This is a genomic window from Mesorhizobium sp. LEGMi-168a, from assembly GCF_058312955.1.
Map to the genome: position 1 here is coordinate 54,555 of NZ_JBZEGV010000014.1, position 56,596 is coordinate 111,150.

Below are 56,596 nucleotides of genomic sequence, written 5' to 3' on the forward strand. Positions count from 1 at the left end.
TGCCCGAAGCAAAACCCGTCTGCCCGGCTTCATTCAGCGACCACAGGTAATTCTGATTGGAAACAGCGGAGTTGGGCGCTCCGAGCCCTTTGGCCAGGAAGGCGAGCTGTTCGCCAAACCGCGCGGTGTCTCCCGTCACGAGGCCGTAGAATGCCGGGCCAGCCGACAGGAACAGTGCTGCCAGCACGTTTCCGACCACAATCCAGACTGCCATGAAGCAGACCAGGTAGCGCGTCCGAATTGATGCCACCATGGGCGATGTCGCGACAAAGAACAGGGCGGTGAAATTGAGCAGGAACCACAGGGCGTTGTAGTTCCACTCCACCAGGACGCGTACCGTGTCATTTTTGGCCACTGCGTGGAGCCAGCGCCACGGATCAACGCCAAAATGCAGGAAGTTATCGATGTCGGCCTGCACGACATCGAACCGAAAACCGCCCTGCCAGACAGGCATGACGTTTTTTATCGACGTGAACGTGCCCTGGAAGATCATCAGCGCCACGAGAAGGCACAGTCCGGACAGGAAATATGCCAACCGGCTGTTGGAAAACGTCGCTTTCACGACAAGAGGCCGCCGGGAGTTGAAGCGGTACAAGATGAGGATCGCGTCAAAAATGACGACAAATATGGGGAATACCAGACAGTTGAGTTTTATCCAGTCCACAAAATATATCGAGTACGCGCTGCGGTCATCCGCGCCGACGGCATGAAGAAAAACCAGCCCGGCCAAGGTGTAGGCGGCAATTATGAGGTAAAGGCCCGAATCCCTGCGGACGAGCTGCGCCGCCGCGCCGACGATCGCCCAGGAGCGATTGAAAATTGATCGCGTTATAACCATTGCCCAAGCCCTGATACCGGAATGCACCAAGCGATTTCGCTCTGGCTGGAATCGCTTTTTCGGCCCCGCGTCCGTGCTTTCCCTGCGATTGCGGGCGAGCCGCGCGCCCCGCGGTTCCCCCGACACCGCTCGGTCTATGGGAGAAATCTGTAGATTCAGTTAGCTGCGGCGAAGCCGGCGCGGCCGGGCCAATCGGCCTAAAGCGCATCGCGATCTTTCAGATTCGCTCAGTGCGCTTTAGGTCTTTGATTTTACGCATGTCTTTGTCCCGAAACCGGGTCCACTTTCGGGAGAAATGCTTTAACGCCCCGCCTGCCGTCAGCCGGGCACCGTCACCCGCCGCAGCGTCAGATTGATACGGCCCCCGTTCTTCAGCAGCGCCGATGTCGCGGGGTAGATGCGGTCGACGCCGTGGAATGAGAGGCGCCCCTCGCCACCGAGCACGACGACATCGCCGCTCCTCAGCCTGAACGACTTGGTGGCGCCTTCGCGCGAGGTCTGGCCGACCCGGAACAGACAGTCGTCGCCCAGCGATACCGAGACGACAGGTGCTGCGAAATCCTGCTCGTCGCGGTCCTGGTGCAAGCCCATCTTGGCGTCCGCCGAATAGAAATTGACGAGGCAGGCCTCAGGCGGATGTGCATAGGCCGAGACCTCGCGCCACACTTTTAGCAAGGCTTCGGGGATCGCCGGCCACGGCTGACCCGTCACCGGGTGCGTTGGCTGGTAGCGATAGCCGCGCTCGCGGTCCGTCACCCAGCCGAGCGCGCCGCAATTGGTCATGCGCACGCTCATCTCCTTGCCGGTGCGCGGCATGGCCGGCACATAGAGCGGCGCCGCCTGCACGACGCGCCTGATCTCCTCGACCAGCGCTTCCTGCGCCGGGCGCGGCAGATAGCCCGGCATATGGCGAACGCCCTTGGGCAGAACGAGCATGGACCACGGTCTCTTCGATTGACGCCGGCACAGCATGCCATCGACGAAGGAAAACGGCGACCCGAAAGCCGCCGTTCCTGCAGTTTGAGGCGTGTTGAGATTCAGGTCAGGCCGAGCCGAGAACGGTGGTTTCCGAGAACCGGAGCGGAGCGTACTTGAAGTACGTGAGCACCGGCCTACGCCGGCCGTAGCCTTAATCTAGTCGCTACACGACTCGCGAGCGCTTCGGCCGGCGAAGGCCGGAAGCGCAGGAACCCACCGTTTGCAGGCCGGCATCACCTGAATATCAACATGCCTCAGGCGGGGTCGGGGATGCGCAAGACCTGGCCTGGATAGATCTTGTCGGGATGGGTCAGCATCGGCCGGTTCGCCTCGAAGATGACGGTGTTCTTGGCGCCCTGGCCTTTGCCGTAGCTTTTTTCGGCGATCTTCCAGAGATTGTCGCCTTTCTGGACGGTGTAGAAGGTCGGCTCCTTGGCCGGGCTTGCCGCCTTGCCGGCTTCAGGCGCGACCTGCAATTCGTCGGCCTGCACCTTGGAAACGCCAAGCGTGTTGCCGACGGCAATGACGGCTTTTTCGAAGATCGACTGATCCTCGACCGTGCCCTTGAGCACGGCCGTGTCGCCCTTGATCTCGACTTGCACACCGTCGGTGCCGAGCTTGTGGGAATCGAGCTCCTGCTTGAGCGTGTCGGCGCTGGGTGGAGCTTCCTCGCCGCCGAAGCCAAGCTTCTTGCCGACGCCTTTGACGAAATCGAACATGCCCATCTTTTGGTCTCCTCGTGTGGCGGGAGCCCGAGCTTGCCATCTGCAACCCAGAATTGGAAGCAGCTTCGTAACCGCAATCGGCGCGGTGCTTAACGCGTCGCGCAGAAACGGATTCAGGCGACGCGCTTTAAGTCTTTGTTTGATGCATGTCGTTCTCCCAAAACCGCTGCGCACTTTTGGGCGACATGCATTAATCGTTCTCTATCCGGCCGCGCAGCTTCTTCACCGTCGAGCGCCCCGCCTTGGTCTTGAGGCGGCGCTCGACGGCGCCCTTCGATGGCTTCGTCTTCTTGCGCGGCGGCGGCGGTGGCTCGGCCGCCTTGGCGACCAGCGCCGTCAGCCGCGCCCGCGCGTCGGCGCGGTTCTGCTCCTGGGTGCGGAATCGCCCGGCTTCGATGACGATGACGCCGTCCTTGGTGGCGCGCTGGCCGGCCAGCCTGATGGCGCGTTCCCGCACGCGATCGGACAATCCGGAAGCGTTCGCCGCGTCGAAGCGCAGCTGCACGGCCGTCGCCACCTTGTTGACGTTCTGGCCGCCCGGCCCGGAAGAGCGGATGAAATCCTCATGCAGGTCATCCGGATGGATGACGGCGTCATTGGCGATGATGATCCTGTCGTCGGCGCTCATGCGCGCAGTCATGACGCGGCGGCGGCAAAAAGAAAAGGCCCGGCAAAGCCGGGCCAGGTTTGTCAGAAGTCCAGAATCCGGCAGAAGCCGGGCCCGGTTTGTCGGAAGTCCAGGGCCCGGCAGAAGCCGGGCCCGGGAGGAACGATGCTTGAGACGGCGATTAACACACGTCGCTATTCGGCCGCCTCCTGCAGATGCGGCGCAGCGCCCAGGATGGCAGCGTCGACATGCTTTTCGAATTTCTCGAAATTGACCGCGAACATGCCAACCAGCTTCGCGGCCTGCCGGTCATAGGCCGCCTTGTCGGCCCAGGTCGAGCGCGGGTCGAGAATGGTGCCGTCGACGCCCGGAACCGCCACCGGCACCTCGAAGCCGAAATTGGCGTCGGTGCGGAATTCGGCGGCATTGAGCGAGCCGTCGAGCGCGGCACCCAGCAGGGCGCGCGTCACCTTGATCGGCATGCGGCGGCCGGTGCCGTAGGCGCCGCCGGTCCAGCCGGTGTTGACCAGCCAGCAATCGACGCCGTGGCCGGCGATCAGCTCGCGCAGCAGCTTGCCGTATTCGGACGGATGGCGCGGCATGAAGGGCGCGCCGAAGCAGGTCGAGAACGTCGCCTCGGGCTCCGTGACGCCCTTCTCGGTGCCGGCGACCTTGGCGGTGTAGCCGGAGAGGAAGTGATACATCGCCTGCGCCGGGCTCAGCCTGGCGATCGGCGGCATGACGCCGAAGGCATCGGCGGTCAGCATGATGATGTTCTTCGGATGGCCGGCGCGGCCGGTCCGCGAGGCATTGGGGATGTAATCCAGCGGATAGGCGCAGCGCGTGTTCTCGGTGAGGCTGCCGTCGTCGAAATCCGGCACGCGGCCGGCGTCGAGCACGACGTTCTCCAGCACCGTGCCGAAGCGCTGCGTGGTGGCGAAGATCTCCGGCTCCGCCTCGGCCGAGAGCCGGATGGTCTTGGCGTAGCAGCCGCCTTCGAAGTTGAAGACGCCTTGCGGACCCCAGCCGTGCTCGTCGTCGCCGATCAGCGTGCGCGACGGGTCGGCCGACAGCGTCGTCTTGCCGGTGCCGGACAGGCCGAAGAAGACGGCCGCGTCGCCGGCGGGCCCTTCATTGGCCGAGCAATGCATCGGCATCACGCCCTTTTCCGGCGACAGGTAGTTCAGCATGGTGAACACCGACTTCTTCATCTCGCCGGCATAGGACGTGCCGCCGATCAGCACGATCTTGCGTGTCAGATCGACCGCGATCACCGTCTCGGTGCGGGTGCCGTGGCGGGCCGGGTCGGCGCGGAAGGACGGCAGATCGATGATCGTCATCTCGGGCACGAAGCGCTCGAGCTCGGCCGCCTGCGGACGGATTAGGAGATTGCGGATGAACAGCGAATGCCAGGCGAATTCGGTGACGACCCGAACCGGCAACCGGAGCTCGGCGTCGGCGCCGCCGACGAGGTCCTGCACATAGAGGTCCTTGGCCGTCGCGTGAGCGCGGAAATCGGCATGGAGCGCCTCGAACTCGGTCGGCGAGATCGCCTTGTTGTTGTCCCACCAGACATGCGGGCCGGTGTTGTCGTCGCGCACGATGAACTTGTCCTTGGGCGAGCGGCCGGTGTGCTGGCCGGTCTCGGCAACCAGCGCGCCCTGCGCCGTCAATTTCGCCTCGCCGCGGCGGATCGCTTCCTCGTAGAGCTCGGCGGCGCCGAAATTGTAACGCACCGCGCCCGTGGTCTTCAGACCGATCACGTCAATGGCGCAGTCGGGGTTGCGTTTGCCGGCTTCCGACATCAAGTTTCCTCTCTGGATTTTGGCCGCATTCGACCGGTGGATTTCCGGAGCCCGCCAACGGGGCTGATCGGTTCAGAACCAGAAAAGGCGAATGATATCAAATCATTAATCGATTTAAAAAATTTGAAAGTTGTTTAAATCGTTTATATGTGCAAAAAATCACAGAGGTTGCCCAAAGGATTGGCAGGCTTCGTTCGTCCAATCCCGTTACGGGTGCGATCGTGTGTAGCGGCAGGCCGCCCGTGACTTCGGACTGGGCCTGTGCCACATTTTGTACCCAATTTGTCCTGCAAAAGCCCCTTCTCGACGACAGAAGGGACCGCTCATGAGGGAGCCGCTTGAAATGGCAACAATCGCGCTTGTCGATGACGACCGCAACATCCTGACTTCGGTGTCGATCGCGCTCGAATCCGAAGGCTACCGCGTCGAAACCTACACCGACGGCGCGTCGGCTCTCGAGGGCCTGGCGGCGCGTCCGCCGAACCTCGCCATCCTCGACATCAAGATGCCGCGCATGGACGGCATGGAGCTCCTGCGCCGGATGCGGCAGAAGTCCGACCTGCCGGTGATCTTCCTGACCTCTAAGGACGACGAGATCGACGAATTGTTCGGCCTCAAGATGGGCGCCGACGACTTCATCCGCAAACCGTTCTCGCAGCGCCTGCTGGTCGAGCGTGTCCGCGCGGTGCTGCGCCGCACCAGCGCCCGCGAGGCGGCCGCCAAGGCGCCGAGCCAGCAGGCGCGCTCGCTCGAACGCGGCCAGCTGGTGATGGACCAGGAACGCCACACCTGCACCTGGAAGGGCGAGCCGGTGACGCTGACGGTGACCGAGTTCCTGATCCTGCATTCGCTGGCGCAGCGCCCCGGCGTGGTAAAAAGCCGTGATGCGCTGATGGATTCGGCCTATGATGAGCAGGTCTATGTCGATGACCGCACCATTGACAGCCACATCAAGCGGCTGCGCAAGAAGTTCAAGGCCGTCGATGACGACTTCGAGATGATCGAAACCCTGTACGGAGTCGGATACCGGTTCCGCGAAGCATGAATAGGCGGTAGGCAGTAGGGAATAGTCGGTAGTCAGTTTTGAATGATGCGAGCGGCCACTCATGCATAGCCGCAGTCAGCCGACCATTTCTCTATTCTCTACCGCCTACTCACTACTCACTAACCAAGCAGGACCTGCTATTCGATGGCAGTCGAGATAGAGCGAGGCAGGCGGGCGGGCGTGACAAGGCGCCCGCCGCGGATCGTGCCCGCATTCGTGTCGAAGATCACCGTGCCGATGCGCCGGTTTCTCGGCCACCACATCTTCTCCAGCCTGACGCGGCGCATCCTGTTCCTCAACCTGGCCGGCCTCGCCGTGCTGGTCACCGGCATCCTTTATCTCAACACCTTCCGCGACGGGCTGATCGATGCCCGAGTCGAAAGCTTGATGACGCAAGGCGAGATCATCGCCGGCGCCATCGCGGCCTCGGCGACGGTCGAGACCGACTCGATCAGCATCGATCCGGAAAAGCTGCTCGAGCTGCAGGCCGGCGAAAGCCTGGGGCCGGGTTCCGACCAGCTCGACAACCTCGACTTCCCGATCAATCCCGAGCGCGTGGCGCCGGTGCTCAGACGCCTGATCTCGCCGACCCGCACGCGCGCCCGCATCTATGACCGCGACGCAAATCTTCTGCTCGATTCGCGCCATCTTTATTCGCGCGGCCAGATCCTGCGCTACGACCTGCCGCCCGTCGACGACGAGCAGCCGGACCTTTTGGAGCGCGTCGAGAAATTCGTCTTCGACTTCTTCCGCAACAAGGACCTGCCCGTCTATCACGAGCAGCCAGGCGGCAATGGCGCGGCCTTCCCCGAAGTGGTCAAGGCGCTGACCGGCGGCCCGTCGACCATCGTGCGGGTGAGCGAGCAGGGCGAGCAGATCGTCTCGGTGGCGGTGCCGATCCAGCGCTTCCGCGCGGTCCTCGGCGTGCTGATGCTGTCCACCGAAGGCGGCGACATCGACAAGATCGTGGCGGCCGAGCGCAAGGCGATCCTGCGCGTGTTCGGCATCGCGGCGCTCGTCACCGCCATCCTCTCGATGCTCCTGGCCTCCACCATCGCCAATCCGTTGCGGCGGCTTTCCGCCGCCGCCGTCCGGGTGCGGCGCGGCGTCAAGAGCCGCGAGGAAATCCCGGACTTCTCCGACCGTCAGGACGAGATCGGCAATTTGTCGATCGCGGTGCGCGACATGACCAACGCGCTCTATGCGCGCATCGAGGCTATCGAAAGCTTCGCCGCCGACGTGTCGCACGAGCTGAAGAACCCGCTGACCTCGCTGCGCAGCGCGGTGGAGACGCTGCCGCTGGCGAAGAACGAGAATTCACGCGGGCGTCTGATGGAGATCATCCAGCACGACGTGAAGCGCCTCGACCGATTGATCACCGATATTTCCGACGCCTCGCGTCTCGACGCCGAACTGGCGCGCGAGGACGCCGCGACCGTCGATCTGAAGAAATTCGTCACCGATCTCATCGCGGTCTCGCGCGAGACGACCCGCAACAAGAAGGCGGTGGAGATCGAGCTCAAGGTCGCCAAGCTGCCGCAGGGCGTCAAAGGCTACGTCGTCGTCGGCCATGACCTCAGGATCGGCCAGGTCATCACCAACCTGATCGAGAATGCCCGCTCCTTCGTTCCCGAGGAGCACGGCCACATCACCATCTCGCTCGCGCGGGCCGGCAAGTTCAACATCGTCACCGTTGACGACAATGGTCCGGGCATCAGGGCCGAAAAGATCGACCGCATTTTCGAGCGCTTCTATACCGACCGGCCGGCCGGCGAGGCGTTCGGCCAGAACTCCGGCCTGGGCCTGTCGATCAGCCGCCAGATCGTCGAGGCGCATGGCGGCACGCTGACGGCGGAAAACATCCCCGGCACCAAGCCCGGCGAGATCAAGGGCGCGCGCTTCGTGGTGACGCTGCCGGCCGAAGGCTGATTAAGACACGATCATGCCCGACCCTGCCGTGAAGCCTGAAAACATCCATGGAACCGCGGTCCTCATCGGCGAGCGCGGCGTCCTCATCACCGGGCCGTCCGGCGCCGGCAAGACGACGCTGGCGCTGACGCTCATCGACCATTGCCGGGTCCGCGGGCTGTTTTCGCGGTTGATCAGCGACGACAGACTGCTTGCCGCGGCGCATCACGGGCGGCTGGTCTGCCGGGCGCCGGCCGCCATCGCCGGCCTTGCCGAAGTGCCGGGCTTCATGCCGTGCCGGCTGCCGTTCGAGCCGGGCGGCGTCATCGACCTCCATATCCGGCTGGTGCCGAAGGCAGAAATGGCTCGTTTCCAGGAAGAGATCAGCGAGCCGGTCGCGGGCTGCGCGGTGCCGCGCATCGATCTTGCCGAGCGCAACGCCGCCACAGCCTTGCCGGCTGTGATGGCGCGGCTGTCGATCCTGCCTTTTTCATGATCCGGTCCGCGTTTTTTGTTGCAATGCGTCAAAATGGCCCAGGCCGTCGCAATTTTGGGCTTGTCAACCGGCCGTGCGTCGACAAGATAGCGCTCCCGCCGCCTGGAATGGTTGGCGAATATAAGATACGCCTGTAAAGCGGCGATGACGGGAGCCACCAAAGAATGATCGGACTCGTGCTTGTGACGCACGGTCAACTCGCCACCGAGTTCCGGCATGCCGTAGAACATGTGGTGGGGCCACAGGATAATTTCGAAACGGTCGCGATCGGCGCCGACGACGATATGGAGAGGCGCCGGGCCGACATTGTCGACGCGGTGGCGCGCGTCGATACCGGGGCCGGCGTCATCGTGCTCACCGACATGTTCGGCGGCACGCCTTCTAACCTCGCCATATCGGTGATGGAATCGGGCCGCACCGAGGTCATCGCCGGTATGAACCTGCCGATGCTGATTAAGCTGTCCTCGGTCCGCAAGGGCGACAACATGGCCACCGCGCTCGACGAGGCGCAGGCCGCGGGGCGCAAATACATCAACGTCGCCAGCCAGCTTCTGAGCAGCAAATGAACGACCGGGCGCCGGACAAGGACGAGGTGGTGCGGGAGCTCCCGATCGTCAACCAGCGCGGCCTGCATGCCCGTGCCTCGGCCAAATTCGTCCAGGTCGCCAGCGGCTTCGATGCCACCATCCATGTCGAGAAGGACGGCGTGAAGGTCGGCGGCACCTCGATCATGGGTCTCATGATGCTGGCGGCAAGCCCCGGTTATTCGATCCGCGTCACCGCCACCGGCCCGCAAGCAAGCCCGGCCATGGACGCGTTGGAGCAGCTGGTCGCCTCGCGTTTCGGTGAGGAAATTTAACCCCCACGAATTCCGATGCACATATCGTCGGAAGACATGCACGAATAAAGATTTCTTTATATCCCATTGTCGTTTGACGGCCGATCTGCTAGTCAGGCCGGCAATCCGCGCCCCTCCACGCGCCGTCCCGGCGCCGGCGCGCTTTTGAGACAATCACACCGGAGCACTGCCATGACGGGTAGCAAGGACTATGTGGTCGCCGACATTTCGCTTGCCGGCTGGGGCCGCAAGGAGATCGAGATCGCCGAAACCGAAATGCCGGGCCTGATGGCCTGCCGCGAGGAGTTCGGCGACAAGAAGCCGCTCAAGGGCGCGCGCATCACCGGCTCGCTGCACATGACGATCCAGACGGCGGTGCTGATCGAGACGCTGAAGGCGCTGGGCGCCGACATCCGCTGGGCCTCCTGCAACATCTTCTCGACCCAGGACCATGCCGCGGCGGCGATCGCCGAGGCCGGCATTCCGGTGTTCGCCATCAAGGGCGAGACGCTCGAGGACTATTGGAACTACACCGACAGGATCTTCCAGTGGGCCGACGGCGGCACCTCCAACATGATCCTCGACGATGGCGGCGACGCCACCATGTACATCCTGCTCGGCGCGCGCGCCGAGGCCGGTGAGGACGTGCTGTCCAATCCGGGCAGCGAGGAGGAAGAGATCCTGTTCGCCCAGATCAGGAAGCGCATGAAGGCTTCGCCGGGCTTCTTCACCAAGCAGAGGGAAGCGATCCGCGGCGTCACCGAGGAGACGACCACCGGCGTCAACCGTCTCTATCAGCTGCAGAAGAAGGGCCTGCTGCCCTTCCCGGCGATCAACGTCAACGATTCCGTCACCAAGTCGAAGTTCGACAACAAATACGGCTGCAAGGAATCGCTGGTCGACGGCATCCGCCGCGGCACCGATACCATGATGGCCGGCAAGGTCGCCGTGGTCTGCGGCTATGGCGACGTCGGCAAGGGTTCGTCGGCCTCGCTGCGCGGCGCCGGCGCCCGTGTCAAGGTGACCGAGGTCGACCCGATCTGCGCCCTGCAGGCGGCGATGGACGGCTATGAGGTCGTCACGCTGGAAGACGCGGCACCCACCGCGGACATCGTCATCACCACGACCGGCAACAAGGACGTCGTCACGCTCGACCATATGCGGGCGATGAAGGACATGGTGATCGTCGGTAACATCGGCCACTTCGACAATGAGATCCAGGTGGCGTCGTTGCGCAACCTGAAATGGACCAACGTCAAGCCGCAGGTCGACCTGATCACCTTCCCGGACGGCAAGCGGATGATCCTTCTGTCCGAAGGCCGGCTGCTCAACCTCGGCAACGCCACCGGCCATCCGAGCTTCGTCATGTCGGCCTCGTTCACCAACCAGGTGCTGGCGCAGATCGAGCTCTTCACCAAGCACGGCCAGTACCAGAACCAGGTCTATGTGCTGCCCAAGCACCTCGACGAGAAGGTGGCGCGGCTGCATCTCGACAAGCTTGGCGCCAAGCTCACCGAGCTGTCGGGTGAACAGGCCGCCTATATCGGCGTGACGCCGCAGGGTCCGTACAAGCCGGAACACTACCGCTATTAACCAAAGCGAAAATATCTACAATATATTGAAGCCGGGTGTTGACTTTCCACCCGGCTTCATTTTTTGCGCCCATGATTCTTCACGCCGATTCCGGCAGGCGTTATTGTTGTGATTCGCGGTCCGGGGACAGTTGGGCCGGGAACGCATTCAGGGCGGTCTTGCATTCAAGCGGCGAAGAGGACCAAGACATGCCGGGGGACAACCCGCGATGCGCGGGAAAGGCCGTTTCCGGCGGCCACGAGGATTCGATCGGTACCGGCTCTGCCGCGTCAGGCGGCGGTTTTCCGTGGCGCGCCGGCGTTCGCCTCGGCACGCTTCTTTCCGCCTCCGCACTTTCCGGCCCGCTGCTTGGCCTTGCGGCGCATGCCGACACCGGCATCGCGCCGAGGGCGGCCGCGGCGGTCAGCACCGTCGAGGTGATGCAGCTTGCCATGTTCGTCGGCGTCATGGGCGCGGCCCTTGTCTCGGCCATCTTCCTGATCCGCGAGCGGGCGCGCACTGCGGCGCAAAATACCGAGCTTAGAGCCCGGATCGCCGATGTGAACGCGGCCCTGCAGCGTTCCGAGGCCCTGCTCAATTTGCGCGACCAGCGCGTCGTCGTCTGGTCTTCGGAGAACAAGAAGCCGGAGCTGATCGGCAGCCTGCCGCTGGAAAGCGGGGCGCCGGACGAGCGGTCCGCCTTCCTCGCCTTCGGCCGCTGGCTGATGCCGCGTTCGGCCGCGGCGCTCGAGAACGCCATAGCTGCGCTCCGCGACAGGGCGAAGGCCTTCGACCTCGTCATCGAGACGCAGGCAGGCATGCCGCTGGAAGTGCATGGCCGCAAGAGCGCCGCGCATGTGCTGGTTCGCTTCATCTCGCTGTCGGAAACGCTGCGCAGCCAGGCCCGGCTGAAGATCGAAAACCAGCGGCTCAGCGCCGACTACGACACCATGCTCGGCCTGCTCGACGCGCTGAAGATGCCGACATGGCTGCGCTCGGCCGACGGGCGGCTGAATTGGGTCAACCGCGCCTATGCCGAGGCGGTGGAAGCGGAAAGCGCCGAGGCGGCCGTGCGCGAAGCGAAGGAGTTCCTCGGCGGCCAGGCGCGTGAGCAGATCGCCGAGCAGCATAAGTCGCGTCCCGTCTTCGAGCAAACGCTGTCGACGGTGATCGAGGGCGATCGCCGCATGTTTTCGGTCACCGACTTCGCCAACGCCGACAGCTCGGCGGGATTGGCCTGCGACGTCAGCGCCATCGAGACGATCCGCGCCGAATATGAGCGGACCGTGCGCAGCCATGCCGACACGCTCGATCAGCTCAACACGGCCGTGGCGATCTTCGACACCGACGAGAAACTGCGCTTCTTCAACCAGGCATTCCAGAAGCTGTGGGGCCTCGACAGCGGTTTCCTGCACAGCGCGCCCGACAACGCCTTGCTGCTCGACCGGCTGCGCAGCGAAGGCAAGATCGCCGAGCAGCCGGAATGGCGGCGCTGGAAGGAGAACCTGCTCGGCGCCTATCGCGCCGTCGAATCGCAGGAACATTGGTGGCACCTGCCGGACGGCAAGACGATCCGCGTGGTGGCCAATCCGCAGCCCAAGGGCGGCGTCACCTGGGTATTCGAGAATCTGACCGAGAAGATCGATCTCGAAAGCCGCTATCAGACCGCCGTGCGCGTGCAGGGCGAGACGCTGGACAATCTGGCGGAAGGCGTGGCGGTGTTCGGGCCGGACGGACGGCTTCGCCTGTCCAACCCGGCCTTTGTCACCCTGTGGGGGCTGCAGGCGGAGGCGATCAAGCCCAACGTCCATGTCTCGGCGATCCGCGACCTTTGCGACCAGCGCGCCGCCGACAGTCCTTGGGGCGGCTTCGTCGCCGCCATCACCGGCTTCGACGACGAGCGCCGCGACCGCCGCGGGCAGACCGAACTGGTCAACGGCTCGGTGCTGAGCTATGCCGTGATCCACCTGCCCAACGGCCAGGTGATGATGACCTTCGTCGACGTCACCGACACCGTCAATGTCGAGCGGGCGCTGAAGGACAGGAATGAGGCGCTGGAGAAGTCCGACCAGTTGAAGAACGAGTTCGTGCAGCATGTCTCCTACGAATTGCGCTCGCCGCTGACCAACATCATCGGCTTCACCGAGCTCTTGTCGCTGCCCTCGACAGGGCCGCTCACACCGAGGCAGAGCGAATATGTCGAGCATGTCGGCTCGTCGTCCTCGGTGCTGCTCACCATCGTCAACGACATACTGGACCTGGCGACGGTCGATGCCGGCATCATGCAGCTCGACATTTCCGAGATGAGCATCGACAGGACCATCGCGGCGGCCGCCGAGCTGGTCGCCGACCGGCTGGAGGAGCATCAGATCAAGCTCAGGGTCGACGCGGCGGCGGCGCCAAAGAGCTTCCATGCCGACGAGATCCGTGTCCGCCAGATCCTCTACAATCTGTTGAGCAACGCCGCGAACTACGCGCCGGAGGCGAGCACGATCACGCTCACTTGCCGCCGGATGGCCGAGGGCGTCGAGTTCTCGGTCCACGACGACGGACCCGGCATGCCGCCGGACGTGCTGGAATCGGTCTTCCGCCGCTTCGAGCCTCACGCCAATGGCGGCCGCCGGCGCGGCGCCGGACTGGGCCTGTCGATCGTCAAGAGCTTTGTCGAATTGCATGGCGGAACCGTGCGCATCGAGACCGGCATGGACAAAGGCACGACGGTCATCTGCACCTTCCCCGACACGCCGTCGGGCGGCATCCGCGAAGCGGCCGAGTAACGCGCTTTGGCAAAGACCGTTCTGGAACGTTTTCTCGCCGACGAGGCGGCGACGGCAAGGCTTGGCGAAGACCTTGCCATGGCGCTGCGCCCCGGCGACGCGATCGCGCTTAAGGGCGACCTCGGCGCCGGCAAGTCGACGCTGGCCCGTGCCCTGATCCGGGCGCTCGCCGACGATGCCGGTCTCGAAGTGCCGAGCCCGACCTTCACGCTGGTGCAGAGCTACGAGACGCGGATACCCGTCCATCATTTCGACCTCTACCGCCTTTCCTCGCCGGACGAGCTCGACGAGCTCGGCCTGGATGACGCGCTCGCGCAAGGCGCGGCGCTGATCGAATGGCCGGAACGCGCCGGAGACCGGTTGCCGGCAAATGCGCTTTGGGTCGAGTTGGCCGAACATGGTGCGGGCCGGATTGCCCAACTGTCCGGGCAGGGACCTTCGTTCGAGCGGGTGAGGCGCTCGCTCGCGATGCGCGAGTTTCTGGCCTCGGCGGGATGGGGCGAGGCGGGCCGCCGGCATTTCGTCGGCGATGCGTCCGCCCGCTCCTACGAGATCGTCTCGCTACCCGGCCAGGCGCCACGGGTTTTGATGAATTCGCCGCGCCTCGTGCTCGGGCCGCCGGTACGCGACGGCAAGCCCTATGCGGTGATCGCCCACACGGCGCAATCCGTCACCGCCTTCGTTGCCATCGACCGGGCGCTGCTTGCCGCCGGCGTCAGCGTGCCGTTGATCCACGCCCTGGATCTCGACCAGGGCTTTTTGCTGCTCGAGCATCTCGGCTCGGAAGGGTTTTTGGGCGGTGACGGTGAGCCCATTGCCGAACGCTATGAAGCGGCGGCGGAGTTGCTGGCCATGATGCATGGCAAGGCGTGGCCGGACCGCATGGAAGCCGCGCCGGGCGTGTTCCATGAGGTGCCGCCCTTCGACCGCGACGCCATGCTGATCGAGGCCGACTTGCTTGTCGACTGGTATGTGCCGTGGATCACGGGCAAGCCGGCAGGCGACGAATTGCGCGCCGGCTACCACAAGAAATGGAATGCCTTGCTCGACCGGCTCGCGGGCAGCGAATACGCGCTGATGCTGCGCGATTTCCATTCGCCCAACATCATCTGGCGCGGCGAGCGCTCCGGCCTCGACCGGCTCGGCATCGTCGATGTCCAGGACGCGCTGATCGGCCCGGCCGCCTATGACGTCGCCTCGCTCGCCATGGACGCGCGCGTCACCGTCTCGCCCGAGATCGAGCGGCGGACGGTCGCCGCCTATGTCGCCGCCCGGCACCGCGCCGGCGCCTTTGACGAAGCCGCTTTCGCCGAGGCCTACGCGATCATGGCGGCGCAGCGCAATTCGAAGATCCTCGGCATCTTCGTGCGCCTCGAAAAGCGCGACGGCAAGCCTTACTATCTGAAACACCTGCCGCGCATCCGCGACTATCTGAGGCGGGCGCTGGCGCATCCGGCGCTTGCCAGCCTGAAGGAATTTTACATGGCCCACGGCCTGCTCGAGGAACGCTCGCCATGACGGCCGGACCAAGGACCGCGATGGTGCTCGCCGCCGGTCTTGGCAAGCGCATGCGGCCGATCACCGACACGATGCCGAAGCCGCTGGTGAAGATCGCCGGCAAGACCTTGCTCGACTGGGGGCTGGACAGCCTGGAAGCGGCCGGCGTCAGCAAGGCCGTCGTCAATGTCCACTATCTGCCGGAGCAGATCATCGCCCATGTCGCCGGCCGCCGGGCGCCGAAGGTCGTCATTTCCGACGAGCGCGAAGCGCTGTTGGAATCGGCGGGCGGCATCGTCAAGGCGCTGCCGCTCCTGGGCAGCGAGCCCTTCTACATCATCAACGCCGACACCTTTTGGATCGACAGCGGTGAACCCAGCCTCGAGCGCCTTGCCCTTGCATGGGACGCTGCCAGAATGGATATTCTGCTGATGCTCACCGATCTCGACTCAGCGACCGGGCACTGCGTCGGCACCGACTTCCTGGTGGCGCCGGGCGGTGCCCTGCGGCGCTCGAAGGGCGATCCCGCCGGCCTGATCTATGCCGGCGCCGCGATCGTCCATCCGCGCATTTTCAAGCACGCGCCGACGGGCTCGCATTCGCTCAACGTTTATTTCGACAAGGCGATCGTCGCCGGCCGCCTGTTCGGCATGGCGATGAGAGGCCGCTGGATCACCGTCGGCACGCCCGACGCCATTCCGGCGGCCGAAACGGCGGTCGCCGGCGCCTTAGCGAAAGCGGTATGAGCGGCTCGCGCCGCGTCTTCTCCATCCCGCCCGGAGCGCCGTTCCTGCCGACGCTGGCGGCGGCGTTGCTCGATGGCCGCCTGATCCCCGGCTTCCGCTTCGACGGCGATCCGCTGGCGCTCGCCGACGCCACCATCTATGTGCCGACCCGCCGCGCGGCACGCGCCTTGCGCGGCGCCTTCGTCGAGGTACTCGGTAGGCGCTCGGCCATCCTGCCGACGGTGCGGCCGCTCGGCGAGTTCGACGAGGACGAGGCCGCTTTCGAGATGGAAGCGGCACCGGCCATCGATCTCGCGCCGCCGATCGCCGCGCAGGAGCGGCTGCTGTTGCTGGCGCCGCTGGTGCGCGCCTGGAAGGAAAGCCTGCCGGCGCATGTCAGGGAACGGTTCAACGAGGAATTCGTCGTGCCGACCTCTGCCGCCGACGCCATCTGGCTGGCGCGCGACCTCGCCCGGCTGATGGACGAGATCGAGACCGAAGGCACGGATTGGGCCAAGCTTGCCACGCTGGTCACCGGCAACCTCGCCGGCTGGTGGCAGGTGACGCTCGATTTCCTCGGCATCGTCACCGACCACTGGCCGGAATTGCTGAAGGAGCGCCACCGCTCCAATCCGGCCGCGCATCGCAGCGCGCTGATCCGGCTGGAGGCGGCGCGGCTGAAGCGCAATCCACCGGTCGGGCCGGTGATTGCCGCCGGTTCGACCGGTTCCATTCCCGCGACCGCCGAATTGCTTGCCGTGATCGCCGGCCTGCCCAACGGCGCCGTCGTGCTGCCCGGCCTCGACCGCGAGCTCGACGACGCCTCTTTCGCGGCGATAACGGCGCTCGACGCGCGACCCGCGACGCTCGGTCACCCGCAATACGGTCTTGCCAAGCTGATCGGCGGCATCGGCATCCCGCGCCGCGACGTCGAGGAGATCGGCGCGGCGACGTCGCCACTTGTGTCCCGCGCGGCCCTCGTCGCCGAAGCGCTGCGGCCGGCCGAGACAACCGAGCGCTGGACGGAGACACGACCACGTTTCGCGGCAAACGATGTCGAGCAAGCGTTGTCCGGCGTGACGCTGGTGGAGGCGGCGAACGAACGCGACGAGGCGGTGGCGATCGCGATCGCGCTGAAGCGCGCCGTGGAAGTGCCCGGCAAGCGCGCGGCGCTCGTCACCGGCGACCGGGCGCTGGCGCGGCGGGTTTCGGCCGAGCTTCTGCGCTTCGGCGTCGTCGCCGACGATTCCGGCGGCATGCCGCTGTCCAACACGCCGGCCGCCAGCCTGCTCAGGCTGGCGCTGAACGCCGCGTTCCGGCCAGGCGATCCGGTCGGCCTGCTGTCGTTGCTCAAGCATCCGCTGCTCGGCCTCGGCCTCGAACGCCAGATCGTGCGCAAGGCGGCCGAGCTGATCGAGCTGGTGGCGCTGCGCGGCGGCACCGGCCGGCCCGATGCCGCGTCGCTCGGCGAGCTTTTCGAGACGCGGCTCGCGGACCTGAGCGGAGACACAAGGCAGCCTTTCTGGTTTTCGCGCCTGACCGTGCGCGGTATAGAGCAGGCGCGGGATGTGCTTAGCCGCCTTACCAACGCGCTCTCCCAGCTCACGGCGATGCGTGACGAGAAGGGCGCCGACATCGCGACATTGACGCGTGCGAGCGTCGTGGCGCTGGAAGCCCTCGGCCGCGCGGCCGACGGCAGCCTGACGGAACTCTACGCCGGCGACGCCGGCGAGAAGCTCGCCGAGCTGCTGCGCGGACTGGTCGCCGCCTCCTCGCCCTTCACCTTCGCCGCCGGTGAATGGCCGGACGTGATGGAGGCGCTGGTCGCGCCGGAAACGGTCAAGCCGGCGCAAGGCACCGACCGCAACATCGCCATCTGGGGCGCGCTGGAGGCCCGGCTGCAGAGCGTCGACACGCTCGTCATCGGCGGTCTCAACGAAGGGATCTGGCCGCGCAAGCCGGAGAGCGACCGCTTCATGTCGCGGCTGATGAAGACCGGCATCGACCTCGAGCCGCCGGAGCGGCGCATCGGCCTTGCCGCGCATGATTTCCAAATGGCGATGGGCGCCAAGGACGTGGTGCTGACGCGCTCGGCGCGATCGGGCGACGCGCCGGCGGTGCCGTCGCGCTGGCTGCAGCGCATCCTCACCTTCATCGGCAAGGACCAGGCCGCAGCGCTTAGCCGGCGCGGCGATGTGCTGCTTGGCTGGGCGCGCGCGCTCGACGCCGGCGACAGGAAAGACTTCGCGGCGCGCCCGCAACCGAAGCCGCCGCTGCGGCTCCGGCCGCAGCATTTCTCGGTCACCGAGATCGAGACGCTGCGCCGCGATCCTTACGCGATCTATGCCCGGCGTGTCCTCGGCCTGATGCCGCTCGACCCGCTGATCCGCGATCCGGGCGCCGCCGAGCGCGGCACGCTGTTCCACGCCATCCTGCATCTGTTCTCGCGGCGGGTAGAGGACCCAAGGGCGCCGGGCGCGCTGGCAAGCCTGATCGAAGCCGGCCGCATCTCTTTTGCCGACGCAGCGCTTCCGCCCGATATCGAGGCGGTGTGGTGGCCACGCTTCGAAAAGCTCGCGGAAAACATCATCGAATGGGAACATACCCGCGCCGAGGCCGTCGCCCGGCGCTTTGCCGAGGAGCGCGCCGACAAGACCGTCGTCGGCCGCACCGGCGTCACGCTCTCGGGCTATGCCGACCGCGTCGACCTGCTCGCCGGCGGCATGGCCGATATCCTCGATTACAAGACCGGCTCCTCGCCCTCGAAAGCGCAGGCGCACACGCTCTTGTCGCCGCAACTGGCGCTCGAAGGCGCGTTGCTCAGGCGCGGCGCATTCAAGGAGCTCGGCATTTGCGAGCCCTCACAGCTTGCCTTCGTGCGGCTGAAGCCGAATGGCGAGGTGTTCGAGGAATCGATCCTCGAATATAACCGCAAGCCGAAGACCGCCAACGAGCTTGCCGAGGAAGCCTGGGCGCGACTGGAGCGGCTGCTCTTCCACTATGCCGACCCGACCAGCGGCTATCTGTCGCGCGCGCTGCCCTTCCGCGAGGGTGAGGCCGATGGCGACTACGACCATCTGGCGCGCGTGCTCGAATGGTCGGCCGGCGGCGCCAGCGAGGACGAGGCGGAAGGATGAGATATCCGATCCCCTCCGATACCGCCGCCAGCCAGGCGCGCGCCTCCGACCCGCAGAATTCCGCCTGGGTGTCAGCCAATGCCGGCTCCGGCAAGACGCATGTGCTGGCGCAGCGCGTCATCCGGCTTTTGCTCAACGGCACCGATCCGTCGAAGATCCTTTGCCTCACCTATACGCGCGCGGCCGCCGCCAACATGTCGAACCGGGTGTTCTCGACCCTGTCGGAATGGACGGCGCTTCCCGATGCCGAACTCGCGATGAGGATATCGGCGCTCGACGGCCGCGGCGCCGATCGCGATACAATGCGCCGCGCGCGCCGCTTGTTTGCCGAGGCGCTTGAGACGCCGGGCGGCCTGAAAATCCAGACCATCCATGCCTTCTGCGAATCGGTGCTGCATCAGTTCCCGCTGGAAGCCAACATCCCGGCGCATTTCGAGATGCTCGACCCGCAGATGGAGGCCTCGCTGTTCGCGGAGGCCCGCCGCGACATGATCTCGGGCGCCGGCGCCGGCGTCGAAGGCCTGGCGGAAGCCTTTGCCACGGTGCTGGAGCGCGGCGGCGAATTCGGGCTCGACATGCTGCTCTCCGAGATCGTCGGCAAGCGCGACGCGTTGCGCGACTTCATCCAAAAACTCGGCAGAAGCCGGGATTTCCGGCCGCTCTTCGCCGAATTCGGCTTCAGGCCAGGACAGACGGCCGAAGACATCGCCGCGTCCGTGTGGCCGCTGCCGGGTTTTGCGCCTCACCAATTTGCCGAATTCGCCCGCGCCGCGGAAGCGGCTGACGCACGGCAGGTGCTGAACAATTTGCTGCCTTACGCGCAAAGCGCCTTTGCCGAGGCCGATCCGATCCGGCGGCTGCGGCTGCTCGCCAAGGCGTTCCTGCGCTCCGATGGCGACCCATACGACCCGCCGAAGATCTTCAAGAAGGCCCTGGTCGACAGGCTGCCGGACCTGCCGGAGCGCTATCTGGCGGCAGCCAAGGCGATCCTCGATGTCTCGGACCGGCTGGCGCTGTTCCGCATGCTTGAAGGCACGGCCGCGGCGCTCACCGTCGCCGGCTGGCTGATCGCGCGCTACGAGCAGCTGAAGCGCGGGCGGGGCTTTCTCGACTTCAACGACCTCATCACCCGGACCGTCAGCCTGTTGTCGCGGCCGGATGCCGGGCCATGGGTGCAATTCAAGCTCGACCAGGGCATCGATCACATCCTGCTCGACGAGGCGCAGGACACCAGCCCGGACCAGTGGGAGGTGGTGAAGAAGCTGACGGAAGAGTTCTTCGCCGGGCTTGGCCAGCGCGAGGCGGTCAAGCGCACGGTCTTCGCCGTCGGCGACGAGAAGCAGTCGATCTATTCCTTCCAGGGCGCAGCACCCGATTCCTTTGCCGAGAGCCGGCTTTTGTTTGCCGGGCGCGTGCGCGACGCCGAAGCCTCCTTCGCCGACTTGAAACTCACCTGGTCGTTCCGCTCGAGCGACGACGTGCTTGCCGCCGTCGACCGCGTCTTTGCCGAGCCAGGCGTGCGGCGCGGCATCAGCCACGATCCCGATCCGCTGAGCCACAAGGCGATCCGCACCGACGCGCCGGGTTATGTCGAGGTGTGGCCGTCGATCGGCGCCGAAATGGTCGAGGAGCCCGACGACTGGACCTTGCCGGTCAACCATGCCAGCGCGCCGGCCGTGCGCGTCGCCGAACATGTGGCGACAACCATCCAGAATTGGCTGCGCAATGGCGAGGTCATCGAGGGCAAAGGCCGCAAGCTGACGGCCGGCGACATCCTTGTCCTGGTGCGCAAGCGCGACCGTTTTGTCCATGCGCTGTCGCGCAGCCTCAAGAACCGGCAGATCCCGGTTGCCGGCGCCGACAGGCTGAGCCTGCCCGGCCATATCGCCGTGCAGGACCTGATCGCGCTCGGCCATTTCTTGATCCAGCCGGAGGACGATCTGTCCTTGGCCGCCGTGCTGCGTAGTCCGATCTTCGAGGTGTCCGAGGAGACCTTGCTGGCGTTGGCCGGCGAGAGGCAGAAGGGCCAGTCGCTGATCGCCTCGCTCCGGCAGCATGCGGCAGGAGACGTGACCCTGGCGGCCGTCGTTAGCCGGCTCGACGCTTGGGCAAACGAGGTCGCCTTCAAGCCGGTGTTCGAGTTCTACGCCGCCGCGCTTTCGCGCGATGGCCTGCGCCGCAAGATGACGGCGCGGCTCGGGCCGGAGGCCGGCGACATCCTCGACGAGTTCCTGAGCTTCTGCCTGGCCGAAGAGCGCACCGGCCTGCCGGGCTTGGAATCCTTCCTCTCGACGCTGGAAAACAGCGGCCCCGAGATCAAGCGCGAGATGGACCAGACGCGCGACGAGGTGCGCGTCATGACCGTGCATGCGGCCAAGGGCCTCGAGGCATCGGTCGTGTTCCTGGTCGACGGCGGGTCGGCGCCGTTCAGCGACCAGCATCTGCCGCGGCTGATGGCGTTCGAAAGCTCAGGCGCTGAGTGGAGGGGCAAGGGCTATCTCTGGCGCTCGGCCAGCGACGTCGCCAACGGCGTTTCGCGGGCCGCTTCGGCGCGGGCGCGCGAGCTTGCCGACGACGAATATCGGCGGCTGCTCTATGTCGGCATGACGCGCGCCGAGGACCGGCTGATCGTCTGCGGCTATCACGGCAAGCGGGCGCCGAGCGCCGGCACCTGGCATTCGATCGTCAGCCGGGCGTTGCTCGGTGCGCCGGAAAGCGCGGAGCGCCGGCATCCGGCGACGGCCGATGTGGCGGTGCATCGCTTCCATATGACCAAGCTGCCGCCGGTGGCGCTTACCGGAGCGGACGAAACGACACCATTGGAGCATGCCACGCCGCTGCCGGACAGCCTGTTCCGGCCGCTGCCGCCTTATGAGGACCTGCCGCGACCACTGTCACCCTCCGGCGCCTCGGCGCTGATCGACGAGGTGACAGCAGCCTTACCCGACACGCGTTCGCCTGTGCTTGACGCCGCGGCCGAGCCAGGCTTCGCGGTGATGCGCGGACTGGCCCTGCACAAGCTTTTGCAGATGCTGCCCGGGATCGCCGAGGACGAAAGGCGAGGTGCCGCGGAACGCTATCTGGCGCGCGCCGGCGCCGATTGGCCGGAGAAGGAACGCGCCTTGGCGCTGGAAGCGGTGCTTTCGATCCTTTCCGACAGAAGTTTTGGCGCGCTGTTCTCGCCGTCTTCACGAGCGGAAGTCGCTGTCATGGGCAGCCTGGAGGTGAAGGGCAAGTTGCGTTCCATCTCCGGCAAGATCGACCGGCTGGCCGTCACTGCGGAAAAGGTCTCGATCGTCGACTACAAGACCAACCGGCCGGCGCCGGCGGGCCTGGCCGAAGTGCCGGCGGCCTATGTGCTCCAGCTTGCGCTTTACCGCGCGCTGCTCAAGCCGCTTTATCCGGGCCGCGAGGTGTCGGCTGCGCTGCTCTTCACCGAGGCGCCAAGGCTGATCGAGCTGCCGGCCAAGGCCATGGACGATGCCCTTGCCCGACTCACGGGAGCGTGACACAAGAACTGCTTGAACATCGCCGCTACAACCACCACATTTGGTGCAACCCCGAGTTTTCGAAAGGATTTCAGCATGGCCACCGTCAAGGTCGACAAGGGCAATTTCCAGGCCGATGTGCTCAACGCCAAGGAGCCGGTCGTGGTGGATTTCTGGGCCGAGTGGTGCGGTCCCTGCAAGATGATCGCCCCGGCGCTGGAAGACATCGCCAAGGAGCTGGGCTCGAAGATCAAGGTCGCCAAGCTCAACATCGACGAGAATCCCGAGTTGGCCGCGCAGTATGGCGTGCGCTCGATCCCGACGCTGATGATCTTCAAGGGCGGCGAAGTGGCCGACATGAAGGTCGGCGCCGCGCCAAAGACCGCGTTGTCGCACTGGATCAACGGCAGCCTCGCCTGACCCAACCAGAAGATTTCAAGGACGAGCCCGGCCAATCGCGCCGGGCTTTTTCTTTGGCGCCATCGCTCATGGCGCTCTGGCCCTCGCATGCGCGCACGTCATGTCTTCTGCTTTGGGAAAAAGGGAGAGCGCCATGACCGGAACAGCCAAGGCCACCGTCTTCATCGACAATGAGCGGGTGATCGTCACCGAATACCGCTTCGCGCCTGGCGCCAACACCGGCTGGCACCGCCACGGCCACGACTATGTCGTCGTGCCGCTGATGGACGGCAAGGTGAAGCTTCTGACCAAGGACGGCGAATCCTTCGCCGAGATGAAGCAGGGCGCGCCCTATTTCCGCAAGGAAGGCGTCGAGCACGACGTCATCAACGCCAATGACGGCGAATACGCCTTCATCGAGATTGAACTGAAGTAGCCTTTAAGCCAGGCAGCATCACCAGTCGGCGACGCGGTCGCCGCCGGTGAATTGCGCGCTCTTGTCCGTGTACTCGAACAGCTCGATCTTCACCCCGTTGGGGTCTTTGATCCAGGCCTGGTAGGTGTCGTCGCAGGCAAGCTTCTTCGGCGTGACCTCGACCCCTTTCGACCGGATATGGGCGATGGCGGTATCGATGTCTTCCACCTCGAGGCAGAAGTGGTTGATCTGGTTTGCCTCGCTGTAGCTGGCCTCGGCTTTCTCGAAGACTTCGACATGGCTGCGGCCGCCGCAATCGAGGTAGAAGCCGAAGATCCTGCCGTCACGCAGGAAATTGAACCTTGTGTCCATGCCGAGCACGTCCCGGTAGAAGCCGCGCGTCGCCTCCAGGTCATGCGCGAAGATGCAGACATGGGCGAGCTGCTTCACCTTGATCATGGTCGGCTCCTTTGGTTCCCTCCGAAATGATGGCTAGCCATCACTTGCCATCTTGATGGCAAGGCCCTTGTCAACATATATTCTGTCAAGCGGAGTTTCAAATGGCCGAACCACAGCTCTCAGTCCGTAGCGCAAAGGCGCGAGACCTTGCTCATCGGCTTGCGCGTCGCGAGAATCGTTCCATAGCCGACGTGGTCGAACGCGCGCTTGAATCCTACGAGATTCGGGAAGCGGGGCGCGAACCCGCGTCCACCTTCTATGCCCGCCTAGCGGCAAGCAGCGGCGCCGACATTGATCTGGAGAAAATTATCCGCGAAGGCCGCGAGGTTCATACGGGGCCCGAGCTTTGATCTTCGTCGATACCAACGTGATGTCGGAGACTCTTAAGAAGGTACCGAACGCGGCCGTTCTGGCTTGGCTTGTCCGAAACGATGCCGAACTGGCCCTTCCCACAGTGGCGATTGGTGAAATCGCTTTCGGCATCCAAAAGATACGGCCTGATGAGCGCGCTGACCGCCTCGAGCAAGGACTTTCCCAGTGGTGCCATCGCTTTGCCGATCGCATTTTCGGACTCACGGTGGAGGCTGCCCTGGCCTATGGCGAGATCATGGGAACTGCGAGGCGCCAAGGCCGGGGGATGTCGGCTCCTGACGGCATGATTGCAGCGATCGCCCGCGTTAACGGTGGCCGGCTGGCAACACGCAATCTGAGCGACTTTGGCTCCGCTGGCCTTGACTTGATCTCCCCATGGGATTTCTGAGCTGCTCTTGAACCATCGCCTCAAGTCGGCGGCGTGCCGTTCTCGTCCAGCACCGCGCCGGCGAAATAGAGCGAGCCGCCGATGAGGATGCGCGGCGCCGGGCCGTCCCAGCTGTCGCGCAGCAGCATCAGCGCGTTGGCGACGGAGCTGACCGGCTCGGCCGACAGGCCGGCCTCGGTGGCGCGCAGCGCTAGCTCGTCATTCGGCACGCCGGCATCGCTCTTGCTGACCGGCACCGTGTAGACATGGCGGGCGAGCCCCTTGAAGGCACTGAAATAGCCGCTCTGGTCCTTGGTGTTGATCATGCCGGAGATGAGGATCAGCGGACGCGGATTCTTCTCCTCCTGCTCGGCCAGCGCTTCGGCGATGACGACGCCGGCGCCCGGATTGTGACCGCCGTCGAGCCAGATCTCGGCGCCCTTGGGCGCGAGGTCCACCAGCCGGCCCTGCGTCAGCTTCTGCATGCGGGCCGGCCAGGCTGCATCGACCATCGCCCGTTCGGCGGCGCGGTGGCCGATCTCGAACCCGGCCGCCTTGACCGCGGCGATCGCCGCGGCGGCATTGGCGAACTGATGCCGTCCGGGCAGGCGAGGCAGCGGCAGGTCCATCAGGCCGTCCTCGTCCTGATAGACCATGCGCCCGTTCTCCTCGAAGGCCAGGAAATCCTGGCCGTAGACGACGGTCGGGCAGTCGAGCCGCTCGGCGGTCTCGATCAGCACCTCGAGCGCCGTCTCGCTTTCCTGCGCGCCGATCACCACCGGGCAGCCGCGCTTCATGATGCCGGCCTTTTCGGCCGCGATCAGCTCGACGCGGTCGCCAAGATAGGCTTCGTGATCCAGCGACACCGGCATGATCACCGAGACCGCAGGCCGCTCCACGACATTGGTGGCGTCGAAACGCCCGCCGAGCCCGACCTCGATGATCGCGGCTTCGGCCGGATGCTCGGAAAACAAGATGAAGGTGACGGCGGTCAGGATCTCGAAGACGGTGATCTTCTGGCCCTGATTGGCCTTGGCGACGCGCGCGATGGCCTCGGCAAAGACGTCGTCGTCGACCAGCTTGCCGCCGCCCTCGGCCGCCAGCCGGTAGCGCTCGTGCCAGTTCACCAGATGCGGCGAGGTATGCACATGGACGAGGTGACCCGCGGCTTCCAGTAGCGCCCGCGCGAAGGCGGCGCAGGAACCCTTGCCGTTGGTGCCGGCGATATGGATGACCGGCGGCAGCCGGTCCTGCGGATTGCCGAGACGCTCAAGCAGGCGGGTGATGCGGTCCAGCGAAAGGTCGAAGCCTTTCGGATGAAGCGTCATCAGATGTTCGATTTCGCGGTCGGCGGCGAGCGTTGTCATAGCGGAATCCTAAGCGCAGCATGGCTGCCGCGCAATCGCGGTTCGCGGCGAACGGTGTCGCGTCAGGCCTGCGGCCGTGCCTCGTTGACGACGGCCGGCGGCAGGATCTCTGGCTCGACCGGCTTTTCAGCTTCCGGCATCTTGAGCAGCATCTTCAGCAGCCGCCCGATGGTCTGGCGCATCTCCAGACGCGAGACCACCATGTCGACCATGCCGTGCTCCATCAGGTATTCGGCACGCTGGAAGCCGTCAGGCAGTTTTTCGCGGATCGTCTGCTCGATGACACGCGGGCCGGCAAAGCCGATCAGCGCGCCGGGCTCGGCGATGTGGACGTCACCCAGCATGGCATAGGAGGCGGTGACGCCGCCCGTCGTCGGATTTGTGAGCACGACGATATAGGGCAGGCCGGCTTCCTTCAGCCGGTCGACGCCGACCGTGGTGCGCGGCAGCTGCATCAGCGAGAGGATGCCTTCCTGCATGCGCGCGCCGCCCGAGGCCGCGAACAGGATCAGCGGCCGCCTGCGCTGCAGCGCGACCTCGAAGGCATGAACGATGGCTTCGCCGGCGGCCATGCCGAGCGAGCCGCCCATGAAAGCGAAATCCTGCACGGTGACGATAACCGGCAGGCTGTCGATGCTGCCGGCGGCATTGAGGATCGCATCCTCGAGGCTGGTCTTGGCCTTCGCCTCTTTCAGGCGGTCGGTGTAGCGCTTCTCGTCACGGAACTTCAGCGGGTCCTGGACGACCTTGGGATTGTCCAGCGTCTCGTATTTGCCGTCGTCGAAGAAGTATTTCAGCCGCTCCTTGGCCGAGATCTTCATGTGGTGGCCGGAAGCCGGGATGACGAACTGGTTGGATTCGAGGTCCTTGTGGAAGATCATCTCGCCGGTCTCGGGATCCTTGATCCAGAGATTTTCCGGCATGTCGGTGCGCCGGCCGAGCATTGAATTGATCTTCGGGCGAACGTAATTGGTGATCCAGTTCATCGCTTCGGCTCCCGTCCTGACAAGGAGGAGGTAGGAAAACTATTCGGCGGCAGCAAGGCGGGCCGAGCGGACGCCCTGGGCGAGGCCGCTGACCAGGGTGGCGACCGCCTCGGCCGGATCTGCGGTTTTCTCGCCCTTCGGCCCAAGCACATTGGCGACCGCGTTGACGATCGCGGTGCCGACGACGACGCCGTCGGCCGAGGCGCCGATCACCCGGGCCTGCTCGGCGGTCTTGACGCCGAAACCGACGCAGACCGGCAGAGCGGTGTGGCCCTTGATGCGCTTGACCGCCGTGGCGACCTTGGCCGTGTCGGCAAGGGCTGAGCCGGTGATGCCGGTCATCGAGACGTAGTAGACGAAGCCGGAGGTGTTCTCCAAAACCTTGGGCAGGCGCTTGTCGTCGGTGGTCGGCGTCGCCAGCCGGATGAAGTTGACGCCGGCCTTCAGCGCCGGAATGCAGAGCTCCTCGTCCATTTCCGGCGGCAGGTCGACGACGATCAGGCCGTCGATGCCGCTTGCCTTGGCGTCAGTGAGGAAGCGGTCGACGCCGTAGATATAGATCGGGTTGTAGTAGCCCATCAAAACGATCGGCGTCTCATTGTCGCCGGCGCGGAATTCCGACGCCATCCTGAGCGTCTTGACCAGAGTCTGGCCGCCTTTGAGCGCCCTGAGGCCCGCCGCCTGGATGGCGGGGCCGTCGGCCATCGGATCGGAGAACGGCATGCCAAGCTCGATGACGTCGCTGCCAGCCCCCGGAAGCGCCTTCATGATCGACAGCGAGGTGTCGTAGTCCGGGTCGCCGCCCATGAAATAGGTGACCAAAGCCGGGCGGCCTTCGGCCTTCAGTTTCGCCATGCGGCGGTCGATGCGGGTGGTCATTGTCAGATCTCCATGCCCAGCATCGAGGCCACCGTGTGCACGTCCTTGTCGCCGCGACCGGACAGGTTGACGATGACGATCTGGTCCTTGTCCATGGTCGGCACGATCTTCATCGCATGCGCAATGGCGTGCGCCGATTCCAGCGCCGGGATGATGCCTTCGACGCGGGTCGTCAGCTGGAAGGCTTCCAGCGCCTCGTTGTCGAGGATCGGCTCGTATTGGACGCGGCCCGAATCGCGCAGCCACGAATGCTCGGGCCCGACGCCCGGATAATCGAGGCCGGCCGAGATCGAATGGCCATCGAGGATCTGGCCGTCGTCATTTTGCAGGAGATAGGTGCGGTTGCCGTGCAGCACACCGGGCTTGCCGGCATTCATCGAGGCGCAGTGCTCGACGCCGTCAAGGCCACGCCCGCCCGCCTCGATGCCGATGATGCGGACATCCTTGTCGTCGAGGAAGGGATGGAACAGGCCGATGGCGTTGGAGCCGCCGCCGACGCAGGCGATGATGACGTCGGGCAGCCGGCCTTCCTGCTCGAGCACCTGGGCGCGGGCTTCCGAGCCGATCACCGACTGGAAGTCGCGCACCAGCTCCGGGTAGGGGTGCGGACCGGCAGCGGTGCCGATCAGGTAATAGGTGTCCTCGACATTGGTCACCCAGTCGCGCAGGGCTTCGTTCATGGCGTCCTTCAGCGTGCCGTGGCCGGCGGTGACCGGCCGCACCTCGGCGCCGAGCAGCTTCATGCGGAAGACATTGGGGCTTTGGCGGGCGACGTCGGTGGCGCCCATGTAGACGACGCAAGGATAGCCGAAGCGCGCCGCAACGGTTGCCGAGGCAACGCCGTGCTGCCCGGCGCCGGTCTCCGCGATGATGCGCTTCTTGCCCATGCGCTTGGCGAGCAGGATCTGGCCGAGGCAATTGTTGATCTTGTGCGAGCCGGTGTGGTTGAGGTCCTCGCGCTTGAAGTAGACCTTGGCGCCGCCCCCGAGGCCCTTCGCCGAGGAAACTTCACGAAGATGTTTCGTAAGGCCCTCGGCGAAATAGAGTTTTGAGGGCCGCCCGGCATAGTGGGTCGACAGGTTCTGCAGCTCGGCCTTGAACTCCGGATCGTTCTTGGCCTTGTTCCACTGTTCTTCGAGGTCGAGGATCAGCGGCATCAGCGTCTCGGCGACGAAGCGGCCGCCGAAAATGCCGAACATGCCCTGCTCGTCGGGCCCGGTGCGGAAGGAATTGGGCATAGCCGGCTTGTTCATCGCCGATCTCCTAAGTCTTGACTGGTGAGCCTGCCGGGAGGCCGGCTTTCGCCTTTCCGCGGCATGCCCAGGTTGGGTTCGTCAGGCGGCGCGGTCGTCGCGCGCGGCCCTGACGGCCCGGAAAAACTGCTCGATCAGCGCCGGATCCTTGACGCCCGGAGCGCTCTCCACGCCCGACGAAATGTCTATTCCGGGCGGATTGGCCAGTCTCAGGGCATCGCCGACATTGGCGGCGTTGAGCCCTCCGGAAAGCATGTAATCGAGGCCGGCGTCAAGGCCGGCAAGGATGCGCCAGTCGAAGGCGACGCCGTTGCCGCCCGGCAATTGCGACCCCTTGGGCGGCTTGGCGTCGAACATCAGACGGTCGGCGATGCCGACATAGGGTTTCAGCCGGTCGAGATCCGCCGCTTCGCTGACCGACAGCACCTTCATCACCGGCAGGCCGTAGCGCGCCTTCAGCTCCGCCACCCGTTCCGGCGTTTCGGCGCCGTGGAGCTGCAGCATGTCGGGGCGCATCCTGGCGACGATCTCGTCGAGGAAGGCATCGTCGGCATCGACGGTGACGGCGACCGCCTTGGCCTTACCGCGCGCAGCTTCGCGCAGACGGCCAGCGTCGACGGGTTCGACATAGCGAGGGCTCTTGGCGAAAAAAATGAAGCCGACATGGCTAGCGCCGCCGGCAAGGGCAGCGGCCATCGCGGCATCGGTCTTCAATCCGCAGATCTTGATGTCGAGCGTCATGGCGCGGGATTGGCACGAAACGGCCAAAGAGTCGAGAAAAAGCACGCTGTTGCCGGACGATCAGAAAGCGCTAACTTGAATCTAAGGCAATGCAGGCGGGAGCAGACAAATGGCCGACCAGACCGTCGCCGAACTCAAACAGAAGATCGCGCAGGCGCGCGAGGTGATCGCGCATCTGATGGACAAGGCCGCCTTCAACGGCGCCGAGGCGCACCGGGCGCTGGAGTATTTCGGCAGCGATGCCTTCGACAGGAATTTTTTGCCCTGGCCGCATCATGGCGACGAGGGACTGAAGCCGGAGGAGCTCAACGCGGCGAATGATGATTGAGGGGCCGGCGCTTCTGCACGCGGCGAAGGCCGGCGGGACAGCGCCCCCCTCTGGCCTGCCGACCATCTCCCCCACTTGGGGGAGATCGGACGTCACCGCGGCTTTCGCCAATCGCCAGCGTCGCAGGGTCTAGCGGGGCGCCGAAGCTGCCAATCTACCCCCTTGTGGGGGAGATGTCCGGCAGGACAGAGGGGGGCGCGAAGGATCACGACCTAACGGTCTGATCTACTGCCACTTACTCCTACTCAAACACAATCGCCTGCAGCGCGCCGCCGTTGCGCTTCAGCCAGTCCTTGCAGCGGTCGGTGTCGGGGCAGAGCTTTTCGCACAGCTTCCAGAATTTCGGGCCGTGGTTCATCTCTTTCAGATGCGCGACCTCATGCGCCACCAGGTAATTGATGACCGGCGGCGGCGCCATCATGATGCGCCACGAGAAGGAGAGATTGCCCTCCGAGGTGCATGACCCCCAGCGGCTGGAGGTATCCTTATACCGGATTGCCTTGGCGCGCTTGCCGATCGCCTCGGTGTGCTTGACCACCAGCTTCTCGATCTCGCGCTTGGCCTCGCGCTTAAGATAATCGGCAATACGGCGCGGCAGGTGCACGCGCTCACCATGGACGATCAGCAGCGGGCCGCGATCGTCGCGCGCGACGGTGACGGTGCCGCGCTTTGCCGGCTCATGGACGATGCGATGCGGCACGCCGCGGATCGGGACCTTGATGCCCGGCCGCACCTGCGGGCGCATCGGCACCTTGGCCAGGCGCTGCTCCAGCCAGTCCTGGTGGCGGTCGAGGAATTTCTCGACTTCGCCGCGGCGCAGGCCGGGTGGCACGGTGATGCGCAGGCCCTGACCACCGGAATCGATGCGCAGCGTGAGCCGTCGGGCCCTGGCGCTCTCGACGATCTTGAGCGGCAGCGTGCGGCCGGCGACGCAATGCTCGCGCTCCACGACGGGCTTGGGCTTGGGCTTGGTCAGGTTGCGAAAGAAGCCGAGGGACATTGCTGGACGATACGCGATTCGAGGAAAACGGCCAGTGGAGTGAAGCTACATGGAGAACAAAAAAGAAACGGCGCCGCTCGCGCGACGCCGTTTTATCGTACCAAAGCCTGTCGCCTGGCCTCAGTCGTCGAGCAGGTTCGTGCCCTTGCCGCGCTTAGGACCGGTCTTTCCGGTCGTGTCGTTCGTGGTGGTCGGCGCGGTCGGCTTGTTGCGCTGGGCCATGAAGCGGTCGAACTCTTCCTGGTCCTTGGCGCGGCGCAGCTCGCGGGCATATTCGTCGAACTCGCTCAGCATCTCGTCGAGCTTGCGGCGCTCCTCGGCGAGGCGCTCGAGCTCCTTCTCGCGCCAGTCGTCGAAAGCGACGTTGCCGGTGCGGGACGAGCCGTGGCCCCAGCGGGCGGCCTTGTCGGAACCGTGGCGGCAGCCGGCGAAGATGCCGTCCGTGGCGCGGTTGACGTCGCGCTTGAAGCCATCGAGCCGGTCGCCCCAGATGATGTAGGCGAGCATGGCGAGGCCGAGCGGCCAGAACACCATGAAGCCGATCACCATCAGCGCGATGGTCGCCGGCGTCCAGGCCGGACGGATCAATGCGGTTGTGTTCATTTCTCCCAATCCTTCCGTTGGAGACAGCCAAACCGGCTGCGTGGAATCGAAATGGGAAGGCGAAATCGGCGATTCAAGGCAAGTCCGGCCAAAACCGGCGAAGAGCCTGAAATGATTATCGCTTTTTGAGTTTTTCGAGGAAAAGCACGACCATTCCGGCGACCAGCCCCCAAAACGCCGCGCCGACGCCGAACAAAGTGAGCCCCGAGGCCGTCACCGCGAAGGTGACGGTGGCCGGCATGCGCTCGCTTGCGTCATGGAGCGCGATCGACAGCGCGTTGGCCAAAGGCGCCATCAGTGCCAGGCCGGCGACCAGCACGATCAGGCTCTGCGGCAGGACGGCGAAGATCGCCACCAGCGAGGCGCCGAAGATGGCGAAGACCAGGTAGGCGAGTGAATAGAACGGCCCGGTCTTCCAGCGTTCGGCGGGGTCGGGATGGACATCCGGGCCGGTGCAGATCGCCGCCGAGATTGCCGCCAGATTGGTGGTCGAGGCGCCGAACGGCGCCGAGAGCAGCGAAAACAGGCCGGTGACGCCGATCAGCGGAGCGGGTTCCGGATGGTAGCCGGCGGCTTTCAGCACGGCGAGGCCGGACAGGTTCTGCGAGGCCATGGTGACGAGGTAGAGCGGCAGGGCCAGGCCGACGATCGCCGAAATGGTAAACTGCGGCGCGACCAGCGTCAGCATCGACAGTTCCGGCGCCGGCAGGCCGCCGACGCGGCCGGTGAGGAAGGCGGCAAGGCCGCCGCCGATCAGCACCACCAGCACTGACAAAGCCGGGTTGAACAGCCGGATGGCGAAGAACGCGGCGATCAGCGGCAGGATCAGCCAGGGATCGGCGGGAATGGCCTTCACCGCATTGATGGCGAAGCTGACCAGGATGCCGGCCAGCATGCCGGAGGCCACCGAGGCCGGTATCTGCGCGATCAGCCGGGTCAGCGGCTTGAACAGGCCGGTGGCGATCAACAGCATGCCGGTGACGATGAAGGCGCCGACGGCTTCCGGCATCGTGAAGCCGCTGGAGGCGGCAATCAGCGCCAGGCCCGGCGTCGACCAGGCGGTGATGACCGGCATTTTGGTGCGCCAGGACAGCCACAGGCATTCGAGGGCCATCGCCACGCATATCGCCGTTACCCAGCTCGCGGTCTCGATCTGCGTCGCGCCGACCGCCTTGGCGGCGGCAATGACGATGGCCAAAGTGCCGCCGAAGCCGACGATTGCCGCGACGAAGGCGGATATCGGAATGGAGATGCGCATGCTCACGCGACCCGCCGGACCATGTCGCCGACGGCACGCTTGAGCAGGTCGAGGTCCTCCGGGCGCGACAGGCGATGGTCACCGTCGGGGATCAGCGACAGCGTGACGTCGTCGGCCGGCAAAAGCGCCGCAAGCTTCAGCGCATGGCCGGACGGAACGTCCGGGTCGGCCAGACCCTGCAGGATATGCACCGGGCAATGGGTGTCGATCGGCCCGGTCATCACCCGGTTCGCCCGGCCGTCCTCGATCAGCGCGCGCGTATAGATATAGGGCTCATCCGAATAATCGGACGGTTCCTCGAAAAATCCCTTTTTCGAAAGGTCGCGCTTTTGTGTCTTGGTCAGCACCGGCTCGATCAATTCGGCGGTAAAATCCGGCGCCGGCGCCAAAAGGACCAGGCCTGCGACTCTGGTGTCGCCGGCCTTGCGCAATTCCTGCACCATGCGCAGCGCGATCCAGGCGCCCATCGAGGAGCCGACCAGGATCTGCTTGCCTTTGCTGAAGCCGCGGAAGACGGCAAGGCTTTCGGCCAGCCATTTCGAGATCGTGCCGTCGGCAAACGCGCCGCCCGACTCGCCATGGCCGGAATAGTCGTGGCGCAGACAGGCGCGGCCTTCGCTGGCCGTCCAGGCCGACAGCGCCTCGGCCTTGGTGCCCAGCATGTCGGACTTGTAGCCGCCCAGCCAGACGATGCCCGGCGCTGAGCCCGGCGCCTGCCTGACGGCGATACTTGCTCTGTCCACATCGATGAAAACTGGTGCGCTGGCGTTCATGACGTTGTCCTTCCCGGCCGGGTCTTTTGGCACAACCGATGGTTCGCGGAAAAGTGCTCGCGACGTTTCTTTGCTTGGTGCAGGCGATAGCAAGCTTTGAGGTGATTTCCTGGCGAGGCTGTGCTATTGACTCCGGCCGCGCGCTCACCACATAGGCGCGTCCAAGCAATTGAACTCAAAACCCTGAACGAAACGGCCGAGGAGACCACGACCATTCGCAGACCTTTCAAAGCAGCGGCGCCCACCAAGGACGGCCCGCGCTCCAACCGAGACATCCGGGTTCCCCGGGTCCAACTCATCGACGCAGACGGCCACAATCGTGGCGATGTTTCCATCAATGACGCGCTGCTGCTGGCCGAAGAGGCCGGGCTCGATCTCGTCGAGATATCGCCCAATGCGCAGCCGCCCGTCGTAAAAATCCTCGATCTCGGCAAGCTGAAATACGCCAACCAGAAGAAGGCGGCCGAAGCGCGAAAGAACCAGAAGGTCATCGAGATCAAGGAGATCAAGATGCGCCCGAACATCGACAGCCATGACTACGAGACCAAGATGAAGGCCGTGCGGCGCTTCTTCGAGGAAGGCGACAAGGTCAAGCTGACGCTGCGCTTCCGCGGCCGCGAGATGGCGCACATGGAGCTCGGCATGCAGCTTCTGAACAAGGTCCGCGAGGAAGTGGCGCCTATCGCCAAGGTCGAGGCCGAGCCGAAGCTCGAAGGCCGCCAGATGATGATGGTGCTGGCGCCCCGCTGACAGGGCGCCTTCCTTTCCCTCCAGGAGCCATCCGTCGCGACCGCCGCAATCCGTCGCACCGATCACGGTTTCGAGAAAGAGAATTGACCGGCCGGCGCTGCTTCGTGCTCCAAAATCCGCCTGAATTGCGGAGCACGGCGTCCCGACGATCGGCGGGCGCCTACCCGATCGCCGGCAAACCCTCGACGATCGGACTGCAATCATGGTCGATGACGTGAAATTCGCGAATGACAACCCGCCCGCCGGGTTGGGCGGCTACCAGCAGATGCGCAGGCTGGTGCTGGCGGTGCTGATCGTGGTGCTGTTCGCGGCATTGCTGTTCGGCCAGTCGAGCTTTCCGCCGGATACTCCGATCCACGAGTCGATCGAGATGTTCGGCGTACTGCTGATCTTTCTCGGCATCGTCGGGCGCCTGTGGGCGACGCTCTATATCGGCGGACGCAAATCCTCCGAAGTGGTCACCGGCGGACCCTATTCGATCACCCGCAATCCGCTTTATGTCTTTTCGACCATAGCCGCAGCCGGCGTCGGCGCGCAGATCGGCTCGTTCAGTGGGATCATCCTGTTCGCGCTTCTTTGCGCGGGCGCCTTCCACATCGTCATCCTGCGCGAGGAGCGATATCTCAAGGAAGTCCTCGGTGCGCCCTACCAGGCCTATCTGGCTAGGGTGCCGCGCTTCTTCCCCAAGCTCTCGCTCTACGACGAGGGCGACACCGGCAGCTTCAAGCCGCGCCTGCTGTTGAACACGCTGCTCGACGGGCTTGTGTTCCTGGTGGCGCTGCCTGCCTTCGAGCTGATCGACGGCGCCCAGCAGTCGGGAATGCTGCCGGTGTGGTTCCGGTTGCCCTGATTTGGGGACAGAGCGTCGCATCGGTTGAGGTGTTGCGCGCGGACGCCGTTTGATCTATAGGACCGCCGTTCCGCGTATCGGCTATAGGCACGATACGCCGAACAAAAAAGGAAAACCGCCCGGCAGGGCATGCCGTGGCGGTTTCATTTGCTTTTCGGGCTTTGGTCGGCCCGAAGCGAACAATGGCCCGATTGTGGGCCCCCATGAAAGGAAGCAAAATGCCCAAGATGAAGACCAAATCGGCCGCCAAGAAGCGGTTCAAGATTACTGCCACCGGCAAGGTGCTGTCGGCCGCCGCCGGCAAGCGTCATGGCATGATCAAGCGTTCCAACAAGTTCATTCGCGATGCCCGCGGCACGATGGTTCTGGCTGAACCGGACGGCAAGAAGGTCATCAAGAATTTTCTGCCGAACGGCCTCTAAACCCCTCGGCTGGATAGCGTTTTAAGGAGATCATGACATGGCACGCGTAAAGAGAGGCGTCACCGCCCACGCCAAGCACAAGAAGGTCCTGAAAGCCGCCAAGGGTTTCTACGGCCGCCGCAAGAACACCATCCGCATCGCCAAGCAGGCGGTGGAGAAGTCGCTGCAATACGCCTATCGCGACCGCAAGAACCGCAAGCGCTCGTTCCGCGCGCTGTGGATCCAGCGCATCAACGCGGCGGTGCACGAGCACGGCCTGACCTATGGCCGCTTCATCGACGGCCTCAACAAGGCCGGCATCGAGATCGACCGCAAGGTCCTTTCGGACATGGCCATCCATGAGCCGCAGGCTTTCGCAGCGCTGGTCGCCAAGGCCAAGGTCGCGCTCGAATATCTGAAGAACACCACGCCGAATGCTTTTGAGAGCGCTGTAGCCTAACCAGCGCCTTCCCAAGCTTTTCGACACTTGATTTGGGAAACCCGCGCTGGCAGGGCTGGCGCGGGTTTTTTCGTTTCTGATGCAGCCAAAATGGTAACACACCGCACGGTGCTGGTTACCCCATCGAGAGAGTTTCGCCGTGAACGCCACCGCTGGAAATCTTGAAACCCTTGAAACCTCGCTGCTTGCGGAGATCGCGGCCGCGGCCGACGAGCAGGCGATCGAGGCGGTGCGCGTCTCGGCGCTGGGCAAGAAGGGCTCGGTCTCCGAAATGCTGAAGACGCTGGGCGCGATGAGCGCCGAGGAGCGACAGGTGAAGGGCCCGGCGATCAACGGGCTCAAGAACCGGGTCACCGATGCGCTGACAGCGCGCAAGGCGGAACTGAAGGACGTGGCGATCGCGGCACGGCTCGCGGCCGAAAAGGTCGATGTGACGCTGCCGGTGCGGCAGTCGCCGGCCGAGCGCGGCCGCATCCATCCGATCAGTCAGGTGATCGACGAGATCGCGGCGATCTTCGGCGACCTCGGCTTCTCGATCGCCGAAGGTCCGGACATCGAAACCGACTATTACAATTTCACGGCGCTGAACTTCCCGGAGGGACATCCGGCGCGCGAGATGCACGACACCTTCTTTTTCCAGCCGGACGAGAAGGGCGAGCGCAAGCTTTTGCGCACGCACACCTCGCCCGTGCAGATCCGCACCATGGAGCGGCAGAAGCCGCCGATCCGCATCGTCATCCCCGGCAAGACCTACCGGCAGGATTCGGACGCCACGCACTCGCCGATGTTCCATCAGGTCGAGGGGCTGGTGATCGACAAGACCGCCAACATCGCCAACATGAAGTGGGTGCTGGAGGAGTTCTGCAAGGCCTTCTTCGAGGTGCCGAGCGTGAAGATGCGCTTCCGGCCGTCCTTCTTCCCGTTCACCGAGCCCAGCCTCGAGGTCGATATCCAGTGCGACCGCTCGCGGCCAGGCGAAGTGCGCTTCGGCGAAGGCACCGACTGGATGGAGATCCTGGGCTGCGGCATGGTGCATCCCAACGTGCTGCGTCATGGCGGGCTCGATCCCGACGAATATCAGGGCTTTGCCTGGGGCATGGGCATCGACCGCATCGCCATGCTGAAATACGGCATGCCGGACCTGCGCGCCTTCTTCGACGCCGACGTGCGCTGGCTGTCGCATTACGGTTTCAGGCCGCTCGACCTGCCGACGCTGTTCGGGGGGCTCTCCACATGACGGCTCCGCATACCGGCGGCTGCCGCTGCGGCGCGGTGCGGTTCGAGGCGTCCGCCGAGCCGCACCATATCAGCTATTGCCATTGCGGCGATTGCCGGCGCGCCAGCGGCGCGCCGGTGTCGGCCTTCGTCGGCTTCACGGCCGACCAGATCGCGCTCGAGGGCAAGGCGCTGAAGACATTCGAGAACGGCCCGGTGACGCGCTCGTTCTGCGGCGTCTGCGGCTCGCCGATCGCCTATGTCGACGAGCGGCTGGCCGGCCAGATCTATTTCATGCTCGGCGCCATGGACATGCCGGCCTATTTCAGGCCGACACTGCATGCCCATGTGCGCGAGCAGCTTCCCTTCCTGCATATGCCGGACGACTTGCCGAGGCATCTGAGGACCAGCGTGCCAAGACCATCATCGTCTAACCCGGACGGAACCCAGTCATGAAATTCACCCTCTCCTGGCTCAAGGATCATCTCGAGACCGACGCCCCGCTTGCCGAGATCGTCGAGCGGCTGACCGCGATCGGCCTCGAAGTCGAACATGTCGACGACAAGGCTGGGCTAAAACCCTTCGTCATCGCCAGGGTGCTGACCGCCGTGCAGCATCCCGACGCCGATCGCCTGCGCGTGCTCACCGTCGACACCGGCGACGGCAAGCCGCCGGCGCAGGTGGTGTGCGGCGCGCCGAACGCCCGCGCCGGCCTGATCGGCGCTTTTGCTGCGCCCGGCACCTATATTCCCGGCATCGACGTGACGCTCTCTGTCGGCAAGATCCGCGGCGTCGAAAGCCACGGCATGATGTGCTCCGAGCGCGAGCTCGAACTTTCCGACGAGCACAGCGGCATCATCGATCTGCCCGAGGATGCGCCGGTCGGCGCCAGCTTCGCGGCCTACGCGCATCTCGACGATCCGGTGATCGAGATCAATTTGACGCCGAACCGGCCCGATGCGACCAGCGTCTACGGCATCGCGCGCGACCTCGCGGCAAGCGGGCTCGGCCGGCTCACCGGCGGCGCGATCATGCCGCATGCCGGCAACGGGATGTGCCCGGTCAAGGTCAAGATCGAGGCGCCGGAACTCTGCCCCGGCTTCGCGCTGACGCTGGTGAGGGGCGTGAAGAACGGCCCCTCGCCGAAATGGCTGCAGCAGAGGCTGATCGCCATCGGGCTTCGGCCGATCAGCGCGCTGGTCGACATCACCAACTACGTCACCTTCGACCGTGGCCGGCCGCTGCATGTCTTCGACGCCAACAAGGTCGCCGGCAACCTCACCGTGCGCCGCGCCAGGGTCGGCGAGAAGGTGCTGGCGCTTGACGGGCGCGAATACACGCTGACGCCGGAAATGTGCGTAATCGCCGACGAGGACGGCGTCGAATCGATCGCCGGCATCATGGGCGGCGAGCATTCGGGCTGCGACGAGAACACCACCGACGTGCTGATCGAATCGGCGCTCTGGGACCCGATCACGACGGCCCGCACCGGCCGCACGCTCGGTATCATCAGCGATGCGCGCTACCGCTTCGAGCGCGGCGTCGATCCCGAATTCATGGTGCCGGGCGTCGAGCTCGCGACCAAGCTGGTGCTCGATTTCTGCGGCGGCACGCCGACGGAAATCGAGGTGGCGGGCTATGCCGGCCACAAGCCGAAGATCATCTTCTTCCCACTCTCGGAGGTGAAGCGGCTGACCGGTATCGAGGTGCCAAGAGAGGAAGCGCTCGCTATCCTGGCTCGCCTCGGATTCGAGCTGGACAGCTCATGCGATGTCGTCGAGGTGAAAGTGCCGTCCTGGCGGCCGGATGTCGACGGCAAGGCCGATCTCGTCGAGGAAGTGATGCGCATCCACGGCGTCGACAATATCGCGCCGCAGCCGCTGACCTCGCACGATGCGGTCAACGGCAAGATCCTGACCGTGCTGCAGATCCGCACCCGCGCGGCGAAGCGCGCTCTTGCCGTGCGCGGCATGATGGAGGCCGTCACCTGGTCGTTCATTCCGGCAAAGCACGCCGAGCTCTTCGGCGGCGGCCAGAACGGGCTGAAGCTCGCCAACCCGATCGCCGCCGACATGTCCGACATGCGGCCCTCGCTGCTGCCGGGGCTGATCGTTGCCGCGCAGCGCAATGCCGATCGAGGCATCGGCGATGTCGCGCTGTTCGAGGTTTCCGGCACCTATGAGGGCGACGCTGCCGACCAGCAGCGGCGCGTCGCCGCCGGCGTGCGCCGCGGCACGACCAAGCTCGACGGCTCGGGCCGCAGCTGGTCCGGCAATGCTGGTCCGGTCGGCGTGTTCGACGCCAAGGCCGATGCGATCGCAGCACTTGAGGCCTGCGGCGCGCCGGTCGACCGGCTGCAGATCGAGCCCGGCGGTCCGGCCTGGTACCATCCCGGACGCTCCGGCACGATCAAGCTCGGACCGAAGACGGTGCTCGGCACCTTCGGCGAGTTCCATCCGAAGACGCTTGAAGCGCTCGACGTTGCCGGACCGATCTGCGGCTTCGAGGTCTATGTCGATGCCGTGCCGGAGCCGAAGGCCAAGCCGACGCGCACCAAGCCGAGGCTGGAGCTTTCGCCCTTCCAGGCGGTGAAGCGCGATTTCGCCTTCGTCGTCGACAGGACGGTCGAGGCCGGCATGCTTGTGCGCGCAGCTTTAGCCGCCGACAAGAAGCTGGTCACCGGCGTGTCGGTGTTCGACGTCTTCGAAGGCGCTGCGCTCGGCGCGGCCAAGAAGTCGATAGCCATCGAAGTCTCGATCCAGCCGCTCGAAAAGACGCTGACCGACGAGGATTTCGAGGCGCTCGCAAAACGCATCGTCGAGAACGTCAACAAGCAGACGGGCGGTGTGCTCAGGACATAGAGCGGCTCAACGCCGCTCTTATGCATCTGTCTTACGCACGGAAAACCGCGACGCGCTTTTCCTGGAATTGCTCTGGCGGATTGCGGAGCGATGGCGAATCGCCGTCCAAAGGGCGATGGACCATCTCCGCTATTCCGGCCTTCCCTTCGAAGAGCAGCGCGCGGCCTTCCTCGCCATCGTCGCGGCCGACCCGCTGCTGGCAGAGACGTTGGCAAGGGTACGCGCGTTAGCCTTGCCGGACTGGCTGATGGTGTCCGGCGCGCTCTACAACAGCGTCTGGAACCATCTGACCGGCAAGCCGCCGGGCTACGGCATCAAGGATGTCGACCTGTTCTATTTCGACGACGCCGACCTTTCCTACGAGGCCGAGGATGGCGTGATCCGCCGGGCGGCTGAGCATTTCCGCGGCCTGCCGTTGCCGGTCGAAGTGCGCAACCAGGCGCGGGTGCATCTGTGGTATCCGGCCAAGTTCGGGCAGGAGTGTCCGCGCTATGCGAGCGCGAGTGAGTCGATCAGTTACTTTGCTTCGAAGACGCATGCTGTGGGGGTGCGCTACGGTTGGGATGGGGCGCTGGAGTTGGTGGCGCCGTTCGGGCTCGATGACCTTTTTTCATTCCGGATTACGCCAAACCGGGTGCTGGACAATCAGCGGACGCATGAGGCGAAGGGCAGACGGGCGAGGGAGAACTGGCCGGAGATTAGCGTGGTGCCTTGGTAGGCAGTTTCAGGGGTACAGCGGAGGTAAAGAGCCTTATGTCGGCAGGACAGAGGGGGGCGTGTCCCGCCAGCGTCTCACAGCAATCGGATGCTGGAACGTCACCCATTCACCAGCGCCAGCAGCTCCTCCGTATAGCGCTTGCCGACCACCTTGTCGGGTGACAGCGCCTCACCAATTGCGGCAACCTCGGTGGCGCTCAGCTCGATCCCGGTCGCCGCCGTGTTCTGCTCCAGGTGGCGGATCTTGCGCGCGCCGGGGATCGGCACGATGAAATCGCCCTGGTGCAGCACCCAGGCGAGCGCCATCTGCGCCGGCGTCACGCCCTTTTCCGCCGCCAGCTTTTCCAGCACCGCGATGACCGCGTTGTTGGCTTCCATGGCTTCGGCCTGGAAGCGCGGCAGGCCGAGCCGCCAGTCGCCTGCGCCAAGCACGTCGGGCTTGGCGATCGTGCCGGTCAACAGGCCGCGGCCGAGCGGGCTGTAGGGCACGAAACCGATGCCGAGTTCGCGGCAGACGGCAAAAACCTCGTCCTCGGGGTCGCGGCTCCACAGCGAATATTCGCTCTGCACGGCGGCGATCGGATGCACGGCATGCGCCCGGCGCAGCGTCGCGCCGCTTACCTCCGAGAGGCCGAGCGCCCGCACCTTGCCCTCGCGCACCAGTTCGGCCATGGCGCCGACCGTGTCCTCGATCGGCACGTTGGGATCGACGCGGTGCTGGTAGTAGAGGTCGATCACATCGGTATCGAGCCGCTTGAGCGAGGCTTCGGCCACCGCCTTGACATGCTCGGGGCGGCTGTCGACGCCGATCATGCGCTCGGTGCCTGAGCCTTCCTCGGCGATCTTGAAGCCGAATTTGGTGGCGATCGTCACCTTGTCGCGGACAGGCTTCAGCGCCTTGCCGAGCAGGATCTCGTTCTCATAGGGACCGTAGACCTCGGCCGTGTCGAAGAAGGTGACGCCGATCTCGACGGCGCGGCGCAGCGTGGCGATAGCTTCGGCCTCCGGCTGACCGCCATAGCCGAAGCTCATGCCCATGCAGCCGAGGCCGACCGGGAAGACTTCGAGTTCAGTTCCAAGTTTGCGGGTTTGCATCACGCGTCTCCTTGTTGCGATGAGGGAGGGATAGCGTCTCGCAATACGTTCGATAATTCTGTCTCTTTTGCACGGCATGCTCTATAAAATAGAACAATGAACCGAACGAACCTCTCGCAACTAGCCGTGCTCGCCACCGTCGCCCAATGCGCCAGCTTTCGAGGCGCCGCGCGCGAGCTCGGCATCGCGCCGTCGGCGGTCAGCCATGCCGTGTCGAGCCTCGAGGCCCGGCTTGGCGTGCGGCTCCTGGCGCGCAGCACGCGCAGCGTCGCCCCGACCGAGGAAGGCGCGCAGCTCTTGGAACGGCTGCGGCCGGCATTGTCCGAGATCGACCTGGCGCTGGAGACGGCGGTGGAGGCGCGCGACCGGCCGGCCGGCAATCTCAGGCTCAGCGTGCCGCGCACCGCAGCGCATCTGGTGCTGACGCCACGGCTCGGCGCCTTCACCGCTGCCTATCCCGACATCGTGCTGGAGATCGTCATCGAGGACCGCTTCACCGACGTGGTCGAAGGTGGGTTCGACGCCGGTGTCAGGCTTGGCGAAAGCCTGCAGCGCGACATGATCGCGGTGCGGATCGGGCCCAACCTTCGCGGCGCCGTCGTCGCCGCGCCGGCCTATTTCGAAACGAACCCCAAGCCGCGCCATCCGCGCCATCTGGCCGATCACCGCTGCATCCGCTTCCGCTTCTCCAGCGGCATCCTCTATCGCTGGGAATTCGAGAAGGACGGCGAGGAAATCGAGATGGCGGTCGAGGGACCGCTGATCCTCGACGAAGACCATCTGATCGCCCAGGCGGCGGTCGACGGCGCAGGCCTCGCCTTCGTCTTCGAGCCCTATGTGCGGGCGCCGCTCGCCGACGGCCGGCTGATCCGCGTGCTGGAGGACTGGTGCCCGTCCTTCGACGGCTTCTTCGTCTACTATCCGAGCCGCCGCCAGATGCGCCCGGCGCTCAGGGCTTTTGTCGATTTCTTCAGGGTGAGTGGGTAGGCGCCGACCCTCCCTCATGTGGGGAGGGTCGGCTCGAAAGCGGAGATTGCAAGACGGGGCGGGGCCTACGAAGACCCCACCCCGATCCGCTACGCGGATCGACCCTCCCCACAAGGGGGAGAGTAGGGCACACTGCGGAAGAAATCCGGACCCATCAGCGTTCTTCCGCCATGCAGTCATCCATCACCAACACCACCACCCGCTACGGCTGGGCCATGATCGTCCTCCACTGGCTGATCGGCATCATCTTCATCGGCCAGTTCGTGCTCGGCTTCGTCATGATGCGGATCGAAAGCCAGCGAACGTCCTTCGAGCTGATCCAGTTGCACAAATCCTTCGGCTTTCTGCTGCTGGGGCTGATCATCCTGCGCATCGCCTGGCGGCTCGGCAATGCGCCGCCGGCCCTGCCGCCTTCGGTCGGAAAATTAGAGCGAAAGGCGGCGCCGATTGCGCATTTCGCGCTCTACGCCTTCCAGATCGCCCTGCCTTTGTCCGGCTGGGCGCTGGTTTCGGTCTCGACGCTGGAAATCCCGACGATGCCGTTCAACCAGTTCGTCATGCCCGACCTGCCGCTTGCCGAATCCGATGCCGCGGAGAGTTTCTGGACGGCGGCGCACTGGTATCTCGCCTATGCCGGCATCGCGCTGGTCGCGCTGCATATCGCGGCGGCACTTCGCCATCATTTCCTGCTGCGCGACGCTGTGCTGAAGCGCATAATCACGCCTTCGTCAGCCCGGGAATAGGGCAGGCCGCTCGTTCGTTGGTGACGAGAAGACAGCAATGCGCTGGCTCAGGATAGGACAGATTTCCATGCATGCGCGCATCCTCGGATTGGCGGCATTGGCCGCTTGCATTGCCATGCCTGTTTACGCGGCGGTCGCTCTCAGCGACGCCGCCGGCAGCTACACGATCAGCCCGTCGGGCTCCAGCATCCGCTTCACCATCGGCAAGGCCGGCGGCGGCGGTTTCGATGGCGCCTTCGGCCGCTTCAAGGGCACGATCCGCATCGACAATCATGATGTCGGCCGCTCGAAAGTCGATCTCACCATCTATCCGGAAAGCGTCGGCACCGGCCAGGGCCGCATAGATTCCTTCCTGCGCTCCGACGCGGTGTTCGACAGCGCCAACAATCCGGAGATCCAGTTCCGCTCGACCAGCGTGACCCGCACCGGCGACACGACTGCGCTGGTGACCGGGAGGCTGACCGCGCGTGGCAAGACGTTTTCGGAAAAATTCACCGCCGAGCTCGACGGGCTGAAGTCCGGCGCGATCAAGTTCCACGTCACCGGCAAGGTGCTCAGATCCCGCTACGGCATGGATGTCGGCACGCCGCTCTATTCCAATGTGGTCGACTTCGACATGACGCTGATGGGGAGGAGAGGCTGAGCGGCTTTCCTCGCCCCCGCAAAGCGGGGGAGAGGTGGCCCGGCGCAGCCGGGACGGAGCGGGGGACGACGTTCGCGACGGCAGAGCCGTCTGAAAGTTGGCGGTTCTGAAGCAGCTTCGACAGGCTGGTTCTCTACGAAGGCCCCTCTCCGTCCCGGCTGCGCCGGGCCACCTCTCCCCACTTCGTGGGGCGAGGAAAGGAGCGTCTCTTTCATTGGCTTTTCCATCGATTTCGGGCAAACCTCGTCGCCTGTAAAACCGACATGGAGAAGCACAATGTTCCGTTGGGGTGTTCTGTCGACGGCCAAGATTGGCCGCGAGCAGCTTTTGCCGGCAATTGTGGATTCGGAAAACGGCGTGCTGTCGGCCATCGCCAGCCGCGACCTTTCGAAGGCCCGCGCCCTTGCCGACCGCTTCGGTGCGCCACACGCTTTCGGTTCCTATGAGGAGCTGCTTGCCTCCAAGGAGGTCGACGGCGTCTACATTCCGCTGCCCACCTCGCAGCATGTCGAGTGGACGGCGAAGGCGATCGAAGCGGGAAAACATGTGCTGGTCGAAAAACCGCTGGCGCTCGACGCCAAGGACATTCCGCCGCTGATCAAGCTGCGCGATGAGAAGAAGGTGCTCGTCTGCGAGGCCTTCATGGTCACCTACCACCCGCAATGGATCAAGGTGCGCGACCTGATCGCCAGCGGCGCCATCGGCCGGCTGCGCCACGTGCAGGGCGCGTTCTCCTACTACAATGTCGACCCCAAGAACATGCGCAACCAGCTCGATCTCGGCGGCGGCGCGCTGCCGGACATCGGCGTCTATCCGACCGTGTCGACGCGCTTTTCGACCGGCAAGGAGCCGCTGCGCGTGCAGGCGACGATCGAGCGCGACAAGACCTTCGGCACCGACATCTATTCCTCGATCCGCGCCGATTTCGGCGACTTCGAGCTGTCCTTCTACCTCTCGACGCAGATGGCGGCGCGGCAGGTGATGGTCTTCCACGGCGAGAAGGGTTTCATCGAGGTGTTTTCACCGTTCAATGCCGGGCTCTACGACCACCACCGCATCGAACTGCACAACCAGAACCACACCGAGGCGCAGGTGTTCTGCTTCCCCGGCACGCAGCAATACCGGCTGGAGGTCGAGACCTTCGCGCGCGCCGCTCAGGGCGGCAAGGACCGCGTCTTCACGCTGGAGGAATCGGTGCTCAATCAGAAGGTCATCGACGCCATCTTCCGCGCCGGCGAGAAAGAAGGCTGGGAAGCCGTCTGAAATAGTCGCCGAACGGCCGTTTTTGGGGGGAGGGAAATATGGCTGACGCGGATGTGATCATTGTCGGCGCGGGGCTTGCCGGCCTCGTCGCCGCCGCCGAGCTGGCCGAGGCCGGCAAAAAGATCATCATCGTCGACCAGGAGCCGGAACAGTCGCTTGGTGGTCAGGCTTTCTGGTCGTTCGGCGGGCTTTTCCTGGTCGATTCGCCCGAGCAACGGCGCATGCGCATCCGCGATTCGCACGACCTCGCGCTCGCGGACTGGATGGGCACCGCCGCCTTCGATCGCGCCGAAGATTTCTGGCCGCGCCAATGGGCGGAGGCCTATGTCGGCTTCGCCGCCGGAGAAAAACGCTCCTGGCTGATCGAGCGCGGGCTGAAATTCTTCCCCGTTGTCGGCTGGGCCGAGCGCGGTGGCGGCAATGCCAGCGGTCACGGCAATTCGGTGCCGCGCTTCCACATCACCTGGGGCACTGGGCCTAGCGTGCTGGAGCCCTTCGTTCTGCGCGTGCGCGAGGCGCAAAAGCGCGGGCTTGTGCAGTTCAAATTCCGCCACCGGGTCAACGAAATCATACGCAGCGGTAAGACCGTCACCGGCGTGGGCGGTGATGTGCTGGAGCCGAGCAGCGTCGAGCGCGGCCGCAAGAGCTCGCGCGAGGTCGTCGGCGATTTCGAACTTCACGCTCAAGCGGTGATCGTCGCGTCCGGCGGCATCGGCGGCAATCACGAGCTGGTGAGCAGGAACTGGCCGCAGAGGCTTGGCGCGCCGCCGAAGCGCATGATCACCGGCGTGCCGGATCACGTCGACGGCCGCATGCTCGCGATCTCGGAAGCGGCAGGCGGCAGGGTCATCAACCGCGACCGCATGTGGCACTATGTCGAAGGCATAAAAAACTGGGCGCCGATCTGGACGGAGCATGCGATCCGCATCCTGCCCGGGCCCTCCTCGCTCTGGCTCGACGCGCGCGGCAAACGGCTGCCGGTGCCGCTCTATCCCGGCTTCGACACTTTAGCCACGCTCAGCCACATCATGAGCACCGGGTATGACTATTCCTGGTTCATCCTGACGAAAAAAATCATCCAGAAGGAGTTCGCGCTGTCGGGCTCGGAACAGAACCCGGACCTCACGGGAAAAAGCTGGCGGCAGGTGCTGGGTCGCGCCACGTCGGGCATTCCCGGCCCCGTCAAGGCCTTCATGGAGAAGGGCGAGGATTTCATCGTCGAGGCCGACCTTTCGAAGCTGGTGGCGCGCATGAACGCGCTGGCCGGCGGCGAGCCGCTGCTCGAGGTCGCCCAGGTCGAGCGTGAGATCCGCGCCCGCGACATGCAGCTCGACAACCCGTTCTCCAAGGATGCGCAAATCACCGCGCTGCGCGGCGCCCGCGCCTATCTCGGCGACAGGCTGATCCGCACCGCCAGGCCGCACAAGATGCTCGACCCGCAGAACGGCCCGCTGATTGCCGTGCGCCTCAACGTGCTCACCCGCAAGACGCTGGGCGGCCTGGAGACCGATCTCGACAGCCGCGTGCTCGATGCCGATGGCCAGCCGGTGCCGGGGCTTTATGCGGTCGGCGAGGTGGCTGGCTTCGGCGGCGGCGGCGTGCATGGCTACGCGGCGCTGGAAGGCACCTTCCTCGGCGGCTGCATCTTTTCGGGGCGCAGCGCAGGACGGGCGGCGGCCAAGGCGGTCGGCTGAGCTGGGTTAATCTCCCCCTTGAGAGGGAGATGGCCGGTCCACCCTCCGCAGCTGCAGCGCAGCTGCTGCGGAGGACGGGCAGGCCAGAGGGGGTCGCCTCACGTAGATCGCCAACGCGATCTGTCGTCGCGGAAAACGTCGGCGTTCTATGCGCAGCGACCCCTCTGTCGCCTTCGGCGACATCTCCCCCTCAAGGGGGGAGATTTTTGCGCCGGCGAGAATCCTTTCGACCTCACGGAACGTCTTTCCTCTGCAGACTCGCAACAGGAGACCACCCATGAACTACAACCTCATCCGCTACGGCGTGAAGGACGCCAGCATCGCCGAGAACCGGGCGCTGGTGGCGAAGGTGTTCGAGGCGCTGGATGAAACCAAGCCGCAATCCCTGCGCTATCTCGTGCTCGAACTCGATAACGGCGAAGTCGTGCACATTGTCGGTTATGAAAAAGACAGTTCGGCGCTGACGGAGCTCGCTGCCTTCAAGGCTTTCGGTGCCGATCACGCCGAGCGGCGCGCGACGCCGCTTACCAGGTCGCCGGCGAAGATCATCGGCAACTATCGTATGCTGGCGAACGCCGACGAGGCCGTGCCCGCCTGACCGGGCGTTGTAAAGGTCCAGCGAGCCGGCGATGCGAGACCGAGGACGATGAGCATAGCGAAATTCGACCGCGCGGCGCTTGAAGCCATGCTCGTCGGCCTGCGGCCGAAATTGCACCGCTATGCCGCGCGCATGGCCGGCTCGACGATCGAGGGCGAGGACATCGTGCAAGAGGCGGTGGTGAAGGCGCTTGCTGCGCATGATGGCGGCGCCACTGTCGAGCGTCCCGAGCAGTGGCTGTTCCGCATCGCCCACAATGCGGCGCAGGATCATCTACGCCGCCGCCAGCGCGAGCGCGCCCGCATCACCGAGGCCGACATGACCGGAATAGAGGACCTATCCACCAGTGCGGAGGCGCGGCTCGCGGCGACGGTGAGCCTGCGCAGCTTCATGCGGCTGACGCTGGCGCAGCGCAGCGCGGTGATTCTGGTCGACGTGCTCGGCCTCAGCCTGCATGAAACCTGCGAGGTGACGGGCGCCACGCTTGCCGCCACCAAGGCGGCGCTGCATCGCGGCCGGGCGGAATTGAAGGCGCTGGCCGCGGCGCCGGATGACGTGGCGCTGCCGAAGCTCGATCCGGAAGAAGAGCGCCGGCTGCGCCGCTACGTCGACCTGTTCAACGCCCGCGATTTCGACGGGGTCAGGGCGCTGATCGCCGAGGACATCCAAGTCGACGTCGTCAACCGCACACGCCTCAACGGCAAGAAGGAAGCCTCGACCTATTTCGGCAATTACGACCGCATGAGCGACTGGGCGCTGTCGCTCGGCTTCGTCGATGGCCGGCCGGCGATCCTGATCTGCAACCCGCGGGCGGACAATGCGGTGCGCGGCTTCGTGCTGATCGACTGGCGCGGCGACGAGGTCGTCCGCATCCGCGATTTCCGCCACGCGCCTTATTGTGCCGCGGAGGCGGACATCCGCTTGGTCTCTGGCGAGCGGGCATGACGGGATTGCGCTAAGATAGCTTCGCTGGATTCCGCCTTCCTTCTCCGGCCCGAGCCGAGTTTCCCCCCGCCGCCGACATGTCTATAAATCCGCGTCGGGCAGGGCGTGAGCAGAACGGACACGAGGTCGTGACGCAGGCTGGTCTCGAAACGCACGGCATCTCGGCACGGGTCCTCGCTGCGTTTATCGCGCTGGCGGCCTGGGCCGGCATCGCCGTGCATTTTCACGCGCTCGCCGACGGGCCGGCGTCTTGGCCCGCCGCGCTTTGGGCCCTGGCTGGCTATTTCACGATCACGACCAACCTGCTGGTGGCAATCGTGTTCACCAGCGTCGCGATGAACGCGCGGTTCGCCACGCCGTGGCTGCTGGGCGCAACCTTGCTCAACATCCTGCTCGTCGGCGTCGTCTACGGCCTCCTGCTGCAAGGCCTGAAGGAACTGACCGGCGGCTCGCAGCTCGCCAACATCCTGCTTCATCGGGTAACGCCGGCGCTGACGATCGTTTTCTGGCTGGCCTTTGTCCGCAAGGGCACGCTGACCTGGCGGGCGCCATTTGCCTGGGCGCTCTATCCGCTCTTTTATCTCGCCTATGCCCTGGTTCGCGGCGCGGCGGAGGGACGCTACCCCTATCCGTTCATCGACGTCGCCCGGATCGGCTGGGCGCAGACCCTTACCAACAGCGCCTTGATCGCTCTTGCCTTCGTAGCGGCGGGAGAGGTGCTGGTCTGGCTCGATCGGCTGCTCGGTACAAGGATACGATCCTGAGCTTCTCTCGAAGCGGCGCCCGATCGGCGGTGCCAGCGTCTTCAGATTCGACTTGGACAGTACCAGAGGCAGACCACGAAGCCTGATAGGCGCAGTGTTGAGGCGCCGCCTCGCCACTTGGCCTCTGCTGAGAGACTGGCCTCCATGATGAACCCGCTGCAAGGAGCCCGAAAACCCGCCAAAGCATTACCATCAATGTCGATGTCTGAAACATCAATCATTGACGATAGAACCTTTCTATGTATGCTGAATCACCAAGACCTCATATCTCAGAACTGATCGAGAGAGTCGCCGGTGATAACCGCACCGCAATTGCGCGCCGCCAGGTCGCTGCTCGGCATCGACCAGCGCCGGCTTGCCGAATTGTCCGGCCTGTCGGTGCCGACGATCCAGCGCATGGAAGCCAGCGGCTCTATCATTCGGGGCAACGTCGATTCGCTGATGAAGCTGATCGCAGCGCTCGAGGTCGCCGGCATCGAATTGATCGGCGAAGGCGCGGTCAGCCAGGGCGGCGGACGCGGCGTGCGGCTGAAGGCCGACCTCGATCCGGCCAGGGCGCCCGATGCCGGCGACGCCGGGCTCGGCGGGAGCCTGCCGTGATTTCGACCGTAGCTCTTCTGTTGTGCGGTCCTACGGCGCTTCTGGCAACAGCCATCCTGGCCGGGGCCGTCAGCCGGCGCGCCTCGGCGACGCGCTTCGTCTATGGCGCGGCGCTCGCGATTTCCACCGCCTTGCTCGTCATCGTCTCAGGCCACCTCGCAGGCAATCCCGGCGAGGTGTCTGCCATCGCCTTGCCGCTCGGGCTGCCGTGGACCGGCGCCCGATTCCGTCTCGACGGTCTGTCGGCGTTCTTCCTCGTCGTCGTCAATTTGGGCGGCGCCGTCACCAGCCTCTACGGCCTTGGCTACGGCAAGCACGAATCCGCGCCGCATCGCGTGCTGCCGTTCTACCCGGCCTTCCTCGCCGGCATGAACCTCGTCGTGCTCGCCAACGACGCCTTCAGCTTCCTGCTGTCGTGGGAATTCATGTCGCTCGCCTCCTGGGCGCTGGTCATGGCGCACCACCGCGATGAGGAAAACAGGCGGGCCGGCTACATCTATCTGGTGATGGCAAGCTTCGGCACGCTGGCGCTGCTGCTTGCCTTCGGCCTGCTGGCGGGGCCGGCGGGAACCTATGCGTTCGACGCCATGCGGGCGGCAGAACCCGGCCCGCTCGCCGCCGGGGCGGTGCTCGCCCTCATGCTGCTCGGTGCCGGCTCCAAGGCGGGCCTCGTGCCGCTGCACGCCTGGCTACCGCTTGCCCATCCGGCGGCGCCGAGCCACGTCTCGGCGCTGATGAGCGGCATCATGACCAAGGTCGCCATCTACGGCTTCATCCGCGTGGCGTTCGACCTGCTGGGCACACCGGCATGGTGGTCGGGCGTCGCGGTGCTTCTCATCGGCGGCGCGACGGCGGTTCTGGGCATCCTCCATGCGCTGATGGAAAAGGACCTCAAACGGCTGCTTGCCTACTCGACCATCGAGAACATCGGCGTCATCTTTGCCAGTCTCGGCCTTGCGCTGGCCTTCAAGGCGAACGCCATGCCGTCGGCCGCGGCGCTGGCCTTCACCGCGGCGCTGTTCCACGTGCTCAACCATTCCTTCTTCAAGAGCCTGCTGTTTTTCGGCGCCGGCGCCGTGCTGTCGGCGACCGGCGAGCGCGACATGGAAAAACTGGGCGGCCTCATCCATCGCCTGCCGGTGACCAGCTTCGTCTTCCTCGTCGGCTGCGTCTCGATCTCGGCGCTGCCGCCGTTCAACGGCTTCGCCTCCGAATGGCTGGTCTTCCAGGCCATATTGCAGAGCCCCGAGCTGCCGCAATGGGGACTGAAGGTCATCGTGCCGGCCGTGGGCGGCATGCTGGCGCTGGCGGCGGCGTTGGCCGCGGCCTGCTTCGTCAAGGCGTTCGGCATCACTTTCCTTGGCCGGGCGCGATCGGCGGTGGTGGAACAAGCACATGAGGTCGACCGCTGGTCGCTGGCGGCGATGGCCGTGCTTGCCGTCTTCTGCCTGCTCGCCGGCATCCTGCCTGGCTTCGTGATCGACGGCCTGTCGCAGGTCGCGCTTTCGCTGATCGGCGGCCGCATGCCGGTGCAGACGGCACAGCCCTGGCTGTCGATCGTGCCGATCGCCGAGAGCCGCAGCTCCTACAACGGCCTGCTGGTGTTCGTCTTCATCACCATCTCGGCCTCACTTGCGGCCTTCTTCATTCACCGCTTCGCCTCGCACGCGCTGCGCCGTGGCATCGCATGGGGATGCGGCTTCCCCGATGCCGTACCCGCCGCGCAATACACCGCCGTCAGCTTCGCGCAGCCCATCCGCCGGGTCTTCGGCAGCTTCGCCTTCCGCGCCCGCGAGACGGTGGAAATGCCGGCGCCGGGTTCGCTCGAACCGGCGCGCTTCAAAGTGGATTTCCACGATGTGGCCTGGGAGACGTTCTACCAGCCGATCTCCGGTGCGATCGATTTCGCCACCGAGCGGCTGAATCACCTGCAGTTCCTGACCATCCGCCGCTACCTGACGCTAGTCTTCCTCTACCTCGTCATCCTGCTTCTGGTGCTTGCGCTATGGCCGTGATTTTCGAGCTGGCCGTGCAGGGCGCGCAGATGTTTTTGGTGCTTGCGCTGGCGCCGCTGCTGATCGGCTTCGTGCGCAAGGTGAAGGCGAGGCTGGTGAGAAGGCAGGGACCTTCGCTGATCCAGCCCTATCGCGATCTCATCAGGCTGATGCGCAAGGAGGTCGTGCTGGCGGACAATGCGTCCTGGCTGTTCCGGGTGACGCCCTACCTGATCTTTGCCGCCACCTGGGTTGCGGCGGCGCTCGTTCCGACATTCGCCGCCGGCCTTCAGTTCAGTTGGGCCGCCGATCTCATCGTCATCGTGGCGTTGCTCGGCAGCGCGCGCTTCTTCCAGGCGCTGGCCGGAATGGATGTCGGCACCAGTTTCGGCGGCATCGGCGCCAGCCGCGAGGTGATGATCGCCTCGCTGGCCGAACCCGCGATGCTGCTCATCGTGTTCAGCCTGGCGCTGGTCGCCGGCGCCACGCAGCTTTCGACGGTGGCCGCCTTCATGAGCTCGCCGGAGGTCGGACTGCGGGTGTCGCTCGGCATGTCGCTGATCGCCCTGGTGATGGTGGCGATCGCCGAGAACGCGCGCATACCGGTCGACAATCCTGCCACGCATCTGGAGCTCACCATGGTGCATGAGGCGATGATCCTGGAATATTCCGGCCGTCATCTGGCGATGATCGAGCTCGCCACCTTCCTCAAGCTCGTGCTCTATGTGTCGCTGATCTCCTGCGTCTTCCTGCCCTGGGGACTGGCGCATGCCGGAGCCGGGCCGAAAGCGCTGGCCATCGGGGCCGTCGCTTATCTGATCAAGCTTGCCGTGCTTGCCATCCTGCTTGCCGTGTTCGAGACGGCGGTCGCCAAGATGCGTGTCTTCCGCGTGCCGGATTTCCTGGGTGCTGCGCTGATGCTGGCGCTGCTCGGCACGCTCCTGCTGTTCGTCTCGCGGAGCCTGTGATGAACGGTCTCACCTTCGACATCGCCCATCTGCTCGCCGGCAGCCTGGTGCTGGTCTCCTTCATGATGCTCTACCAGGACCGCCTGTTCGCGCTGATCAACGTCTTTGCCCTGCACGCGGTCGTGCTTGCGCTCTCGGTGGCCTGGCAGGCCTATATCCAGGACGCGCATCATCTCTATATCACCGCGGCAATAGCGCTGGTCTTCAAGGCGATCGTCATTCCAGTCGGGCTGCATCGCATCATCCAGCGCCTCGGCATCCACCGCGACATCGAGACCGCCGTCGGCATCGGCCCGACCATGCTCGCGGGCATCGGGCTGGTGACGCTCTCCATGGTGCTGATGCTGAGGGTAACGCCCGAGGCCGACCCGCTCGCCCGCGAGGATCTCGCCTTCGCGCTGTCGATCATATTGCTGGGTCTGCTGGTGATGGTCACAAGGCGCAACGCCGTCAGCCAGGTCGTCGGCTTCATGTCGCTGGAAAACGGCCTGGTGCTGGCCGCCACCGGCGCCAAGGGCATGCCGCTGGTTGTCGAGATCAGCGTCGCCTTCTCGATCCTGATCGCCTTCATCGTCATCGGCGTCTTCCTGTTCCGCATCCGGGAGCGGTTCGATTCGGTCGATGTCGGCGCGCTCGACGACTACCGGGGAGAGCGCCGGTGACCGGATTTTCCTTCGATGCCGTCGCCGCGATCCTGCTGGTGCCCGCAGGCGCCGCCGCAATTCTGGCGGCGATGCCGAACTACAAGATGACGGCGATCGTGAACGTGATAGCGAGCCTCCTCACCTTGCTCGCCGCGCTGTCGCTGTTCGTCACCGAAAGGCCGGAGCCCGGGCAATATCTCATCGTCGACGACCTCAACATCGTCTTCATCGTGCTCAACACATTCGTCGGCTTCACCACCAGCGTATTCAGCGCGTCCTATATCGCGCATGAGCTGGAGACCGGCCGGCTGACCGCGCCGAACCTCCGTTTCTACCACGCGATGTACCAGATCATGATGTTCGGCATGAACCTGGCGTTCGTGTCGAACAATATCGGCCTGATGTGGGTCGCGGTGGAGCTTGCCACGCTGACCACCGTGCTGATGGTCGGCATCTACCGCACGCATGAGGCGCTTGAGGCGGCCTGGAAATATTTCATCTTGGGAAGCGTCGGCATCGCGCTCGCTTTGTTCGGCACGATCCTCGTCTACATGGCGGCACAACCGGTCGTCGGCGAGGGCACCAATGCGATGGTCTGGTCGGTGCTGATCGAAAAGGCGGCGCATTTCGACCCGGCCCTGCTCAGCGTCGCCTTCATCTTCCTGCTGCTCGGCTACGGAACCAAGGTGGGGCTCGCGCCGCTGCATGCCTGGCTGCCCGACGCGCATGCCGAGGGCCCGACGCCGATCTCGGCGGTGCTGTCGGGCCTTCTGCTCAACGTCGCGCTCTACGCCGTGCTGCGCTTCAAGCTCTTGCTCGCCGCCAGCCCGGAGGCGATCGGCCCAGGACCGCTGATGGTCACGATGGGGCTGACCTCGCTGATCTTCGCGGCCTTCATGCTCTACCGCCGCCGCGACATCAAACGCCTGTTCGCCTATTCCTCGATCGAGCATATGGGCATCATCGTCTTCGCCTTCGGCATGGGCGGCCCGCTCGCCAACTTCGCCGGCCTGCTGCACATGGTCATGCACAGCCTGACCAAGTCGGCGATCTTCTTCGCCGTCGGCCATATCGCACAGGTCAAGGGCACGCAGAAGATCTCCGAGATCAGGGGGCTGACCGAAAGCCACCCCGGGCTTGGCTGGGCGCTCGTCATCGGCGTCGTGGCAATAGCCGGCCTGCCGCCGCTCGGCATCTTCATGAGCGAATTCCTGGTCGTCAGCTCGACCTTCGCCAGGCATCCGTGGCTGGCGATCCCGCTGGTGTTCGGACTGCTAATCGCCTTCGGCGCGCTGTTGCTGCGGCTGACCGGCCTCGCCTTCGGCGAGCCGCGCGGCGGCACGGCGCCGGTCGAGGCATCCTATGTGCCGATGTACTCGCATCTCGCTTTGGTGTTTGCCGCGGGCATCTATCTGCCGGCGCCGCTGGTCGCGTGGTTCCAGCATGTCGCCGGCATCCTGGGGTGAGGCCATGAGCAAGAAAAGCATGCCCGCGCTCGCAGATCTCATCGAGACCGGCCGCCCGGTCGAGCATCACGCTCCCTGGCGGCGCGCCGTGGTGGCCGCGAAGGCCTGGAGCCTTGCCGTCGAACAGCTCGCCGCCGGCCGCTGGAACCTGCTCGGCCTGTGGGGCGAGCCGGAAAGCGTGCACATGGCGCTTCTCGACGAGGCGCTGAACATTGGCGTGATCAGCCTGGACTGCCGCGGCGGCCGCTACCCGTCGGTTGGCCAGCACCATCCGCCGGCGCTGCGGCTGGAGCGCGCCGCAGCGGATCTCTTCGGGTTGGCGCCGCAAGGCCTGCCTGACACCCGACGCTGGCTCGACCATGGCCAATGGGGCGTCTTGCATCCGCTAGCGGCGCGGCCCGGCGGGCCGGCGGCCCCCTCCTCCTACCGCTTCCTCGCGACGGAAGGCGAAAGCCTCCACCAGATCGCGGTCGGGCCTGTGCATGCCGGCATCATCGAGCCTGGGCATTTCCGCTTCACGGCAAGCGGCGAAACGGTGGTGCGGCTGGAAGAGCGGCTGGGCTATGTGCACAAGGGTATCGAAGGCTTGATGCAGGGCGCGCCGGTCGATCGCGCGACAAGGCTTGCGGGCCGGACCTCCGGCGACAGTACGGTCGCCTATTCGCTGGCCTTTGCCCGCGCGGTGGAGACGGCGCTCGGCATCACGCCACCGCAGCGTGCGGTCTGGCTGCGGGCGCTGATGGCCGAGCTGGAGCGCCTGGCCAATCACCTCGGCGACATCGGCGCCATATGTAACGACGCCGCCTTCGCGCTGATGCACGCGCATTGCGGCGTGCTGCGCGAACGCGTGCTGCGCGCCGCCGATGCGGCCTTCGGCCACCGGCTGATGCGCGATCGCATCGTGCCCGGCGGCACGGCAAGCGATCTGGACGAGGCGGGGGCAAATGCCATCCGATCGCTGGTCGCGGAGATCAGGCAGCGCTTCCCGCATCTGGTCGAACTCTACGACAACACCGCTTCGCTGCAGGACCGCACGGTGGCGACCGGCCGGGTCAAGGTCGAGCTTGCCCGGCAATATGCCGCCGGCGGTTATGTCGGCCGCGCCTCCGGTCGCGATTTCGATGCGCGGCGCACGCCCGGCTACGCGCCTTACGACCAACTCGCCTTCGATGTGCCGGTGCTGCAGGAGGGCGACGTCAACGCGCGCGTCTGGATCCGCGTGCGGGAGGTCGAGCAGAGTCTGTCGCTCGTCGAGCAGATTCTCGGGCGGCTGCCCGCCGGCCCGATCCGCGCCGAGGTCGC

At 65.1% G+C, this 56,596-nt stretch carries 54 protein-coding genes (2 of these 54 only partly in view); 38 read left to right on the forward strand and 16 right to left on the reverse strand.

Features of this window, described 5'->3' with window-relative positions; translation table 11 throughout:
• The 5 genes from AC4FWB_RS19055 to AC4FWB_RS19075 all read right to left on the reverse strand — a co-directional run.
• Positions 1-838 carry the 5' portion of a phosphatase PAP2 family protein gene (locus AC4FWB_RS19055; protein ID WP_491027810.1) on the reverse strand. The gene continues 284 nt to the left of window position 1, outside the view, so only the first 838 of its 1,122 coding nucleotides appear in the window; it begins with the start codon at positions 836-838; the stop codon falls past the left edge of the window.
• Positions 839-1,156: 318 nt separating this feature from the next.
• Positions 1,157-1,774, reverse strand: a complete 618-nt coding sequence (locus AC4FWB_RS19060) for an alpha-ketoglutarate-dependent dioxygenase AlkB family protein (protein ID WP_491027811.1) — start codon at positions 1,772-1,774, stop codon at positions 1,157-1,159.
• 296 nt (positions 1,775-2,070) lie between these two features.
• Entirely contained in the window at positions 2,071-2,541 is a 471-nt protein-coding gene (gene lysM, locus AC4FWB_RS19065; RefSeq protein WP_491027812.1) for a peptidoglycan-binding protein LysM, read from the reverse strand.
• A gap of 190 nt (positions 2,542-2,731) precedes the next feature.
• Positions 2,732-3,169, reverse strand: a complete 438-nt coding sequence (gene arfB, locus AC4FWB_RS19070; protein ID WP_491027813.1) for an alternative ribosome rescue aminoacyl-tRNA hydrolase ArfB — start codon at positions 3,167-3,169, stop codon at positions 2,732-2,734.
• A 173-nt stretch (positions 3,170-3,342) separates the two neighbouring features.
• The gene (locus AC4FWB_RS19075; RefSeq protein ID WP_491027814.1) at positions 3,343-4,953 is read right to left on the reverse strand and encodes a phosphoenolpyruvate carboxykinase; all 1,611 of its coding nucleotides are present in this window, start codon (positions 4,951-4,953) and stop codon (positions 3,343-3,345) included.
• A 343-nt stretch (positions 4,954-5,296) separates the two neighbouring features.
• Here AC4FWB_RS19075 and AC4FWB_RS19080 point away from each other — a divergent pair, with 343 nt between their 5' ends.
• The 13 genes from AC4FWB_RS19080 (at position 5,297) to AC4FWB_RS19140 (ending at position 23,271) form a co-directional block, all read left to right on the forward strand.
• Positions 5,297-5,998 carry a response regulator transcription factor gene (locus AC4FWB_RS19080; protein WP_006201274.1) on the forward strand — a complete coding sequence of 234 codons (702 nt, stop codon included), beginning with the start codon at positions 5,297-5,299 and terminating at the stop codon, positions 5,996-5,998.
• Between the two features lie 144 nt (positions 5,999-6,142).
• Entirely contained in the window at positions 6,143-7,927 is a 1,785-nt protein-coding gene (locus tag AC4FWB_RS19085) for a stimulus-sensing domain-containing protein (protein ID WP_491027815.1), read from the forward strand.
• A gap of 13 nt (positions 7,928-7,940) precedes the next feature.
• Positions 7,941-8,402: an HPr kinase/phosphorylase gene (locus AC4FWB_RS19090; RefSeq protein WP_491027816.1), complete on the forward strand. Its 462-nt coding sequence runs from the start codon at positions 7,941-7,943 to the stop codon at positions 8,400-8,402.
• Between the two features lie 164 nt (positions 8,403-8,566).
• Positions 8,567-8,968: a PTS sugar transporter subunit IIA gene (locus AC4FWB_RS19095; protein ID WP_491027817.1), complete on the forward strand. Its 402-nt coding sequence runs from the start codon at positions 8,567-8,569 to the stop codon at positions 8,966-8,968.
• On the forward strand, positions 8,965-9,261 hold the full coding sequence (locus AC4FWB_RS19100) for an HPr family phosphocarrier protein (protein WP_491027818.1): 297 nt from the start codon (positions 8,965-8,967) through the stop codon (positions 9,259-9,261). Before AC4FWB_RS19095 ends, AC4FWB_RS19100 begins: the two co-directional genes overlap by 4 nt.
• Positions 9,262-9,432: 171 nt before the next feature.
• Complete coding sequence (ahcY, locus tag AC4FWB_RS19105) at positions 9,433-10,833, forward strand: adenosylhomocysteinase (protein WP_491027819.1); 1,401 nt, start codon at positions 9,433-9,435, stop codon at positions 10,831-10,833.
• A gap of 188 nt (positions 10,834-11,021) precedes the next feature.
• Positions 11,022-13,589, forward strand: coding sequence for a sensor histidine kinase (locus AC4FWB_RS19110; RefSeq protein ID WP_491027820.1), 2,568 nt, complete (start codon positions 11,022-11,024; stop codon positions 13,587-13,589).
• Between the two features lie 6 nt (positions 13,590-13,595).
• Positions 13,596-15,107, forward strand: a complete 1,512-nt coding sequence (gene tsaE, locus AC4FWB_RS19115; RefSeq protein ID WP_491027821.1) for a tRNA (adenosine(37)-N6)-threonylcarbamoyltransferase complex ATPase subunit type 1 TsaE — start codon at positions 13,596-13,598, stop codon at positions 15,105-15,107.
• On the forward strand, positions 15,104-15,832 hold the full coding sequence (locus AC4FWB_RS19120) for a nucleotidyltransferase family protein (RefSeq protein WP_491027822.1): 729 nt from the start codon (positions 15,104-15,106) through the stop codon (positions 15,830-15,832). The genes tsaE and AC4FWB_RS19120 overlap by 4 nt, the downstream gene beginning before the upstream one ends.
• Positions 15,829-18,948 (forward strand): double-strand break repair protein AddB, encoded by a 3,120-nt coding sequence (gene addB / locus AC4FWB_RS19125; RefSeq protein ID WP_491027823.1) that lies wholly within the window; start codon positions 15,829-15,831, stop codon positions 18,946-18,948. Before AC4FWB_RS19120 ends, addB begins: the two co-directional genes overlap by 4 nt.
• On the forward strand, positions 18,945-22,457 hold the full coding sequence (addA, locus tag AC4FWB_RS19130; protein WP_491027824.1) for a double-strand break repair helicase AddA: 3,513 nt from the start codon (positions 18,945-18,947) through the stop codon (positions 22,455-22,457). The genes addB and addA overlap by 4 nt, the downstream gene beginning before the upstream one ends.
• A gap of 75 nt (positions 22,458-22,532) precedes the next feature.
• Positions 22,533-22,856, forward strand: a complete 324-nt coding sequence (trxA, locus tag AC4FWB_RS19135) for a thioredoxin (protein ID WP_040972836.1) — start codon at positions 22,533-22,535, stop codon at positions 22,854-22,856.
• Positions 22,857-22,989: 133 nt separating this feature from the next.
• A complete protein-coding gene (locus AC4FWB_RS19140; protein ID WP_491027825.1) occupies positions 22,990-23,271 on the forward strand; it encodes a cupin domain-containing protein in 282 nt (93 codons plus the stop codon).
• A gap of 18 nt (positions 23,272-23,289) precedes the next feature.
• Here AC4FWB_RS19140 and AC4FWB_RS19145 read toward each other — a convergent pair whose 3' ends face one another.
• A complete protein-coding gene (locus AC4FWB_RS19145) occupies positions 23,290-23,709 on the reverse strand; it encodes a VOC family protein (RefSeq protein WP_491027826.1) in 420 nt (139 codons plus the stop codon).
• A 101-nt stretch (positions 23,710-23,810) separates the two neighbouring features.
• On the opposite strand from AC4FWB_RS19145, the gene AC4FWB_RS19150 reads away from it, so the two are divergent.
• Both AC4FWB_RS19150 and AC4FWB_RS19155 read left to right on the forward strand, forming a co-directional pair.
• Positions 23,811-24,059: a type II toxin-antitoxin system VapB family antitoxin gene (locus tag AC4FWB_RS19150; protein ID WP_491027827.1), complete on the forward strand. Its 249-nt coding sequence runs from the start codon at positions 23,811-23,813 to the stop codon at positions 24,057-24,059.
• Entirely contained in the window at positions 24,056-24,469 is a 414-nt protein-coding gene (locus AC4FWB_RS19155; RefSeq protein ID WP_059187866.1) for a type II toxin-antitoxin system VapC family toxin, read from the forward strand. Before AC4FWB_RS19150 ends, AC4FWB_RS19155 begins: the two co-directional genes overlap by 4 nt.
• Positions 24,470-24,489: 20 nt before the next feature.
• Here the strand turns inward: AC4FWB_RS19155 and AC4FWB_RS19160 are convergent, their stop codons facing one another.
• The 5 genes from AC4FWB_RS19160 to AC4FWB_RS19180 all read right to left on the reverse strand — a co-directional run bounded on the left by AC4FWB_RS19160 (position 24,490) and on the right by AC4FWB_RS19180 (position 29,674).
• Positions 24,490-25,815 (reverse strand): bifunctional folylpolyglutamate synthase/dihydrofolate synthase, encoded by a 1,326-nt coding sequence (locus tag AC4FWB_RS19160; protein WP_491027828.1) that lies wholly within the window; start codon positions 25,813-25,815, stop codon positions 24,490-24,492.
• A gap of 62 nt (positions 25,816-25,877) precedes the next feature.
• On the reverse strand, positions 25,878-26,801 hold the full coding sequence (gene accD / locus AC4FWB_RS19165; protein ID WP_491027829.1) for an acetyl-CoA carboxylase, carboxyltransferase subunit beta: 924 nt from the start codon (positions 26,799-26,801) through the stop codon (positions 25,878-25,880).
• A gap of 39 nt (positions 26,802-26,840) precedes the next feature.
• Positions 26,841-27,680, reverse strand: a complete 840-nt coding sequence (gene trpA / locus AC4FWB_RS19170) for a tryptophan synthase subunit alpha (protein ID WP_491027830.1) — start codon at positions 27,678-27,680, stop codon at positions 26,841-26,843.
• Between the two features lie 2 nt (positions 27,681-27,682).
• Positions 27,683-28,933 carry a tryptophan synthase subunit beta gene (gene trpB / locus AC4FWB_RS19175; RefSeq protein ID WP_491027831.1) on the reverse strand — a complete coding sequence of 417 codons (1,251 nt, stop codon included), beginning with the start codon at positions 28,931-28,933 and terminating at the stop codon, positions 27,683-27,685.
• A gap of 81 nt (positions 28,934-29,014) precedes the next feature.
• Positions 29,015-29,674 (reverse strand): phosphoribosylanthranilate isomerase, encoded by a 660-nt coding sequence (locus AC4FWB_RS19180; protein WP_491027832.1) that lies wholly within the window; start codon positions 29,672-29,674, stop codon positions 29,015-29,017.
• 109 nt (positions 29,675-29,783) lie between these two features.
• Between AC4FWB_RS19180 and AC4FWB_RS19185 the strand changes: the two genes are divergently transcribed.
• Positions 29,784-30,002 (forward strand): hypothetical protein, encoded by a 219-nt coding sequence (locus tag AC4FWB_RS19185; RefSeq protein WP_491027833.1) that lies wholly within the window; start codon positions 29,784-29,786, stop codon positions 30,000-30,002.
• Between the two features lie 241 nt (positions 30,003-30,243).
• Here AC4FWB_RS19185 and AC4FWB_RS19190 read toward each other — a convergent pair whose 3' ends face one another.
• From AC4FWB_RS19190 to AC4FWB_RS19205, 4 genes are all read right to left on the reverse strand, one after another.
• Positions 30,244-31,002 (reverse strand): M48 family metallopeptidase, encoded by a 759-nt coding sequence (locus tag AC4FWB_RS19190; protein WP_491027834.1) that lies wholly within the window; start codon positions 31,000-31,002, stop codon positions 30,244-30,246.
• Between the two features lie 120 nt (positions 31,003-31,122).
• Positions 31,123-31,605 carry a DUF2852 domain-containing protein gene (locus AC4FWB_RS19195; protein WP_491027835.1) on the reverse strand — a complete coding sequence of 161 codons (483 nt, stop codon included), beginning with the start codon at positions 31,603-31,605 and terminating at the stop codon, positions 31,123-31,125.
• Positions 31,606-31,720: 115 nt separating this feature from the next.
• Positions 31,721-32,863, reverse strand: a complete 1,143-nt coding sequence (locus AC4FWB_RS19200) for a benzoate/H(+) symporter BenE family transporter (RefSeq protein WP_491027894.1) — start codon at positions 32,861-32,863, stop codon at positions 31,721-31,723.
• 2 nt (positions 32,864-32,865) lie between these two features.
• Positions 32,866-33,636, reverse strand: coding sequence for an alpha/beta hydrolase (locus AC4FWB_RS19205; RefSeq protein ID WP_491027836.1), 771 nt, complete (start codon positions 33,634-33,636; stop codon positions 32,866-32,868).
• Positions 33,637-33,849: 213 nt separating this feature from the next.
• Here AC4FWB_RS19205 and infC point away from each other — a divergent pair, with 213 nt between their 5' ends.
• From infC to AC4FWB_RS19245, 8 genes are all read left to right on the forward strand, one after another.
• Positions 33,850-34,386, forward strand: coding sequence for a translation initiation factor IF-3 (infC, locus tag AC4FWB_RS19210; protein ID WP_491027895.1), 537 nt, complete (start codon positions 33,850-33,852; stop codon positions 34,384-34,386).
• Between the two features lie 202 nt (positions 34,387-34,588).
• Entirely contained in the window at positions 34,589-35,236 is a 648-nt protein-coding gene (locus AC4FWB_RS19215; RefSeq protein WP_491027837.1) for a methyltransferase family protein, read from the forward strand.
• Positions 35,237-35,454: 218 nt separating this feature from the next.
• A complete protein-coding gene (gene rpmI, locus AC4FWB_RS19220) occupies positions 35,455-35,658 on the forward strand; it encodes a 50S ribosomal protein L35 (protein WP_027166935.1) in 204 nt (67 codons plus the stop codon).
• A gap of 37 nt (positions 35,659-35,695) precedes the next feature.
• Positions 35,696-36,097: a 50S ribosomal protein L20 gene (rplT, locus tag AC4FWB_RS19225; RefSeq protein WP_040968947.1), complete on the forward strand. Its 402-nt coding sequence runs from the start codon at positions 35,696-35,698 to the stop codon at positions 36,095-36,097.
• Positions 36,098-36,236: 139 nt separating this feature from the next.
• The gene (pheS, locus tag AC4FWB_RS19230; RefSeq protein WP_491027838.1) at positions 36,237-37,334 is read left to right on the forward strand and encodes a phenylalanine--tRNA ligase subunit alpha; all 1,098 of its coding nucleotides are present in this window, start codon (positions 36,237-36,239) and stop codon (positions 37,332-37,334) included.
• Positions 37,331-37,768 carry a GFA family protein gene (locus tag AC4FWB_RS19235; protein WP_491027839.1) on the forward strand — a complete coding sequence of 146 codons (438 nt, stop codon included), beginning with the start codon at positions 37,331-37,333 and terminating at the stop codon, positions 37,766-37,768. Before pheS ends, AC4FWB_RS19235 begins: the two co-directional genes overlap by 4 nt.
• Positions 37,765-40,173, forward strand: a complete 2,409-nt coding sequence (gene pheT / locus AC4FWB_RS19240; protein ID WP_491027840.1) for a phenylalanine--tRNA ligase subunit beta — start codon at positions 37,765-37,767, stop codon at positions 40,171-40,173. Before AC4FWB_RS19235 ends, pheT begins: the two co-directional genes overlap by 4 nt.
• Before the next feature lie 115 nt (positions 40,174-40,288).
• Positions 40,289-40,891, forward strand: a complete 603-nt coding sequence (locus AC4FWB_RS19245; RefSeq protein ID WP_491027841.1) for a nucleotidyltransferase family protein — start codon at positions 40,289-40,291, stop codon at positions 40,889-40,891.
• Between the two features lie 98 nt (positions 40,892-40,989).
• On the opposite strand, the gene AC4FWB_RS19250 is transcribed toward AC4FWB_RS19245, so the two are convergent.
• Positions 40,990-41,985: an aldo/keto reductase gene (locus tag AC4FWB_RS19250; protein WP_491027842.1), complete on the reverse strand. Its 996-nt coding sequence runs from the start codon at positions 41,983-41,985 to the stop codon at positions 40,990-40,992.
• Between the two features lie 96 nt (positions 41,986-42,081).
• On the opposite strand from AC4FWB_RS19250, the gene AC4FWB_RS19255 reads away from it, so the two are divergent.
• From AC4FWB_RS19255 to AC4FWB_RS19320, 14 genes are all read left to right on the forward strand, one after another.
• Complete coding sequence (locus tag AC4FWB_RS19255) at positions 42,082-42,972, forward strand: LysR family transcriptional regulator (RefSeq protein WP_491027843.1); 891 nt, start codon at positions 42,082-42,084, stop codon at positions 42,970-42,972.
• A gap of 170 nt (positions 42,973-43,142) precedes the next feature.
• Positions 43,143-43,715: a cytochrome b gene (locus AC4FWB_RS19260; protein ID WP_491027844.1), complete on the forward strand. Its 573-nt coding sequence runs from the start codon at positions 43,143-43,145 to the stop codon at positions 43,713-43,715.
• A gap of 67 nt (positions 43,716-43,782) precedes the next feature.
• A complete protein-coding gene (locus tag AC4FWB_RS19265) occupies positions 43,783-44,358 on the forward strand; it encodes a YceI family protein (protein ID WP_491027845.1) in 576 nt (191 codons plus the stop codon).
• Between the two features lie 276 nt (positions 44,359-44,634).
• The gene (locus AC4FWB_RS19270; protein ID WP_491027846.1) at positions 44,635-45,621 is read left to right on the forward strand and encodes a Gfo/Idh/MocA family protein; all 987 of its coding nucleotides are present in this window, start codon (positions 44,635-44,637) and stop codon (positions 45,619-45,621) included.
• 38 nt (positions 45,622-45,659) lie between these two features.
• Positions 45,660-47,315, forward strand: a complete 1,656-nt coding sequence (locus tag AC4FWB_RS19275; protein ID WP_491027847.1) for an FAD-binding dehydrogenase — start codon at positions 45,660-45,662, stop codon at positions 47,313-47,315.
• A gap of 277 nt (positions 47,316-47,592) precedes the next feature.
• A complete protein-coding gene (locus tag AC4FWB_RS19280; protein WP_491027848.1) occupies positions 47,593-47,913 on the forward strand; it encodes a hypothetical protein in 321 nt (106 codons plus the stop codon).
• Positions 47,914-47,961: 48 nt separating this feature from the next.
• Positions 47,962-48,858 (forward strand): sigma-70 family RNA polymerase sigma factor, encoded by an 897-nt coding sequence (locus AC4FWB_RS19285; protein ID WP_491027849.1) that lies wholly within the window; start codon positions 47,962-47,964, stop codon positions 48,856-48,858.
• Positions 48,859-48,986: 128 nt separating this feature from the next.
• Complete coding sequence (locus AC4FWB_RS19290; RefSeq protein ID WP_491027850.1) at positions 48,987-49,622, forward strand: Pr6Pr family membrane protein; 636 nt, start codon at positions 48,987-48,989, stop codon at positions 49,620-49,622.
• Between the two features lie 294 nt (positions 49,623-49,916).
• A complete protein-coding gene (locus AC4FWB_RS19295) occupies positions 49,917-50,222 on the forward strand; it encodes a helix-turn-helix domain-containing protein (protein WP_491027851.1) in 306 nt (101 codons plus the stop codon).
• Positions 50,222-52,237 carry a hydrogenase 4 subunit B gene (gene hyfB, locus AC4FWB_RS19300; RefSeq protein WP_491027896.1) on the forward strand — a complete coding sequence of 672 codons (2,016 nt, stop codon included), beginning with the start codon at positions 50,222-50,224 and terminating at the stop codon, positions 52,235-52,237. Before AC4FWB_RS19295 ends, hyfB begins: the two co-directional genes overlap by 1 nt.
• Positions 52,228-53,184: a respiratory chain complex I subunit 1 family protein gene (locus tag AC4FWB_RS19305; protein ID WP_491027852.1), complete on the forward strand. Its 957-nt coding sequence runs from the start codon at positions 52,228-52,230 to the stop codon at positions 53,182-53,184. Before hyfB ends, AC4FWB_RS19305 begins: the two co-directional genes overlap by 10 nt.
• On the forward strand, positions 53,184-53,846 hold the full coding sequence (locus AC4FWB_RS19310) for a hypothetical protein (protein WP_059186827.1): 663 nt from the start codon (positions 53,184-53,186) through the stop codon (positions 53,844-53,846). The genes AC4FWB_RS19305 and AC4FWB_RS19310 overlap by 1 nt, the downstream gene beginning before the upstream one ends.
• Positions 53,843-55,294, forward strand: a complete 1,452-nt coding sequence (locus tag AC4FWB_RS19315; protein ID WP_491027853.1) for a hydrogenase 4 subunit F — start codon at positions 53,843-53,845, stop codon at positions 55,292-55,294. Before AC4FWB_RS19310 ends, AC4FWB_RS19315 begins: the two co-directional genes overlap by 4 nt.
• 19 nt (positions 55,295-55,313) lie before the next feature.
• On the forward strand, positions 55,314-56,596 hold the 5' portion of the coding sequence (locus AC4FWB_RS19320) for a hydrogenase large subunit (protein WP_491027897.1). 238 nt of this gene lie beyond the right edge of the window; 1,283 of the gene's 1,521 nt are visible here — the first part of the coding sequence; it begins with the start codon at positions 55,314-55,316; its stop codon lies off the right edge, out of view.

Coding starts and splice junctions, on each gene's coding strand:
- AC4FWB_RS19060 (WP_491027811.1), bottom strand. CDS start 1,774: ATGCTCGTTCTGCCCAAGGGCGTTCGCCATATGCCGGGCTATCTGCCG.
- lysM (WP_491027812.1), bottom strand. CDS start 2,541: ATGGGCATGTTCGATTTCGTCAAAGGCGTCGGCAAGAAGCTTGGCTTC.
- arfB (WP_491027813.1), bottom strand. CDS start 3,169: ATGAGCGCCGACGACAGGATCATCATCGCCAATGACGCCGTCATCCAT.
- AC4FWB_RS19075 (WP_491027814.1), bottom strand. CDS start 4,953: ATGTCGGAAGCCGGCAAACGCAACCCCGACTGCGCCATTGACGTGATC.
- AC4FWB_RS19080 (WP_006201274.1), top strand. CDS start 5,297: ATGGCAACAATCGCGCTTGTCGATGACGACCGCAACATCCTGACTTCG.
- AC4FWB_RS19085 (WP_491027815.1), top strand. CDS start 6,143: ATGGCAGTCGAGATAGAGCGAGGCAGGCGGGCGGGCGTGACAAGGCGC.
- AC4FWB_RS19090 (WP_491027816.1), top strand. CDS start 7,941: ATGCCCGACCCTGCCGTGAAGCCTGAAAACATCCATGGAACCGCGGTC.
- AC4FWB_RS19095 (WP_491027817.1), top strand. CDS start 8,567: ATGATCGGACTCGTGCTTGTGACGCACGGTCAACTCGCCACCGAGTTC.
- AC4FWB_RS19100 (WP_491027818.1), top strand. CDS start 8,965: ATGAACGACCGGGCGCCGGACAAGGACGAGGTGGTGCGGGAGCTCCCG.
- ahcY (WP_491027819.1), top strand. CDS start 9,433: ATGACGGGTAGCAAGGACTATGTGGTCGCCGACATTTCGCTTGCCGGC.
- AC4FWB_RS19110 (WP_491027820.1), top strand. CDS start 11,022: ATGCCGGGGGACAACCCGCGATGCGCGGGAAAGGCCGTTTCCGGCGGC.
- AC4FWB_RS19120 (WP_491027822.1), top strand. CDS start 15,104: ATGACGGCCGGACCAAGGACCGCGATGGTGCTCGCCGCCGGTCTTGGC.
- addB (WP_491027823.1), top strand. CDS start 15,829: ATGAGCGGCTCGCGCCGCGTCTTCTCCATCCCGCCCGGAGCGCCGTTC.
- addA (WP_491027824.1), top strand. CDS start 18,945: ATGAGATATCCGATCCCCTCCGATACCGCCGCCAGCCAGGCGCGCGCC.
- trxA (WP_040972836.1), top strand. CDS start 22,533: ATGGCCACCGTCAAGGTCGACAAGGGCAATTTCCAGGCCGATGTGCTC.
- AC4FWB_RS19140 (WP_491027825.1), top strand. CDS start 22,990: ATGACCGGAACAGCCAAGGCCACCGTCTTCATCGACAATGAGCGGGTG.
- AC4FWB_RS19145 (WP_491027826.1), bottom strand. CDS start 23,709: ATGATCAAGGTGAAGCAGCTCGCCCATGTCTGCATCTTCGCGCATGAC.
- AC4FWB_RS19150 (WP_491027827.1), top strand. CDS start 23,811: ATGGCCGAACCACAGCTCTCAGTCCGTAGCGCAAAGGCGCGAGACCTT.
- AC4FWB_RS19160 (WP_491027828.1), bottom strand. CDS start 25,815: ATGACAACGCTCGCCGCCGACCGCGAAATCGAACATCTGATGACGCTT.
- accD (WP_491027829.1), bottom strand. CDS start 26,801: ATGAACTGGATCACCAATTACGTTCGCCCGAAGATCAATTCAATGCTC.
- trpA (WP_491027830.1), bottom strand. CDS start 27,680: ATGACCACCCGCATCGACCGCCGCATGGCGAAACTGAAGGCCGAAGGC.
- trpB (WP_491027831.1), bottom strand. CDS start 28,933: ATGAACAAGCCGGCTATGCCCAATTCCTTCCGCACCGGGCCCGACGAG.
- AC4FWB_RS19180 (WP_491027832.1), bottom strand. CDS start 29,674: ATGACGCTCGACATCAAGATCTGCGGATTGAAGACCGATGCCGCGATG.
- AC4FWB_RS19185 (WP_491027833.1), top strand. CDS start 29,784: ATGGCCGACCAGACCGTCGCCGAACTCAAACAGAAGATCGCGCAGGCG.
- AC4FWB_RS19190 (WP_491027834.1), bottom strand. CDS start 31,002: ATGTCCCTCGGCTTCTTTCGCAACCTGACCAAGCCCAAGCCCAAGCCC.
- AC4FWB_RS19195 (WP_491027835.1), bottom strand. CDS start 31,605: ATGAACACAACCGCATTGATCCGTCCGGCCTGGACGCCGGCGACCATC.
- AC4FWB_RS19200 (WP_491027894.1), bottom strand. CDS start 32,863: ATGCGCATCTCCATTCCGATATCCGCCTTCGTCGCGGCAATCGTCGGC.
- AC4FWB_RS19205 (WP_491027836.1), bottom strand. CDS start 33,636: ATGAACGCCAGCGCACCAGTTTTCATCGATGTGGACAGAGCAAGTATC.
- AC4FWB_RS19215 (WP_491027837.1), top strand. CDS start 34,589: ATGGTCGATGACGTGAAATTCGCGAATGACAACCCGCCCGCCGGGTTG.
- rpmI (WP_027166935.1), top strand. CDS start 35,455: ATGCCCAAGATGAAGACCAAATCGGCCGCCAAGAAGCGGTTCAAGATT.
- rplT (WP_040968947.1), top strand. CDS start 35,696: ATGGCACGCGTAAAGAGAGGCGTCACCGCCCACGCCAAGCACAAGAAG.
- AC4FWB_RS19235 (WP_491027839.1), top strand. CDS start 37,331: ATGACGGCTCCGCATACCGGCGGCTGCCGCTGCGGCGCGGTGCGGTTC.
- pheT (WP_491027840.1), top strand. CDS start 37,765: ATGAAATTCACCCTCTCCTGGCTCAAGGATCATCTCGAGACCGACGCC.
- AC4FWB_RS19245 (WP_491027841.1), top strand. CDS start 40,289: ATGGACCATCTCCGCTATTCCGGCCTTCCCTTCGAAGAGCAGCGCGCG.
- AC4FWB_RS19250 (WP_491027842.1), bottom strand. CDS start 41,985: ATGCAAACCCGCAAACTTGGAACTGAACTCGAAGTCTTCCCGGTCGGC.
- AC4FWB_RS19255 (WP_491027843.1), top strand. CDS start 42,082: ATGAACCGAACGAACCTCTCGCAACTAGCCGTGCTCGCCACCGTCGCC.
- AC4FWB_RS19260 (WP_491027844.1), top strand. CDS start 43,143: ATGCAGTCATCCATCACCAACACCACCACCCGCTACGGCTGGGCCATG.
- AC4FWB_RS19265 (WP_491027845.1), top strand. CDS start 43,783: ATGCATGCGCGCATCCTCGGATTGGCGGCATTGGCCGCTTGCATTGCC.
- AC4FWB_RS19270 (WP_491027846.1), top strand. CDS start 44,635: ATGTTCCGTTGGGGTGTTCTGTCGACGGCCAAGATTGGCCGCGAGCAG.
- AC4FWB_RS19275 (WP_491027847.1), top strand. CDS start 45,660: ATGGCTGACGCGGATGTGATCATTGTCGGCGCGGGGCTTGCCGGCCTC.
- AC4FWB_RS19280 (WP_491027848.1), top strand. CDS start 47,593: ATGAACTACAACCTCATCCGCTACGGCGTGAAGGACGCCAGCATCGCC.
- AC4FWB_RS19285 (WP_491027849.1), top strand. CDS start 47,962: ATGAGCATAGCGAAATTCGACCGCGCGGCGCTTGAAGCCATGCTCGTC.
- AC4FWB_RS19305 (WP_491027852.1), top strand. CDS start 52,228: ATGGCCGTGATTTTCGAGCTGGCCGTGCAGGGCGCGCAGATGTTTTTG.
- AC4FWB_RS19310 (WP_059186827.1), top strand. CDS start 53,184: ATGAACGGTCTCACCTTCGACATCGCCCATCTGCTCGCCGGCAGCCTG.